Source organism: Streptomyces sp. CoH27, assembly GCF_020181035.1.
Lineage (GTDB): Bacteria > Actinomycetota > Actinomycetes > Streptomycetales > Streptomycetaceae > Streptomyces > Streptomyces camelliae.
Genome location: NZ_JAIQYY010000027.1, coordinates 43,720 through 85,588, shown reverse-complemented (window position 1 = coordinate 85,588; position 41,869 = coordinate 43,720). Strand labels below are relative to the sequence as shown.

The window sequence follows — 41,869 nt, the reverse complement described above, 5'->3', positions numbered from 1 at the left end:
CGCCAGAAACCACGACGGACCCGCACCCGGCGACGGCGAATGTGCCCCGAGTTCTACTCCGCCGTCTTCCGCGCCAGCGCATTGTTGCCGATCGAGTTGTGCACGCTGAAGCTCACCGCGTCCGAGCGGTACCGGTCGTCCGACCACTCCACCGGGCGCCCCTCACGTGTCGTCGTCACCCGGCGCACCCGCAGCAGCGGACTCGTACGGCGCACGCCCAGCAGCTCGGCGTCATGCGCGCCCGCCGCCACCGCGTCGATGATGTGCTCGCCGTACGCGAAGACCAGGCCCGTGTCGTCGTACAGGCGCTGGGTGACGGACGGGCAGTCCGGCTCGATGGACTCGACCGCGGGGGCGATCCAGTCGGCGTAGACCGTGCGCTCCAGCAGGACCGGTTCGCCGTCCAGGCCGCGGAGCCGCAGGACGTGCAACACCGGTGTGCCGAGGGCGAGTTGGAGGCGTACGACGTCCTCTTGGGTCGCCGGGCGGTGCTCCTGTGCCACCACGTGGCCCGTGGCCTCGCGGCCCATCGCGCGGGCCCACTGGGCGAAGCTGCGCAGTTCCTCGAAGCTCTGGCTGCGGCGGCTGGCCAGGACCACCCGGCGGGCGCCCTGGCGGGAGCCGATGAGGCCCTCGGCGGTCAGGGCCGCGACGGCCTGGCGGACCGTGCCGCGTGAGACGCCGTAGTGCGCGGCCAGCTCCGACTCCGAGGGCAGCCGGCTGCCGACGGTGTACTCCTCGCGGTCGATGGCCCGCCGCAGCTCGTCGGCGATCTCCTCGTGGCGCGCGGTCATGCTTCCCCTCTGCGTAGGTCGCTGTGCACAGCGTGACCAGCCTAATCGACATTCCTTGGTGATCCGTGTCAGCCGGAACTGTGCAGGGAATCGGGGCTCGGCGTTTCGCCAGTGTTTACGGACCGGACACCCACGCCGGGCGTACTGAGGCCAACTTGTTCAGACAAGTTCCCCTCCGCTCCTCATGTGTCCCCCTGGAGAGACCGTGACCGTGTCCCTGCCGAGAAACGCCGTGCTCGGCGGTTCCCTCGCCGTCGTCGCCGCGCTCGCCCTGAGCGCCTGCGGCGCCGCCCCCGACAACGCGTCGACCACCACCAAGGACGGCAAGAGCGCCGCCACCGCCACCTCCGCAGCCGACTTCGGCGGCATGGACGCCCTGGTCAAGGCGGCCAAGAAGGAAGGCACGCTGCACATCATCGCCGTGCCCCGCGACTGGGCGAACTACGGCGCGATCATCGACGGCTTCCAGAAGAAGTACGGCATCAAGATCGAGGACGAGAGCCCCGACGGCACCAGCCAGGACGAGATCAACGCCGTCACCTCCCGCAAGGGGCAGGACCGCGCCCCCGACGTGCTCGACCTGGGCAGCTCCTTCGCGCTGAGCGCCGCCCAGCAGGGCCTGCTCGCGCCGTACAAGGTGGCCTCGTACGGGGACATCCCCGAGGCCCAGAAGGACCCGCAGGCCCGCTGGTACAACGACTACGGCGGCTACATCTCCATCGGCTGCGACGACAAGCGCGTCAAGGAGTGCCCGACCAGCTTCAAGGACCTGCTCAAGCCCGAGTACAAGGGCCAGGTCGCCCTCAACGGCAACCCCACCAAGTCCGGCTCCGCCTTCGGCGGCGTCTACGCGGCGGCCCTGGCGAACGGCGGCTCCTTCGACGACATCCAGCCCGGCCTGGACTTCTTCGCCAAGCTGAAGAAGAGCGGCAACTACACGCCCGTCGAGTCCACCCCGGCCACCGTCGAGAAGGGCGAGACGCCGATCTCCATCGACTGGGACTACCTCAACGCCGGGTACGCCGACGAGTTCAAGTCCAAGGGGCTCGACTGGAAGGTCGCCATCCCCACCGACGGCCAGTACGCCCAGTACTACTCCCAGGCCATCACCAAGGACGCCCCGCACCCGGCGGCCGCCCGCCTGTGGCAGGAGTACCTCTACAGCGCCGAGGGACAGAACCTGTGGCTCAAGGGCTACGCCCGCCCGGCCCTGATGGCCGCCCTGCAGAAGGCAGGCACGCTGGACACGGCGGCCGCCGCCAAGCTGCCCAAGGTCACCGGCACGCCCTCCTTCCCGACCGAGGCCCAGCAGAGCAAGGCCAAGACGGTCATCGCGCAGGGCTGGGCGAAGGCCGTCTCCGGATGACCGCCGCCCTCACGCGCGCGGACGTGGCGCCCGTCGCTTCGGCGAAGCGGCGGCGCCGCGCCCCCGGCTGGCTGGCCGTCGTACCGCTGCTGGTCTTCGTCGCCATCGCCTTCGGCCTGCCCGCCCTGGCCATCGTCAACGGCGCCTTCTCGGTGCAGGGGCACTACGGCACACAGAACCTCACCGACTCGCTCCAGGGGCCGTACCTCACCGCCCTGCTCGGCAGCGTCAAGCTGTCCGCGACCGCCGCCGCGCTCGGCGCACTGTTCGGGCTGCCGCTCGCCCAGGCCGTGGTCTCCTCCCGTTCCCGCTGGCTGCGTGAGGCCGTGCTGACCGCCTCCGGCGTCCTCGCCAACTTCGGCGGCGTCCCGCTGGCCTTCGCCTTCGTCGCCACCCTCGGCAACGCCGGCGTCCTGACCGTGCACCTCGGCCTGAAGGACGACGGCTGGGACCTCTACAGCTTCTGGGGCCTGGTCCTCGTCTACCTGTACTTCCTCGTCCCGCTCATGGTCCTCACCATCACCCCCGCGCTGGACGGGCTGCGCACCCAGTGGCGCGAGGCCGCGCTCAACAACGGCGCCACCGGCGTGCAGTACTGGCGCCACGTGGCCCTGCCCGTGCTCGCGCCCTCGCTGCTCGGCGGGCTCGTGCTGCTCTTCGGCAGCGCCTTCGCCGCCTACGCCACCGCCGCCGCCATGGTCGGCAGCGCGGTCCCGCTGGTCACCCTGCAGATCGCCGACGCCCTGTCCGGCAACGTCCTCGTCGGCCAGGAGAACATCGCGCTCGCCCTCAGCCTCGACATGGTCCTGGTGGCCGGTGTGGTGATGGCCGTGTACCTGCCCCTGCAACGCCGGAGTGCCCGATGGCTCGACGCCTGACCCCGTGGCGCTGGGCCGTCCTCGGCCTGGCCGCCCTGTACTTCCTGGTGCCGCTCGGCGCGTCCGTGGTCTTCACCGTCGACGTGCCCGGCCAAGGCGTCTCCTTCGACGCCTACACCAAGATCCTGTCCACCGACGGCTTCGTCTCCAGCCTGCTGCTCTCGCTGGAGCTGGCCGCGGCCACCATCGCGGCCGTGCTGCTGCTGATGGTGCCCGCCATGGTCGCGCTCCGGCTCGGCGCGCCCCGGCTGCGGCCGGTGGTGGAGGTGGTCTGCTCACTACCGCTGGTGGTACCGCCGATCGCGTTCGTCGCCGGGATCGTCACCGTGCTGAAGTGGGGCCCGGACCACCTGTCCCGGACCCCGCTGTTCGAGACGTTCGTCGCGATCCAGAACCCGAGCTTCCCGGTCGTGCTCGTCCTCGCCTACGTCGTGATGGCGCTGCCGTTCGTGTACCGGGCGCTGGACGCGGGCCTGCGCGCCATCGACGTACGCACGCTGGTCGAGGCCGCCCGCAGCTGCGGTGCCTCCTGGCCGCAGGCCCTGGTCCGGGCCGTACTGCCGAACCTGCGCGGGGCCCTGCTCAACGCGGCCTTCCTCACGCTGGCCCTGGTGCTCGGCGAGTTCACCGTCGCCCAGCTGCTCGGCTACCAGCCCTTCGCCGTGTGGATCTACAACGTCGGCGGCTCGCAGGCCCAGATGTCCGTCGCCGTGTCCGTGCTCAGCCTGCTCGTCACCTGGGCCCTGCTCCTCGCGCTCGCCGGTGCCGGCGGCGGGCGCAACCGAACCGCGAACTCCCGGGGATGACACACATCATGACCGCCACCACCCTTGAGAAGGCCACCGCGGAAAAGGCCGCGACCGTCGAATTCCGTTCCCTGCGGCGCGAGTTCGGGGCCACCGTCGCCCTCGACGGACTCGACCTGACCGTCCGCCCGGGCGAGTTCCTGGCCCTGCTCGGCCCCTCCGGCTGCGGCAAGACCACCGCGCTGCGCATGCTCGCCGGGTTCGAACACCCCGACTCCGGCGCCGTACTGGTGGACGGCGAGGACGTCACCCACGTCCCGGCCCACCGCCGTGACGCCGGCATGGTCTTCCAGTCGTACAGCCTCTTCCCGCATCTGAACGCCGTCGACAACGTCGCCTTCGGGCTGCGCATGCGCGGCGTCCGTACGGCCGAACGGCGAGCCCGTGCGGCCGAACTGCTGGAGCTGGTCGGTCTCGCCGACAAGGGCGAGCGCTATCCGCACCAGCTCTCCGGCGGCCAGCAGCAGCGCATCGCGCTGGCCCGCGCCCTCGCTCTGCGCCCACGCGTGCTGCTCCTGGACGAGCCGCTGTCCGCCCTCGACGCCAAGGTCCGGCTCACCCTGCGCGAGGAGATCCGCCGCCTGCAGCAGGAACTCGGCATCACCACACTGTTCGTGACGCATGATCAGGAGGAGGCCCTGTCGGTCGCCGACCGGGTCGCCGTGATGCGTGCCGGCCGCCTCGAACAGTGCGCCGAACCCGCCGAGCTGTACGGCCGCCCCGCCACCGCCTTCGTCGCCGAGTTCGTCGGCACGATGAGCCGGATCCCGGGCGAGCTGTCGGGCGGCACGGTCCAGGTGCTCGGGCAGCGACTGCCCGCCGACGGCGCGGTGCCGGACGGCCCGGTGGACGTGCTGGTGCGGCCCGAGGCCGTCCAGGTCACGGCCGACGAGCAGGGCACCGCCCGCGTCGTCGCCACCGCCTTCCTCGGCGCGGTCGTCCGGGTCACCGTGCGGCTCGCCGACGGCACCGAGGCCAAGGCCGACCTGCCCGCGTACGAGGCCACCGGGCTCGGCGCCGGAGCCGCCGTCGCCGTGTCGCTGCCCGAGCGGCCGGTGCTGGTGGCCGAACGTATCCAGAAGTGAGGAACCACCCGAACATGCCCCCCCACACCGCCCCGCAGGCGGTTCTGTTCGACATGGACGGCACGCTCGTCGACACCGAGCGGCTGTGGTGGGAGGCGGTCGAGCAGATCGCCGGACGCCCGCTGACCGAGGCCGACCAGCCGGACGTGCTCGGCCGCGCGGTCGAGCACACCGCCGACTGGCTCGCCGCGGCCACCGGCCGGCCGGACGCCGAGCTCGCCGCCGAGCTGCACCACGAGTTCGCCGACCGCGTCCGCACCGGCATCGTGCCCCGCCCCGGCGCCCTGGACCTGCTGGCCGCGCTGGCCGCCGCCGGCATCCCGACCGCGCTGGTCACCGCGTCCCCGCGCGCGGTCGCCGACGTCGTCCTCGACGCCCTGGGCGCCGACCGGTTCGTGGCCTCCGTCACCGCCGACGACACCGACCGCACCAAGCCCGCCCCCGACCCCTACCTGGCCGCCTGCCGTGCCCTCGGCGTCGACCCCGCCGGCTGCGTGGCCGTCGAGGACACCGAGACCGGGGTCGCCTCCGCCGAGGCCGCCGGCTGCGCCGTCCTCGCCGTACCGTCCCTCGCCCCGATCGGCACGGCACCCGGCCGGACCGTACGGGAGAGCCTGGAGGGGGTGACGATCGAGGAGCTGCGGCGCATGGTCGCGCCCGGACTGCGGGTCATGAGCTGGAACCTGTGGCTCGGCGGCAGCAAGGTCGACGACCACCGGGCCAAGCAGCTCAAGGTCATCCTGGACAGCGGTGCCGACGTGGTCGGCCTCCAGGAGACGGGCGGTACGGCCGCCCAGGAGCTGGCCGAGGCCCTCGGCTGGCACCACCACCGGGCCGGCGAGAACCTCGGCGTCATCAGCCGCCACCCCATCACCGCCCGCTTCGGCGACCCGGACGTCGGCTTCTACGGCGCGGCGGGCGTCCGGGTCGCCGTGGCGTCCGGCCGCGAGGTCGACGTGTGGACCGCGCATCTGCACTACACGCCGTACGGGCCCTACGAGTCCGCCTTCGACGGGCTGCCGGCGGCCGAGCTGATCGCCCACGAGGAGGTCCGGCTCACACAGATGCGGGACGCGCTCCGCCGGATCGCCGAGTCGTCCGCCGACGGCGTCCCGGTCGTCCTGGTCGGCGACTTCAACTGCCCCTCGCACCTGGACTGGCCGGACGTGGCATGGCCGGTGACGAAGGCGGCCGAGGAGGCGGGCTTCGCCGACTCCTACCGCGAGGCCCACCCGGACCCCGCCGCCGCACCCGGGCACACCTGGTCGCCGATCCACCCCGTGCACGAGGACGGCAGCGGGCGGCCCGAGCCGCAGGACCGGATCGACTACGTCCTGCACCGGGGCCTGGCCGTACGGGACGCGCGCACCCTCGTCACCGGCAGCCCGCGCCCGTGGCCGGACGTGGCGGGCAACGACTGGCCCTCGGACCACGCGGCGGTCGTCACGACATTCGCCCTGCCCCTCGGGTGACTCGATCTGGCGGAGATCCGCTGTTTGTCACAGCCGTGTACGGGAGCTGTGTCGGCCGCAACGCCCCGACTGCCCTCGGGGTCTCCTGACACAGCGCCGTCGCCGCTGTCGCCGGTCTGTCGCTCACCGCCTGCCAGGGCAGTGGCGGCGGCAGCGGTTCCTCGGACAAGAGTGGCTCCGCCGCGCCGAGCCAGAGCACCGGCGGCAGCGGCGCCTCCTCCGGCATGGGCACCGGGACCGGCACCGGGACCGGGACCGGCACCGGCACCGGCACCGGCACGGGCACCGGGATCGGTCAGTCCGGCTCAAGCGGCGGTGGCACGGCCGTGGGCGGCGGCGCGGGCGCGTGCAAGACCTCCCAGCTCGCGTTCAGCACCTCCGGAGGCATGGCCGAGGGCGAGCTCATCGTCAACCTCAAGAACACCGGCTCCATCACCTGCACCCTCAAGGGCTTCCCCGGTGCCGACCTCAAGGGCAAGGACGGCACCGTCAGCGCCAAGCGGAGCACCCTCGCCCCCGTGCCGGTCAGCGTCAAGCCGGGCGACGCCGTCGGCATCGACGTTCCGGTCACGGACGGCGGCGGCCGGACCGTCACCGTCGACCCGGTCGGCACCGGGAAGTAGGACACCGAGACGGGGGAGGGGAGGACGAAGCGCCGGTGGGAACGGTGATCGTCCCTGAAGCGCGCAACGAATCGCCGTTTCACCCCGTCTCCACGCAACGATCCGCGCACCGGCGCGCAACGGCTCCTTCTTGTCCGGCCGAGTGCGCCGACCGTACCTTCTTCGTGGCCCCCCAAATCCCTCTCCGGTGAGGATCACGCATGCGCACCGCCCTGCTCCAGAGCTCCGGCCGCCCCGGCTCGATCGCCGAGAACCTCAAGGTCCTCGACGCCGCCGCGGGCCGGGCCGCCGCCGCGGGCGCCGCGCTGCTCGCCGCACCGGAGATGTTCCTGACCGGGTACGCCATCGGCGACGACATCGGCCGCCTCGCCGAGCCCGCCGACGGCGAGTCCGCCGACGCGATCGCCGACACCGCCGGCCGGCACGGCATCGCGATCGCCTACGGCTACCCCGAGCGCGCCGGCGAGACCGTCTACAACTCCGCCCAGCTGGTCTCCGCTGACGGCACCCGCCTCGCGAACTACCGCAAGACCCACCTCTTCGGCTGCTTCGAGCGCGACCACTTCACCCCCGGCGAGCAGCCGGTCGTGCAGGCCGAGCTGAACGGCCTGACCGTCGGCCTGATGATCTGCTACGACGTCGAGTTCCCGGAGAACGTCCGCGCGCACGCCCTGGCCGGCACCGACCTCCTGGTCGTCCCGACCGCGCAGATGCACCCCTTCCAGTTCGTCGCCGAGTCGATGATCCCGGTGCGCGCCTTCGAGAACCAGATGTACGTCGCCTACGTCAACCGGGTCGGCCAGGAAGGGGAGTTCGAGTTCGTCGGGCTCTCCACCCTCGCCGGTCCCGACGGCATCGCCCGCACCCGGGCCGGCCGTGCCGAGCAGCTGGTCGTCGCCGACGCCGACCCTGCCTTCCTGGCCGCGTCCCGCGAGGCCAACCCGTATCTGAAGGACCGCCGCCCCGGTCTGTACGGGTCCCTGATCTGAAACCCCCGAACCTCCCCCTGAGTACTTTCGCGCAAGGAGTCCGTACCCCATGACGTCCACGGTGCCCAACGCCGTCGAGCACACCGACGGGCAGCAGCCGCCGATCACCATGTTCGGCCCGGACTTCCCCTACGCCTACGACGACTTCCTCGCCCACCCGGCGGGCCTCGGCCAGATACCCGCGACCGAGCACGGCACCGAGGTCGCGGTCATCGGCGGCGGTCTGTCCGGCATCGTGGCCGCCTACGAGCTGATGAAGATGGGCCTCAAGCCCGTCGTCTACGAGGCCGACCAGATCGGCGGCCGGCTGCGCACCGTCGGCTTCGAGGGCTGCGACGAGTCCCTCAACTGCGAGCTGGGCGCGATGCGCTTCCCGCCGTCCTCCACCGCCCTCCAGCACTACATCGACCTGGTCGGCCTGGAGACCAAGCCCTTCCCCAACCCCCTTGCCGAGGCCACGCCTTCGACCGTGGTCGACCTCAAGGGCGAGTCGCACTACGCCGAAACCGTCGACGACCTGCCCCAGGTCTACCGGGACGTCGCCGACGCCTGGAACAGGTGTCTCGAAGAGGGCGCCGACTTCTCCGACATGAACCGCGCCATGCGCGAGCGGGACGTGCCGCGCATCCGCGAGATCTGGGCGAAGCTCGTCGAGAAGCTCGACAACCAGACCTTCTACGGCTTCCTCTGCGACTCCGAGGCCTTCAAGTCCTTCCGGCACCGCGAGATCTTCGGCCAGGTCGGCTTCGGCACCGGCGGCTGGGACACCGACTTCCCGAACTCCATCCTGGAGATCCTGCGCGTCGTCTACACCGAGGCCGACGACCACCACCGCGGCATCGTCGGCGGCTCCCAGCAGCTGCCGCTGCGCCTCTGGGAGCGCGAGCCGGAGAAGATCGTCCACTGGCCGTACGGCACCTCGCTGAAGTCCCTGCACCCGGACGGCGAGCCCCGCCCGGCCGTGACCCGGCTGCACCGCACCGCCGGCAACCAGATCACGGTGACGGACGCGAACGGCGACATCCGTACCTACCAGGCGGCGATCTTCACCGCCCAGTCCTGGATGCTGCTGTCCAAGATCGCCTGCGACGACTCGCTCTTCCCGATCGATCACTGGACCGCCATCGAGCGCACCCACTACATGGAGTCCTCGAAGCTCTTCGTGCCCGTCGACCGGCCGTTCTGGCTGGACAAGGACGAGGAGACCGGCCGGGACGTCATGTCGATGACGCTCACCGACCGCATGACCCGCGGCACCTACCTGCTGGACGACGGCCCGGACAAGCCCGCCGTGATCTGCCTGTCCTACACCTGGTGCGACGACAGCCTGAAGTGGCTGCCGCTGTCCGCGAACGAGCGGATGGAGGTCATGCTGAAGTCGCTCGGCGAGATCTACCCCAAGGTCGACATCCGGAAGCACATCATCGGCAACCCGGTGACCGTCTCCTGGGAGAACGAGCCCTACTTCATGGGCGCGTTCAAGGCCAACCTGCCCGGCCACTACCGCTACCAGCGCCGCCTGTTCACGCACTTCATGCAGGACCGGCTGCCCGAGGACAAGCGGGGCATCTTCCTCGCGGGCGACGACATCTCCTGGACGGCCGGCTGGGCCGAGGGCGCCGTCCAGACCGCGCTGAACGCGGTCTGGGGCGTCATGCACCAGTTCGGCGGCGAGACCGACCCGGCCAACCCGGGCCCCGGTGACGCCTACGACGAGATCGCCCCTGTGGAGCTGCCCGAGGACTGAGCAGGAGAGCGAGCACGTACCAAGGCGTGGGCGGCCGGCCTCAGACTCCGGCCGCCCGCGCCTTTTCAAACACCTCCGCGGCGGCATCCGTCAGCTCCCGGGCGTCCCGGGCGCTGCCCTGGAGGTCGATCAGGAACTCGTCCATGCCGAGCTCCGCGAACTCCACGAGGTCCGCCACGATCTGGTCGACACTGCCCTGGAAAGGCCTGCGGTCGGCGCCCTCGTACGCCTTGGCCGTGCGGTCGGTGTTCACCCGCAGCACCGTCCGGATCGGCCGCGTACGGCCCCGCTCCTCGGCCAGCTCCCGCAGCTGCCGCCACTGGGCGCCGACCTGCTCCGCGCTGAAGCCCGCCGGCAGCCAGCCGTCGGCGTGGTCGACCAGCCGCCGGAACGCCCGCCGGTTGCCCGCGGCCAGCAGGACCGGGATCGGCCGGACGGGCTTGGGTCCGACCACGGCGGAGGCGATCTTCGTCAGGGTGCCGTCGTAGACGACCGGATCCGGGCCCCACACCGCCCGGCACACCTCGATGATCTCGTCCAGCGACTTGCCGCGCTCCTCGAAGGGCCGCGCGGAGGAGGCCGCGTACTCGTCCAGGGACCAGCCGGTGCCGAGGCCCGCGAGCACCCGGCCGCCGCTCGCCGCGTCCAGCGAGGCGAGGGCCTTGGCCAGCTGGAACGGCACGTGCAGCGGTGCCACCAGGACGCTGGACCCCAGCTCCGCCCGCTCGGTGGCCGATGCTGCCAGGGTGAGGGTGACCAGCGGGTCCGCCACGTTCCGGTACTGGTCCGGCCAAGGCACGCCGTCCATGCCGTACAACCCCTGGGTGGCGGGCTCGGGGAACAGGGCCCGCTCGAAGACCCACAGACTCGTGTAACCGATCCGTTCGGCGGCGCGGGCCACGTCGGGCACGTCCGTGCCGAGGGAGTACTGGCGCATCTGGGGAAGACCGAGACCGAGCCGCGTTGCCATGTCCGCTCCTTGTCGATGGGGTGCCGGACGTCAACGTACGGTGCGGACACGGCTGTTCCGAGGCGGCTCGCGTCAGGGTCGGGTTTCGGCCAGTCGGGCGGGGGGTCGGATCAGCTCGGAGGTCAGATCAGCTCGGGGAGCGGGGTGAGGAGCATCCGGCCCGCGAGCCCCACGGCCGCGTCCAGCCGCTCGGTGAACTCCTCGGCCACCTCGCCGCAGTGGCGCAGCGCCCACAGTGCCCGAGCCGCCGCCCAGGCCGCGTCCCGGGCCCGCTCCAGGCTCCAGGAACCCAGCAGATGGGTGAGCGGATCGGCGAGCTGAAGCAGGTCGGGGCCCGGCATCAGATCCTCGCGGATGCGCTCCTCCAGCGATCCGAGGATCTCGCCCACGCGGTCGAACTCGTCCTCCAGATCGGCCGGTTCGCAGCCGAGCGCGCGGCAGGCGTCCATCACGGCGAGCGCCAGGTCGTGCCCGATGTGCGCGTTGATGCCCGCCAGCGCGAACTGCAGCGGCCGTACCCCGGGGTGGCGGCGGAGCTGGAAGAGCGGGCGCCAGCAGGCGGGCGGACGGCGGTCCGCCGCGCTCGCGTCGACCGCCGCCAGATAGCGCTCCGCGAACCGCACGTCCAGCGCGGTCGCCGCCCGCGGGTCCGCGAACTCCCCGCCGTCCAGGCGCCGGTCGACCTCCTCGGTGACGGTGAGATAGACGCGGTTGAACACGGCGACCCCGTCGCGCTCGGGCAGGGCCGCGCCGATCGCGCGCATCCGGGCGACCACCGCGTCGACGGGAGTGGTGAAGCGTTCCAACTGCGCCATGGGGGAAGGGTCCCAGCCCCGGGCCGCCCGGCGCGCCGACCGGCCCGTCGCTTCGCCGGAACGGGGGAACGCGGGACATGTCCGTGGGGTGAGGGGGGAACGCCCGCGGCACCGCCCGCCGCGAACCTGGAGCAGGACCTGATCGCGCGCGTCCTTCACCCCGGCGTACGCCTACGGCTTGGCGTGCGGCTCCTCGGCGTCGTAGCTGGAGGTGCCCTCGTCCAGCAGCGGTTGCTGCTGCTTCAGGTGGGCCGGGGCGAAGGCGCGCAGGGCGTGGTAGCCGGTGATGACGACCAGGGTGCCGAGGGCGATGCCGCTGAGCGAGAAGGTGTCGGTGAACTTCATGCTGACGTTGCCGACGCCGATGATGATGCCCGCGGCGGCCGGCACCAGGTTCAGCGGGTTGCGCAGGTCCACCTTGGCGTGCAGCCAGATCTGGGCGCCGAGCAGGCCGATCATGCCGTAGAGGATCACGGTGATGCCGCCGAGCACCCCGCCCGGGATCGCGGCCACGACGGCGCCGAACTTCGGGCAGATGCCGAAGAGCAGGGCGAAGCCGGCGGCGGCCCAGTAGGCGGCGGTGGAGTAGACGCGGGTGGCGGCCATCACGCCGATGTTCTCGGAGTAGGTGGTGTTCGGCGGGCCGCCGACGGCCGTGGACAGCATGGAGCCGATGCCGTCGGCCGAGATCGCCGTGCCGAGCTTGTCGTCCAGCGGGTCGCCGGTCATCTCGCCGACCGCCTTGACATGGCCCGCGTTCTCCGCGACCAGGGCGATGACGACCGGCAGCGCGACCAGGATCGCCGACCACTGGAAGGACGGCCCGTGGAAGTGCGGCAGGCCGATCCAGTCGGCCTTGGAGACGCCGGAGAGGTCCAGGCGCCAGTGGTCGGTGACCTTGCCGCCCGGGCCCATGGAGTGGATCTTGCCGAAGATCCGGTCGAACGCCCAGGAGATGCCGTACCCGAAGACCAGACCGAGGAAGATGGCGATACGGGACCAGAAACCACGCAGACAGACGACCGCCAGGCCGGTGAAGAGCATCACCAGCAGGGCCGTCCACTGGTCCTGCGGCCAGTAGGTGGAGGCGGTCACCGGGGCGAGGTTGAAGCCGATCAGCATCACGACCGCGCCGGTGACGATCGGCGGCATGGCCGCGTGGATGATCCGCGCCCCGAAGCGCTGCACCGCGAGTCCCACCAGGAACAGCACCACGCCGACGACGAACACCGCGCCGGTCACCGTGGCGCTCGTACCGCCCTGGGCGCGGATGACGGCGGCCACGCCGACGAAGGACAGAGAGCAGCCGAGGTAGCTCGGGACCCGGCCGCGGGTGGCGAGCAGGAAGATCACGGTCGCCACGCCCGACATCATGATCGCCAGGTTCGGGTCCAGGCCCATGAGCACGGGGGCCACGAAGGAGGCGCCGAACATCGCGACCACGTGCTGGGCGCCCAGGCCCACGGTGCGGGGCCAGGAGAGCCGTTCGTCGGGGCGTACCACCGCTCCGGGCGCGGGCGTGCGCCCGTCACCGTGCAGTTTCCAGCGCACGCCGAGGTCCATGGTGGGGTTTCGCTTTCTTACGCATATGAAGACGGTCTGCACCATTGTCACGGGTGGCTGACCTGGGGGCTTCCAGCCCAGGCTCCTGAGCGGTCGCTTAGTATGGGATTGTCTCAGCAACGATGTTCAGGAGCCCTGTCCCGTGACCGCCGAAGCCCCGATCGCCCCCGCCGTCTCCTACGGCCGGCTGATCCCCGTCACCGTCCACTTCGACGACCTCGACGCGCTCGGCCTCCTGCACAACGCCCGCTACCCCGTGCTGGTCGAGCGCGCCTGGACCGAGCTGTGGAGCGCGCACGGCGTCCGCTTCGACGGCGACTGGCACGCGGCCGGCGACGCCTGCAACGCCGTACGCGAGCTGCGCGTCAGCTACGAGGCACCGGTGACCAGCCCCGGCAGCTACGCCGTCCACCTCTGGCTGGAACGGCTCGGCACCACCGGCCTGACCTACGGCTTCCGGTTCTGCTCCGCGGACGGGACGCGGACCTACGCCCAGGGCACCCGGGTGCTGGTCCGGCTCGACGCCACAACCATGCGGCCGGCGCCCTGGTCGGAGGCCTTCCGCGCCGTCGGCCAGGAGCTGCTGCGCCCCGTCGGCTGACCTGTCTCAGGGGCGCGGGTCGGGAACGGCGGCCGGCCGCGGGCTGCTCTCTGTGCGGCCGCCGCGCTCGGCGCTGCGCAGCACCCCCGCGAACACCGCGAGCCCGCACGCCAGCGCCGTCACCACACCGAACGACACCATCAGGCTGGTCGCCTGGGCCACCCCGCCGATCAGACTCGGCGCGATCAGCCCCGAGGTGTAGGTGATCGTCGCCACGCCCGCGATGGCCTGGCTGGGATTCGGGCCCGCATGCCCGGCCGCCGCGAAGCACAGCGGTACGACCACCGCGATGCCGAGCCCCATCAGCCCGAACCCCGCCATGGCCACCGCCGGCTGCCCGGCGAGGACGATCAGCAGACCGCCCAGCGCGGCCAGCACCCCGCCGGCCCGGACGGTACGGACCGCGCCGTAACGGTTCACCACCGCGTCCCCGGCGATCCGGGCCACCGCCATGGTCAGCATGAAGCCCGTCGTGCAGGCCGCCGCCACCGCGGCCGAGCTGTCCAGCCGGTCCCGCAGGAACACCGCCGACCAGTCCAGGCTCGCGCCCTCCGCGAACACCGCGCAGAAGCCGACGGTGCCGATCAGCAGCGCCGAGCGCGGCGGCAGCGCGAACCGGGGCGGCGGCTCCTCGTCCTCGGCGGGCTGGAGGTCCAGCACCCAGGAGCAGGCCACCGGCCCCAGCACGGTGAGCACGGCCGAGGCGATCAGGAAGTGCACGCGGGCGTCCGCGCCCAGATGCGCGGCCAGCGTGCCGGCCGCCGAACCGGTCAGCGCGCCCGCGCTCCACATGCCGTGCAGCCCCGACATGACCGACTTGCCCAGCAGCCGCTCGACCTCGACGCCGAGCGCGTTCATCGCGACGTCGGCCATGCCCGCGCTCGCGCCGTAGGTGAACATCGCCAGGCACAGGGTGTACAGGTTCGGCGCCAGCGGTGGCAGGACCAGCGACAGCGTCCACAGCGCGATCAGTCCGCGCAGCGCCGTACGGCTGCCGAAGCGGTGGCTGATCCGGCCCGCGAGCGGCATCGCGCACGAGGCGCCGAAGGCCGTGAACGCCAGCGCGAAGCCCAACTGGCCCGCGCCGAGCGAGGCATGGTCCTGGACCCACGGCACCCGGGTGGCGAAGGAGCCGGTCACGGCGCCGTGCACGGCGAACACGGCCGCCACGGCGTACCGGGCGCGCCGCACCTCGCCGGGCGCATATCCCACGTCACTCATGTTCCAGCCCCTCCCCACACGGCGCCCTCCCGGCACGCGCCGTAAACTATCAGGGACCCTCCCTGATAGATAGATAGACGGTTTTACGGCCGCAGTCCGAGGGCGGGGTCTCGGAGTCGCGGTCGAGGGGGACGCCCGCCGATCTGGGAGGATTCCCGTCATGCCCGCAACACCCAGCACCGCCCGGGCCATCAACGACCGGCTCGCCCTGCGGCTGCTCCAGCAGGAAGGCCCGCTGACGGCAGGGCAGTTGAAGCAGCTGACGGGACTGTCCCGGCCGACGGTCGCCGATCTCGTGGAACGGCTCACCGCCGCCGGGCTGATCACCGTGGTCGGCGAGTCCGGCGAGCAGCGCCGCGGTCCGAACGCCCGGCTGTACGGGATCGTCGCCGACCGCGCCCATCTGGCCGCGCTCGACGTCCGCACCGAGGGTGTCTTCGTGCTGGTGTCGGACCTGGTCGGGCGGGTGCTCGCCGAGGCGTCGGTGCCGATCGACGGTGACACCGGGACCGGGCCGGCCGTGGAGCAGGCGGTGGCCGCGGTGGAGCGCACCGCCAAGGAGGCGGGCGCGGACCGGCTGCACACCGTCGGCATCGGCGCGCCGGGCCTCATCGACCCCGCCACCGGCGACCTGCGCGACTCCGGGGGACTGCCCGAGTGGCACCGCAGCCTGTCGGCCGCCTTGCAGCACCGGCTGCCCGAGGCCCGCGTCACGGTGGAGAACGAGACCAACCTGGCGGCCGTGGCGGAGCAGCGCGAGGGTGCCGCCCGGGACCGGGACACCTTCGTCCTGCTCTGGCTCGGCCATGGCGTCGGCGCGGCGGTCGTCCTCGACGGCACGCTGCGCCGCGGCGCCTCGGGCGGCACCGGCGAGATCGGCTTCCTGCCGGTGCCGGGTACCGACTCCCTGCCCTCGGCGAAGGACTGCGCCGGCGGCTTCCACTCCCTGACCGGTGCGGCGGCGATCGGCGCCCTGGCAGCGGACCACGGGCTGCCGGTCCCGGCCACGATGGACGGACCGGGGGCGGCGGCGGTCGTGCGGGGGGCCGTGGCGGCGGTGCAGGAGGTGCTGGGGGAGCGGGGTACGGCAGAGGGGGTGCTGGGGGAGCGGGACACGGAGGAGGAGGTGCTGGGGGAGCGGGGCGCGGCGGAAAAGGCGCCGGGGGAACAGGGCGCGGCGAAGGAAGCGGCTCACGCGGGCGAGGCCTCCGGGCCGTCTCCGGCCGCGCCCGCCGCAACCGTCCCCGCCGATCACCCCGCCGGCCGCTTCCTCCACACCCTTGCCGAGCGGATCGCGGTCGGAGCCGCCTCCGTGGTGGCCGTCCTCGACCCTGGCTGTGTGGTGCTCGGCGGCGAGGCCGGACAGGCCGGCGGCCCGGTGCTCGCGAGTCTCGTGCAGGAACGGCTGCGCCGGATGTCCCCGCTGCGCACGGAGGTCCGCGCCGGCACCCTCGGCGGCGCGGCCGTCCTGCGTGGCGCCCTCCTGACGGCCAGGGACCGCGCCCAGGACGAACTGTTCGCTCCCGCGGACCGCACCTGACCACTGACCGGACACCCCGTCCGCTCACGCCCCGGTGTCAGCCTCACCGGCCCGTCCGCCCTGCCTTCCTCCCGTCAGCGGCCGAACCGCCGCCCCAGATACTCCTCGAACGTCACCTTTCCCACCGCCTCATGCGGTGCCAGATGCCCGCCGGCCCGGAAGGCGCGGTACGTCTTGCCGAACAGCGGCAGCTGGGCCACGGCCCGGCGGCGGCCGGTCGCACGGAGGTAGGCGCGGGCCAGGGAGTCGAAGGAGCGGACCTCGGGGCCGCCCATGTCCGATACCCGTCCGGCCGGTGCGGCGAGGGCCAACTCGGCGAGCCGGTCGGCGACTTCGGTCACCTCCACCGGCTGGTCCGACACGCCGGCGGGAAGCAGGAGCACGGGCGGCTTGGCCAGTCCGGCCAGGACCGTGACCACCAGGTCGTGGAACTGGGTCGTGCGCAGCAGCGTGAAGCCGAGGCCCGACTCCTCGATCTGGCGCTCCACCGCCAGCTTGGTCTTGTAGTAGCCGAACGGAATCCGGTCGACCCCGACGATGGAGATATAGACCAGATGGCGCACCTTGGCCCACCGCGCCGCCGCGATCAGGTGACCGGCCGCCTGCTCGTCGCCGCCGCGCTGCGTGCTCGCGCAGTGCACCACCGTCTCCACTCCCGCGAGCGCGGTGTCGAGGCCCGCGCCGCCCGTGCGCAGATCGACCGCGTACGGCTGCGCGCGCCGGCTGAGCACCCGCACCTCGCGGTTGTCCGCCCGCAGCCGCTCCGTCACATGGCGGCCGAGTGTGCCGGTCCCGCCGGTCACCAGGATCGTGGTCATGCTGTTCCCGTCCCTCTCGGATTCCGGGTGCCCCGGTCGGGCACTGTTCGCACGCTCAGACCACGCAGCCCCCGCCGAATGTGACAAGCCCCGGCCGGTGCGGTTACGACGGCATGAGCTGCCGCCGTACGAAGCCCAGCTTGTCCGGGTTCATCGCGGCCCATACATCGGTGATCACACCGTCCCGCAGCCCGAACGCGGCCACCCCGACGAGCACCTCGCCGACCCACGCGGCCAGCCCGCTCGCGCCGTTGACCTCCACCACCGTGTAGGTCCAGTCCGCCGCGAACCGCTCGGCCCCGCCCACCAGGAAGCGCATGACCTTGTCGCGTCCCTCGACCGGACGCAGGGCCGCGGACACCTTGCCGCCGCCGTCGCTCCACCAGACCACGTCCTCGGCGAGCAGCTGCTCCAGACCGGCCACATCGCCCTCGCGGGCCGCCGCGAGGAACGTCGTCACCAGCTGCTCCTGCCGCTCGCGCGCCGGCTCGAACCGGCCCTCCGGCACGGCGACCCGGGCCACCGCGCGCCGGTACAGCTGGCGGCAGTTGGCCTCGCTCAGGGACAGCACGTCCGCGATCTCCCGGTGGCTGTGGCCGAACGCCTCACGCAGCACGTACACCGCCCGCTCGGTCGGCGTCAGCCGTTCGAGGAGCACCAGCATCGCCAGGGAGACCTCGTCGCGCTGCTCCGCCGACTCCAGCGGGCCGAGCGTGCCGTCCGAGGTCAGCACCGGCTCCGGCAACCAGGGCCCGCGGTAGTCCTCGTGCCGGGCACGGGCCGAGGTCAGCCGGGTCAGGCAGAGGTTCGTGACGGTCTTGGCGAGCCATGCGCCCGGGTGCCCGATCGCCGCCCGGTCGGCGCCGCTGAACCGCAGATACGCGTCCTGCACCGCGTCCTCCGCCTCGTGCGCGGAGCCGAGCAGCCGGTAGGCGAGCCCGAACAGGCGGGGCCGGTGGGACTCGAACTCGGCGGCGAGCGGCGGCAGTGGCACGGTCATGCGCGTCAGCCTGCCAGAACGGCGGTGGCGGCCCGGCGGCGGGCAAGGGCCGTCGTCACCGCCACCGGACCCGTCCGCACCCTAAAAGGACTAGACCAGTGCGGTCAATGGTCCGGACCAGGCTCAATCCGCCCGCCATGTACGGCAGTTGGCCGGTGTGACTGCGCCGCGCAAGGCCGGTGACACGCACTGTGAGGGAACCCACACTCCTCGCCTGTCTGGACGGCCGTCCGGCGTGGCACACTGGCCGTGTACCAGAAGCAGCGCACTCCGGGGTCGGTGAAAGTCCGAACCGGCGGTTACAGTCCGCGACCCGGTCGCTTCCAGCGACCGGTTGACCAGGTGAAATTCCTGGACCGACGGTTAAAGTCCGGATGGGAGGCAGTGCGCGGCGGGCGGGCACGTATTCGTGCGCGTCGCCGTATCTGGGCTCGTCCGTGCGCGGACGGCCCTTTTTTCGGCGTCGTCCGGTGTGCTCACCCGTACATGCTGTCGTCATCGACAGGCCCCGGAGTCCGTGCCCGAAGAGGCAGGAGGACCCGGGAAGTGTTCACCGGAATCGTCGAAGAGCTGGGTGAGATCACCGCCGTCGAGAACCTCGGCGACGCCTCCCGTTTCCGGCTCCGCGGCCCCGTCGTGACCGAGGGCGCGCAGCACGGCGACTCCATCGCCGTGAACGGCGTCTGTCTCACCGTCGTGGAGCACGAGGGCGACGAGTTCACCGCCGACGTCATGGCGGAGACCCTGAACCGTTCCAGCCTCGGCGCGCTGACCGTCGGCTCCCGGGTCAACCTCGAACGCCCCACCGCGGTGGGCACCCGCCTCGGCGGCCACATCGTGCAGGGCCATGTCGACGGCACCGGCGAGGTGCTGGCGCGCACGCCCTCCGAGAACTGGGAGATCGTGAAGATCTCCCTCCCCGCGGAACTCGCCCGCTACGTGGTCGAGAAGGGCTCCATCACCGTCGACGGCATCAGCCTCACCGTGGTCGAGGCCGGCCCCGACTACTTCACCGTCAGCCTCATCCCGACCACCCTCGCCCTGACCACGCTCGGCGTGAAGCAGCCCGGCGACCCGGTCAACCTGGAGGTCGACGTCATCGCCAAGTACGTCGAGCGCCTCCTCGGCGACCGCGCCCAGGGAGCCGGCAAGTGAACTGGCTGAACTCCGAGGCCTTCACCCTCTTCGGCCAGCGCATCATCTGGTCGGACATGACCGGCAACATCCTCGGCCTCATCACCCTCGCCCTCGGCTGGCGCCGCTCCCTGTGGACCTGGCCCGTGCAGTTCCTGTCCGGCCTCGTCCTGTTCGCCGCCTTCTACGGCCATCTGACCGGCAGCGCCGGCAAGCAGGCCGTCGTCATGGCCGTGGCCCTGTACGGCTGGTGGCAGTGGCAGCGCAGCAAGGACCGGTCCGGCGACGGCCACATCGCGCCCCGCTTCGCCACCTGGCGCGAGCGCGCGGCCATGCTGGCAGCGGCCGCCGCCGGCACGGTCGCCGTCGCCCTGTTCTTCCAGGCGTACCCGAGCCTGTCCTGGGACCCCTGGCCGGACGCGTACATCTTCGTCGGCACCGTCGTCGCCATGTACGCCCAGGCCAAGGGCATGGTCGAGTTCTGGATCGCCTGGCTCCTCGTCGACCTCGTCGGCGTCCCCCTCAACTTCACCAACGGCTACGCCTTCTCCGGCTTCGTCTACGTCATCTACGGCGCGCTCGTCCTGTGGGGCATGCGCGACTGGTGGCTGCGCTCCCGCAGGCGTCCGCAGCCCGTCCTGGAAGGAGCTCCGGCATGACCGCGGCACCTCTGCTCCACGACACCGACCCCATCGAGGACTTCCTGCTCGACCCCGTCGAGCAGGCCATCGCCGACATCGCCGCGGGCCGCCCGGTCGTGGTCGTCGACGACGAGGACCGGGAGAACGAGGGCGACCTCGTCATCGCCGCCGAGAAGGCGACCCCCGAGATCGTCGCCTTCATGATGAGCGAGTGCCGGGGCCTGATCTGCGCCCCCATGGAGGGCGAGGAACTCGACCGGCTGCGGCTGCCGCAGATGGTCGAGGACAACACCGAGTCGATGAAGACCGCGTTCACCGTCTCCGTGGACGCCACCGCCGCGCACGGCGTGACCACCGGCATCTCCGGCGCCGACCGGGCCACCACGCTCCAGCTGCTCGCGAGCGGCACGGCCCAGCCGACGGACTTCGTCCGCCCCGGCCACATCTTCCCGCTGCGCGCCAAGCCCGGCGGCGTCCTCGTCCGCAACGGTCACACCGAGGCCGCCGTCGACCTGGCCCGGCTGGCGGGGCTGCGCCCGGCCGGCGCCATCGTGGAGATCGCCGGCGAGGACGGCCGGATGCTGCGGCTGCCCGAGCTGATCCCGTTCGCCCGCAAGCACGGCCTGACCATCATCTCCATCGAGGATCTGATCGCCTACCGCCGCAGCAGCGAGCCCACCGTCCGCCGCGAGGCCGAGACCCGCCTGCCCACCGCACACGGCACCTTCACCGCCTACGGCTACCGGTCCACCGCCGACGGCGTCGAGCACGTCGCCCTCGTGCACGGCGAGATCGGCGACGGCGAGGACGTCCTGGTCCGCGTCCACTCCGAATGCCTCACCGGCGACGTCTTCGGCTCCCTGCGCTGCGACTGCGGCCCCCAGCTCGGCACCGCCCTGGAGCGCATCCAGCAGGAGGGCCGGGGCGTGGTGGTCTACCTGCGCGGACACGAGGGGCGCGGCATCGGCCTGCTGTCCAAGCTCCGGGCGTACGAACTCCAGGAGCGGGGCCGCGACACGCTCGACGCCAACCTCGAACTCGGCCTGCCCGCCGACGCCCGCGACTACGGCGCCGGCGCCCAGATCCTCGCCGACCTCGGCGTGCGCGGCGTCCGGCTGATGACCAACAACCCCGACAAGACCGACGCGCTGCTGCGCCACGGCCTGAAGGTCACCGGCCGCGAGCCGATGCCGGTCCAGGCCGGCGAGCACAATCTCCGGTACCTGCGCACCAAGCGCGACCGGATGGGACACGACCTGCCCTGGCTGGACACGCCCGCCGTGGCCGGCTGCGGCAACCAGTAAGAGAAAGCACTGAGGAGACACGTGAGCGGCAAGGGTGCACCGGAACTGTCCGTACGCAACGCCGGCGACCTGCGGGTCGCCGTCATCGCGGCACAGTGGCACGAGAAGGTGATGGACGGTCTGGTCAACGGCGCCCTGCGCGCCCTGCACGAGCTGGGCATCGACGAGCCGACCCTGATCCGGGTCCCCGGCAGCTTCGAACTGCCGGTCGCCGCCAAGGTCCTCGCGGGCCGCGGCTACGACGCGGTGGTCGCCCTCGGCGTCGTCATCCGCGGCGGCACCCCGCACTTCGACTACGTGTGCCAGGGCGTCACCCAGGGCCTCACCCAGGTCAGCATCGAGACCGGCGTGCCCGTCGGCTTCGGCGTGCTCACCTGCGACACCGAGGAGCAGGCCCTGGACCGGGCCGGCCTGGAGGGCTCGAACGAGGACAAGGGGCACGAGGCGGTGACCGCCGCGGTGGCCACGGCGGCGACGCTGCGCTCAGTATCCGAACCCTGGCACTAGGTCGGCCGCCATAACGGCTAGGGTGGGGCACACCATGTCCAAGAAGACGTTCGAGGAGCTCTTCACCGAGCTCCAGCACAAGGCCTCCCACGGCGATCCCGCCACTTCCCGCACCGCAGAGCTGGTCGGCAAGGGCGTCCATGCCATCGGCAAGAAGGTCGTCGAAGAGGCCGCCGAGGTCTGGATGGCCGCCGAGTACGAGGGCAAGGAGGCGGCCGCCGAGGAGATCTCGCAGCTGCTGTACCACGTCCAGGTGATGATGGTCGCCCGCGGTATCTCCCTGGACGACGTCTACGCCCACCTCTGAGCACCGCCGCAAAGAATCCCGAAGACACCCCGTCACGCAAAGGAAGCCGACCTCATGCTGCGCATCGCCGTCCCCAACAAGGGTTCACTGTCCGGCCCTGCGGCGGAGATGCTGCATGAGGCCGGCTACCAGCAGCGCCGCGAGTCCAAGGAGCTGCGGATCGTCGACCCGGTGAACGAGGTCGAGTTCTTCTACCTCCGCCCCCGCGACATCGCGATCTACGTCGCCTCCGGCCGCCTCGACGTGGGCATCACCGGCCGCGACCTGCTGATCGACTCCGGCGCCGACGCCGAGGAGATCCTCCCCCTCGGCTTCGCCCGCTCCACCTTCCGCTTCGCCGCCAGGCCCGGCACGGCGAACGGCGTCGAGGACCTCAAGGGCAAGACCGTCGCCACCTCCTACGAGGGCATCGTCGCGGGGCACCTCACGGACAGCGGCGTCGACGCCTCCGTCGTCCACCTCGACGGCGCCGTGGAGACCGCGATCGAGCTGGGTGTCGCCGAAGTCATCGCCGACGTCGTCGAGACCGGCACCAGCCTGCGCAACGCCGGTCTGGAGGTCTTCGGCGAGCCGATCATGAAGTCCGAGGCGATCGTCATCCGCCGCACCGGCGCCGACGGCGAGGAGCCGAAGGTCCAGCAGTTCCTGCGCCGCCTCCAGGGCGTCCTGGTCGCGCGGACCTACGTGATGATGGACTACGACTGCCGCGTCGAGCAGCTGGAGAAGGCCGTCGCGCTGACCCCGGGCCTGGAGTCCCCGACCGTCTCCCCGCTGCACAACGAGGGCTGGGTCGCGGTCCGCGCCATGGTCCCCGCCAAGGAGGCGCAGCGGATCATGGACGACCTCTACGCCATCGGCGCCCGCGCGATCCTGACCACGGCCATCCACGCCTGCCGCCTCTGAGGGGTGTGTGAGTGATGTCCGACACTCCCGCGCTTCCCGTCACCTTCCGGCCGGGCCACACCCGGGCGATCCTGCTCACCGCCGGTGTGGTGATCTTCCTCACCATCTCCGCGATCGGGCTGCTGCTGGAACAGCTCGGCCCCGGTGAGCGGCTCACCTTCATCGTCACCGGCGCGCTCATCTTCTGGGTGCTCGCCCTGCTGGCCCGGGTCCGGGTCGTCGCCGACGAATCCGGTGTCACCGTGGTCAACATCGCCAGCAAACGGCGCCTGGAGTGGGCGGAGATCGTTCAGGTGAACCTCCGTCCGGGCGACCCGTGGGTGTTCCTCAACCTCAGCGACGGCACCAGCCTGCCCGCGCTCGGCATCCAGCCGGGCATCGCCAAGCAGCGCGCCATCGCCGACGCGCGGGCCCTGCGGGCGCTCGCCGAGGCCCGCTCGACCGCCGTCGGGGCCGACGAGCGGGGCTGACTCAGGGACGGCCCGGGGCGCACTCGGGGGCAGATCGGGGTCGGTTCGGGGGCGTCTGCTCTGCCCGAGCGGCCCGTGTCTTGATTAATCTGGTGCCGGAGGCCTTTTCGCTGCGCCTCCGCCCCTGTGCGCCGACCGGTGTCCAGGGGTTCCTGCTACCCGAGGAGTGACTCCCTCCAGCGATGGACGGATCGTCCTGTAGTACCTGCGCCGCCCCTGCCCGACATACCGGGAAGGCGGTGGCAGCGTGACCCTCTCCCTGCTGCTCCTCGCAGCGGCATTCCTGCTGATTCTCGCCAACGGCTTCTTCGTGGCCGCCGAGTTCGGCCTCGTGACGGTCGAGCGCCCGGAGGCCGAGAAGGCCGCGGCCGACGGCGACCGACGCGCCCGTACGGTCGTGGAGTCGCTCAAGGAGCTGTCCTTCCAGCTCTCCGGCACCCAGCTCGGCATCACCATCACCTCCCTGGTCGTCGGCATGCTCGCCGAACCGGCCCTGGCCCGGTTGCTGCACGGTCCGTTCGCGGCCCTCGGCCTTCCCGACGGCGCCGTCTCCGGTGTCGCCGTGGTCGTCGGCATGCTGCTGGCCTCCGCGCTGCAGATGGTGATCGGCGAGCTCGTGCCCAAGAACTGGGCCGTGTCCAAGCCGCTCCAGGTGGCGCGCTGCGTCGCCGGTCCGCAAGCCCACTTCTCCCGCCTCTTCCGGCCGGTGATCGCCGCGCTCAACACCGTCGCCAACCGGCTCGTGCGAGCCCTCGGCGTCGAGCCGGCCGACGAGCTGGCCTCGGCCCGCACCCCGGGCGAACTCGTCTCCCTGGCCCGGCACTCCGCCCGGGCCGGCGCCCTGGAGCAGGACACCGCCGACCTCTTCGTCCGCACCCTGTCCCTGGGCGAGCTGACCGCACAGCACGTCATGACCCCGCGCGTGAAGGTCAGCGCCCTGCAGGACACGGCCACCGCCGAGGACGTCGTCAACCTCACCCGGGCCACCGGCCTGTCCCGTTTCCCCGTCTACCGGGAGAAGATCGACGAGATCGTCGGCATGGCCCACCTCAAGGACGCGCTGGCCGTCCCGGTGCACGAGCGGCTGCGCACCCCGGTGAGCCGTATCGCCCGCAAGGCGCTGCTGGTCCCCGAGACGCTGCCCGTCCAGCCTCTGCTCGCCCGGCTCCGCTCCGGGCAGCCCATCGCGGTCGTCGTCGACGAGTACGGCGGCACGGCCGGCGTCGTCACCCTGGAAGACATCGTCGAGGAACTCGTCGGCGAGGTCCGCGACGAGCACGACCGCCCGGACGCGCCGGAACTCGCTGTCGCCCCGCCGCAGGACGGCAAGCCCGCCTGGGACGTCGACGGCAGTGTCCGCGTCGACATCCTCCAGCGCATAGGCCTGGACGTGCCCGAGGGGCCGTACGAGACGGTCGCCGGCCTCGTCGCCGACCTCCTCGGCCGGATCCCGGCCCCCGGCGACCGGGCCGAACTGCCCGGCTGGCGGCTCTCGGTCCGCCGGGTCGGCCACTACCGCGCCGAACGGGTCCGCCTGGTCAGGACGGCCCCGGTGGTCAACGTGATGGAGGCCGCCCGATGAGCGTCCTCCAACTGGTCCTCGCCGCGCTGCTCGTGCTCGCCAACGGCTTCTTCGTCGGCGCCGAGTTCGCGCTCGTCTCCGTCCGCCGCAGCCAGATCGAACCGCTCGGCACGGCCAGGGCCCGCCAGGTCCTCTACGGCCTGGAGCGCCTGCCCCAGATGATGGCCGCGGCCCAGTTCGGCATCACCGTGTGCTCCCTCACCCTGGGCGCCGTCGCTGAGCCGACCGTGGCGCATCTGCTGGAGCCCGTGTTCGAGGTGGTCCGCCTCCCCGAGGGCGTGATCCACCCCCTGGGCTATGTGATCGCGCTCGCCGGTGTGGTCTTCTTCCACCTGGTCATCGGCGAGATGGTGCCGAAGAACCTCGCGATGGCGGCCCCCGAGAAGGCGGCCCTGTGGCTGAGCCCCGGCCTGGTGGCGTTCGCCCGCCTGTGCAAGCCGATCACGGTGGCCCTGGGGGCCTGCGCCCAGGCCATCCTCCGCCTCTTCCGGGTCGAACCCAAAGACGAGGTGGAGGCTGTGGTGACGAGCGAGCAGCTCAACCGCCTCCTGGAGGACTCCGGGCAGGCCGGTCTCCTCGACCCCGAGGAGCAGGAACGCCTGGAGGACGCCCTGGAGCTGGGCTCCCACCCGGTGACGGACGTCCTGCTGCGTCGCGAATCCCTGGTGACGGTGACCCCGTCGGTCACCCCGGGCGAGATCGTCGAGCTGACGGCCCGCACGGGCTACTCCCGCTTCCCGGTCTCGGCGACGGACAGGGGCCCCTTCATGGGGTACGTCCACGTGAAGGACGTCCTCGACCTGGAGCACTCCGACCGCGCCGTCCCGCAGCACGTCTGGCGCCCCATGACCACCCTGCGGGCCGAGCTGCCCCTCGACGACGCCCTCACGGTCATGCGCCGGGCGGCCACGCACCTGGCCCAGGTCGCCGACGCCTCCGGCAAGGTGCTGGGTCTGGTGGCCCTGGAGGACGTACTGGAGCTGCTGGTGGGGGAGGTCCGGGATCCGGCGCACCGGGAGATGCCGGACGTGCAGCTGCTGGAGCCGAGGATCAGCGGGGAGCCGGAGGGAGTCATGGCGTAGCTGCGGGCAGTCGTGCCGCTGGGGCGATGGGGGTGCCCCCGGTCGAGCGAAGCCGAGACTGGGGGAGGGTGGGCGCAGCAGCACCCGGCCGGCGCCGGTGAGCGGCCCCGCTCCGCCCCAGCCGACCCGCACCTACAAACCCGGCGGATCCTGCGGCCCCCTCCCCGACAGCACCTCCCCGTACGCCTGCATCAGATCAGGCAGCCGCAGCGTCGCCAGATCCTCCCGGGACAGCGAGCCGAGATACGCCGACAACCGCAGATCCCGGTATGCACAGCTCTTCTCGTACAGCGTCCGCAGAAAGCGGCCGTTGCCCAGCTCGTCGATCCACCCCTGCTCGACCACGTGCCCGGCGATCGACCGCAGTTCCTCCAGCGCCTCCTCGTCCCACATGTCCCCGTTCTCCGCCGCCAGCACCTTGCCGATCTCGCTGAGTTCCTGCGGGCGGTAGGAGGGGAAGTCGACACGGGTCGTGAAGCGGGAGGACAGCCCCGGGTTCGCCGCCAGCAGCCGGTCCATGCCCTCGGGATAGCCGGCCAGGATGACCACCAGGTGGTCCCGGTTGTCCTCGGCCCGCTTCAGCAGCACCTGCAGGGCCTCGTCGCCGTACGCGTCCCCCTTGCCGTACCCGGAGTTGGACAGCGAGTACGCCTCGTCCACGAACAGCACGCCGCCGATCGCGGAGTCGATCAGCTCGTTGGCCTTCACGGCCGTCTGCCCGAGGTACTCGCCGACCAGGTCCGCCCGCTGGGCCTCGACCAGGTGGTCACCGCCGAGCAGGCCGAGCGCGTAGAAGACACGGCCGAGGATCCGAGCCACCGTGGTCTTCCCGGTCCCCGACGGGCCCGAGAAGACGAAGTGCCGCTTCGGCGGCTGCACCGGCAGTCCCTGCCCGGCCCGCAGCCGCGCCATGTTCAACTGCGCCGACAGCGCCTTCACCTGGCGTTTGACCGGCTCCAGCCCCACCATGCGCTCCAGCTCGGCGAGCGCCTCCTCCAGCAGGGCGGGATCGGTCGGCCCGGCCGGGATGGGCGAGGAGGGGGCGCCGGTCTTCACCCGTACCGCGGGGTCGGTCACCGACGGCAGGGGGCCGGTCGGCAGATCCGGCTCCGTCAGCCGCAGATCACGGCCCTCGGTGCCGAAGAGCGGATCGAAGCCGTCCGGACCGTCCACGGTGTCCTGCCCGGCACCGGTCAGGCTGATCGCGGCGAGGTCGGCGGTGTCGTCGTACCCGTCGCCCTCGGCGATCGCCGCGAGCCGGGCCGAGGTGTCCATGAAGGCCGGGTCGACGCGGTGCACGGCCCGGTACAGCGGGTGCGCCGCCGCCGAGCGGCCGGTGCCCTCGTGCGCCCGCGCCAGCCAGTAGCGCAGCTCCTTGCGCTGCGGCTGTTCGCTGCGACAGCGCATCAGCGCCGCCGACAGCAGCGGCTCGGCCTGGCCGTACATCTCCAGCCGGACGCGGGCCATGCCGCCGAACAGTCCGGCCTCGATGCCGAGCAGGGGGTCGTCCAGCAGCGGGTCGGTGTGCCGGACCAGCTGGTCCCAGTCCTTGACCAGATAGGCGCGGCAGGCGTGCAGGAAGCGGACCTGGGGGTCGGTGTCGACCGGGGGCAGTCCGGCGAGCGCCCGGTCCAGCTCGGGCACGTGCCGGCCGTCCAGCCAGTGCGAGGCGTGGGCCAGCAGCAGATCGCGCGGGCTCTCCAGCACCGGCTGCACCCACCAGCCCAGCCAGTACCAGGAGTTGAGGGCCCTGCGGTGCCGGGTGCGCTGCTCGCCGAAGCGGTCGCGGTGCCGGAACATCCGCAGCAGCGCGGTCGTCGTGTCGATCCGGAGCGCGTGCAGGCCGAGCCAGCCGTCCGCCATCCCCGGATCCATCCGCACCGCGGTGCGGAACTCCTCCTCCGCCTGCGGATAGGCACCCATCGTGTAGGCGTCCACCCCGCGCAGCCAGGCGAGATCGGCCGGGGCGTCGGGGCCCTGCGTGCCGAAGTCCATCCGTCCCCCCACAGACCGTGCCCCCGTGGTTCACCACCGGGCGGACGCCCGGGGCCGCCGCGGTCGAACCGCCGTGCCGCGGACCGGAGTTGCAGGTGCGCGAGGCAGCCGCCCGTAGGTCGCACCGATGGCATCGTACCTGCGGCACGACCGCCTACCGAAGGGTGCCGTACCCGCCGTTTGACAAGGTGGAAGCAGACGGGGCGCACACGTTTTCGTGACCCAGGGTGAGCGGATCGGTGCGTGGGGCGCCCGAAAAGGTGGCTATGGGCAGAACGAAGCCCCCGGTCACGGGGGAACAACCGGGGGCTTCGCGTCGGTGGGCGGTTCCGAAGGACCGCACATTGAGAACGTAAGACCTGTACGGGCCCCCGGTCAAGCGGAGTTGAGGCACTTCGGGAAGTTCACCCGCGGGGTTCCTTCACAACTTCACCACAACGCGGAGGACTCGTCACTCTGGGTCATGTTCTGGTCCGGTCCAGCGGTTGACCCGGGTCCCGGCAGTACCTCGTACCCCTCCGGTGTCTGCGTCACCAGGAGATCGGCATGGGGGCGTGAGGGGTCAGCGGCGAAGTGTGCGCGCTCCGCCTCGACCCAGCCGTCCCAGAACTCCCGCTGTTCCGCCCCGTCCCGCAGCCGGCCGCGCGTCCAGGATTCCTCCCTCGGCAGCTCCATCCACAGCAGCCGGGCCAGATGCGGCCGCAGCGCGCGCCGGCCGGCACCGACGCCCTCCAGCACGACCACGGGCGCGGCCGGCAGCGGCAGCGGCGCACCGAAGGTGCGGGCCCGCCAGTCGTAGGGGGTGTAGTGCGCGCTCTCGCCGCGGGCGAGCGGGCGGATCACCTGGGCCAGGAGGCGGTCGGTCCACTCGAAGAGCTGTTCGTGGCTGGCGATGTCGTCGAGACGCAGCACCGGCGCCCCGCCGAGGGCCGCGGCCAAGTGCCCGGCGAACGTGGACTTTCCGGAGCCGGCGTGCCCGTCGATGCCGATCAGCCGGACCGGGCCGAGGGAGGGGGGAAGCCGGCGCAGCCGGGTGGCGAGGTCGCGAATGATGGTTCCCGGGGTGGGTAGATGTGGGCGGTTTTCCGGAAACAGTGTAGTAGTGGTCGCGTTTTGAATCACCGGCTGGCAGCCAGTCAATGGTTCGGATAAACATTCGTGAATCGCCTGACCGATATGTCGAATTCGGCGTTCCGGGTGCGCCCGCCGCTGAGTATGGTGCCTCCAGCGCAACCGCCGATGCGTCGTACGGGGACTGGCAGGGGGACATGGCCGCGGAGTTATTCGAGGGGCACTATGTGTGGCATCCGGCGGCCGACGACCGTGTGCTGGCGAGCGTATGCGTCGATGTGCGCGCCGGACGTTATCGATACGCCTACGAGGCGCTCGCCGAGACCCGCTCCGACTTCGGTCTGCGCGCCCACCGCTCGCTGGTCCTCGCCTCCGAGGCCGCCGGCACCGATCTGGTCGAGCGCTGGCTCGCCGAGGAGCCGACCCCCGAGTCCGCGCTGATGTGGGCCCGGGTCGCGGTGCAGCGCGCGCTGCGGGCCGCCGACGCGCGCGACGAACGCGCCGAGGCGCTGGAACGGATCGCCCTGACCGCCTGCGACCGTGCGGCCGCCCTGGCCCCCGCGGACCCCACCCCCTGGGCCGCCAAGCTCGCCATGGCCCGGCTGCACCGGCTGCGCGACCCGGCCCCGCACGGCCTGCTCACCGCCCCGCCCGGCCCCTGGCGGCTGTTCGCGCATGTCCTCTCCCTGGACCCCTGGCACCGCGAGGCCCATCACCGCTTCCTGTCGTTCTTCTTCACTCGCTACGGCGGTTCCGTCAACGCGGCCTGGGACGTGGCCGCCTTCCTCAGTCAGCGAGCGCCCGCCGACTCCGCCCTGCGGCTGCTGCCCCTGGTCGCTCTGGTGGAGAGCTACAACCCGACCCAGCTGCTCGCCGACCGCGTCTGGGAACAGCCGCAGTGGCGCTCCACCGCGCTCGCGATCTACCAGAACTGGCTGCCCGCGGTGGCCGGTTACCGCTTCACCCCGGTGCTCGACCTGGCCTACCTCGCGCACGCGCTGGTCATGGCCCAGCGCGAGTTCGAGGCCCGGGCGGTGTTCACGGCGATGGGCCCGTACGCCTCGCGCATGCCGTGGAGCGCCTTCGGTGACCCCGCCGAGCAGCTCTCCCGGGCCCGGCGCGCCTGCGGGCTGCCCGTCCCCGGAGCCGCCTGATCCGCACGTGCTCTGTCCCCCCACCGAGAGAAAGGCGACCAGTGCGCAAAGAACCGCTCGCACTCGACGACGACGCGACCCTGCATGCGATGGGTTATCCACGGAAACTCACCCGGCGTTTCCAGGCGTTCGACAATTTCGCGATCTCCTTCACCATCATCAATATCCTCTCGGGTATTTTCTCCTCCTTCGGATTCGGTATGGGTGCGGGCGGCCCCCGCATTCTCGTGTTCGGCTGGATCGGCGTCTCGATCATGGTTCTGCTCATCGGCGCGGCCATGGCGGAAGTCGCCTCCGCCTATCCGACGAGCGGCGCCCTGTATTTCTCCGCCGGTAAACTCGCCAAGCGGCACAAGGGCGCCTGGTCCTGGTTCACGGGCTGGCTGAACTTCGTGGGCCAGATCGGCGGCACCGCCGCCACCGGCTACGCGGCCGCCACCTTCATCCAGGCCTTCGTGCACCTTCAGTGGCCCTCGTACCAGCCGACCACCCATCAGACGGTGCTCATCACCGCGCTGATCATCGTGGTGCAGGGGCTCGCCAACACCTACACCGTCCAGCTCGTCGCCCTACTGAACCGCATTTCCGTATGGTGGCTGCTGATCGGACTCGTCGTGATCGTGGGCGCACTCATAGTGATGCCCGATCATCATCAGCCCGCGTCGTTCGTGACGCATTTCGAGAACAACACCGGCTTCACGAGCGGACTTTACGGCGGCATGCTCGGTCTGCTGGTCACCAGCTGGACCTTCACCGGGTTCGACGGCAGCTTCCACATGTCCGAGGAAACGGTTCACGCGACGGTCAACGCGCCCAAGGGGATCACCCGGTCCATCGGCTATTCGGCGATCACCGGTCTGATCCTGATGCTGGCACTGGTCTACAGCATTGGCGACTACACCAAGGTGGCCTCTTCCGACGCGCCGCCCGTCGAGATCCTCATCGACGGCCTCGGCCTCGGCACCGCCAAGGTGATGCTCCTCATCGTCATCGGCGCGATGCTCTTCTGCGGTCTCGCCAACCTCACCAGCAACACCCGGCAGATCTTCGCCTTCTCCCGGGACGGCGCGATGCCCGGCTCGCGCTGGTGGCACTCGGTCTCGACGCGCACCCGTACGCCCGTGAAGGCGGTGTGGCTCGCGGTGGTCTGCTCGCTCGCCCTGGTGCTGCCGGGCTGGTGGTCCCACACGGCGTTCACCGCGATCGTCAGCGTCAACGTCGTCGGTCTCTTCCTCGCCTACGCCGTGCCGATCTTCCTGCGGCTGCGGCTCGGCGGCGCGTTCGAGCCGGGCCCGTGGCACCTGGGCCGCTGGGGCCGACCGGTCGGCTGGCTCGCGGTGATCTGGATCCTCCTCAGCAGCGTCCTGTTCATGCTGCCGCAGGCCTCGCCGATCACCGTCGACTCCTTCAACTACGCGCCGATCGCCCTCGCCTTCGTCCTGCTCGTGGCCACGGTGTGGTGGTTCGCCACGGCCCGCCGCCGCTTCCAGGGACCGGTCAGCTACGGCCGCCCCGACGAGGTGGCGGCGATGGATCTCGTCTGACCTCGCGCACCCCGCGCCCCCAGGGGTGCGGGGAGCCGTGCTCCACCAGAGGCCCAGACCAATATTCATCGCGCGCCATGCGCCGAAGTGCTGGCAGGGCCATGGCGCCTGCTCCATAGTTGGGCGGACCACGCATCGCACCCAGCCCGACCCGGACACCTGGGGGTAACCGCGCCCATGAGCAGAGCCCAGCAGCCGTCCCGCAGAACCGTCCTCACCGCCGCCGCAGCGGGCGCCGCCGCGGCCGTGGCCGGCACGACGACCTCCGCCGCCGAAGCCGCGCAGCGCACCGACGACGACCCCGCGCAGGCCCGCCCGATCGACTACCACGCCTGGACCACGTACCACGAGTGGCGCCTCGGCGCCGCCCAGGGCGTCCGGGCCGTCGCCGGCGCCCGCCCCGGTGTCGTGATCGGCACCCCCGCCGGCCGCACCGACTACACCGACCCGCACACCGGCACGACCGCCACCTGGGAGTACGCCGTCTGGACCGCCCCGGTCCACGTGCTCACCGCCCCCGCCACCGAGGTCGTCGCCTCCTGGAACGCCCACACCCCCGCCGGCACCTGGCTCCAGGTCGAGCTCCAGGGGACGTACTCCGACGGCACCGCCACCCCCTGGTACGTGATGGGCCGCTGGGCGGCCGGCGACCAGGACATCAAGCGGACCTCGGTGGACGGCCAGGGCGACGGAAAGAGCGCCATCTCGACCGACACCTTCGCCATCGACGACGCCGGCACCGGTCTGCGCCTGACGTCGTACCGGCTGCGCCTCACCCTCTACCGCAAGCCCGGCACCGACCTGACCCCCACCGTCTGGCGGCTCGGGGCGATGGGCTCCGACATCCCCGACCGCTTCACAGTCCCCGCCTCCGTCCCCGGCCTCGCCCGGGAGCTGATCGTCCCGCGCTACTCGCAGGAGATCCACAAGGGCCAGTACCCGCAGTACGACAACGGCGGCGAGGCCTGGTGCAGCCCCACCTCCTCGCAGATGATCATCGAGTACTGGGGCGGCCGGCTCACCCCCGAGCAGCTCGCCTGGGTCGACCCCTCCTACGCCGACCCGCAAGTCGACCACGCGGCCCGCTTCACCTACGACTACCAGTACGAGGGCTGCGGCAACTGGCCGTTCAACGCCGCCTACGCGGCCACCTTCGACGGCATCCAGGGCGTGGTCATTAGGCTCGCCTCGCTCACCGACCTGGAGACGCTGATCGGGGCCGGTATCCCGGCCATGACGTCCCAGTCGTTCCTGAAGACCGAGCTGACCGGCGCCGGCTACGGCACCTCCGGCCATCTGATGACCGTCATCGGCTTCACCGCGGACGGCGACGTCATCGCCAACGACCCGGCCTCGCCGAGCGACGACGCCGTACGACGGGTCTATCCGCGGCGGGAGTTCGAGAACATCTGGCTGAGGACCAAGCGGTACAACGCCTCCGGCAAGGTCGTCTCCGGCACCGGGGGAGTCTGCTACCTCTACTTCCCGGCCCACCCGACCCTGCACCAGCGCAAGGCGCTCGCGGCGGTCGGCGTGTGCTGACCGTGTGAGCAAGCTCATCACCGCACAGGCCGTCGCGGGTGGCAAGGTGGACACGTGGGTGGGGACCGTTCTGCACGTCCGACCTCTGTGAGTACCACCATGACCGCACACCCGGCCACCGCCACCCGCGCCCGCACCGGCGGCCCTCAGGAAGACGGCCCGAAGATCTTCGAGCACGTCATGGGCTGGGTCCTCGTCGCAGTGGTCGCGATGTTCGTGACCCAGCTCGGACTGCTCTGAACCGATCCGCTCACGCGTACGGCATGTTCTGACATACTGCGGAGGTCCCGCCGACCGCCTGGAACAGGGTCGAAATTGACTATGCCGCACCAGCGTGCCGCCGTCCGTCCCCGGGTGCGTGGCACCGAGCGCTCGGTCGCGCGTCGCGCCGAACTCATCTCCATCGGGCGGAAGTTGTTCGCCGACACGTCCTACGACGCGCTGTCCATGGACGACATCGCCCGCCAGGCCCAGGTCGCCAAGGGGCTGATCTACTACTACTTCCGGTCCAAGCGCGGCTACTACCTGGCGATCATCGAGGACTCCGTCGCCGACCTGGTCACCTTCGCCGCGAGCGGGCTCGAACTGGCCGCCGTCGACCGCGTGCACCGCACCGTCGAAGGCTATCTGCGCTACGCCGAGCACCACCAGGCGGCCTACCGCACCATCGTCAGCGGCGGCGTCGGCTTCGACGCCGAGGTGCACGCCATCCGGGAGGGCGTGCGCGAGGCGATCGTCGCCACCATCGCCGAGGGCGCCTACGGCCGCCGGGACATCTCCCCGCTGGCCCGGATGAGCCTGCTCTCCTGGGTGTGCAGCGTCGAGGGCGCGACCCTGGACTGGATCGACCGCCCCGTGCTGTCCCGCGACACCATGCGCGAGCTGCTGGTGAAGACGCTCGGCGGCGCCCTGCGGGCCGTCGAGGAACTGGACCCGGCCTACCCGGCCCCGCAGCCGGCCCGCCGCACCACCTGACGGCCTCCGCTCCCCGGGGCCGTGCAGGAACGCGGGCCCATTCTTGTCATGCACCTTGCAAAACAGAGCGGCGAAAACTTCCGGCTGGATTCTTGAAGTAAGCGGTCGTTAACTGGTGACGGGAGGTCGCTGATCGGGCATACTCACTGCGCACAGCCGCTGGCCAGCACCTTCCCGAGACCCGGGAACGGTCGCCTGCGGCATCCGGAACGACCCAGGCGGAGCCGCCCCCACCCCACGGGCCACCCGCCCGTGCCCGACAGGGAGGAGACCGACGCCATGTCCGACCGCGACCCGCAGCCGGTGGAGCGTCAACTGCCCACGGAAGAGGCGAGGGATCTGCTCGCGCTCGTCCGTGAGATCGCCCAGCGTGAGATCGCGCCGAAGGCCGCCGAGGAGGAGGACGCCGGACGCTTCCCGCGCGAGGTCTTCACCCTGCTCTCCGAGTCCGGCCTGCTCGGCCTGCCCTACGACTCCGAGTACGGCGGCGGCGACCAGCCCTACGAGGTCTACCTCCAGGTCCTGGAGGAGCTGGCCATGGCCCGGCTCACCGTGGGCCTCGGCGTCAGCGTCCACACGCTCGCCTCCTACGCGCTCGCCACCTACGGCACCAAGCAGCAGCAGGTCGAGCACCTGCCCGCGATGCTCGGCGGCGGCCTGCTGGGCGCCTACTGCCTCTCCGAGCCGTCCTCCGGCTCCGACGCGGCCTCGCTGCGCACCAAGGCGGTGCGGGACGGCGACCAGTGGGTGATCAACGGCACCAAGGCCTGGATCACGCACGGCGGCATCGCCGACTTCTACACCGTGATGGCCCGCACCGGCGAGGAGGGCCCGCGCGGCATCACCGCTTTCCTGGTCCCCGGCGACGCCCCCGGCCTGAGCGGGGCCGTGCCCGAGAAGAAGATGGGCATGAAGGGCTCGCCCACCGCACAGGTCCACCTCGACGGCGTCCGCGTCGGCGACGACCGGCGGATCGGCGAGGAGGGCCAGGGCTTCTTCATCGCCCTGTCCGCGCTCGACTCGGGCCGGCTCGGCATCGCCGCCTGCGCGATCGGCCTCGCCCAGGCCGCTCTGGACGAGGCGGTCCGCTACGCCACCGAGCGCAGGCAGTTCGGCCGACCCATCGCCGACTTCCAGGGCCTGCGTTTCATGATCGCCGACATGGCCACCCAGATCGAGGCCGGCCGCACGCTCTACCTCGCGGCGGCCCGGCTGCGCGACGCCGGCAAGCCCTTCGCCAAGCAGGCCGCCATGGCCAAGCTGCACTGCACCGACACGGCCATGAAGGTCACCACGGACGCCGTGCAGATACTCGGCGGCTACGGCTACACCGCAGACTTCCCGGCCGAACGCTATATGCGCGAGGCGAAGGTCCTGCAGATCGTCGAGGGCACCAACCAGATCCAGCGGATGGTCATCGCCCGTCACGTGGCGGGAGCAGAGGGTCGCTGAACTCCCCCCTGAGGACCGTCGGGGCCGCCAGCCTGACCCACTCCGGGTCGTGGCGGCCCGGCAGGGTGCGGCCCCCGTCGGCCCAGACGCGCAGGAGATCGCGGTAGATGGGCGGGTCCGGCGGCACGGGCGGCGGGAGGGATTCTGCGGGGCGCGGAACGAAGAGCCGGCGCTGACGCCCGGTGGCCGAATGCATGGGGGTCATGCCTGGGCAACGGGATGCCGGCCGCGCAGGTCACCACCGCATGGAATCGGGCGTCAGTTCACGCGCATCCGGTTCCCTTTCCGGCCTCCGCGACTGGCCTGACGTACCGCCGGCGGACCGTCCGGCAGGGGGTTTCCGTGGCCGACGACCACTGCATCGTCCAGGTCTTCGACCACGCCGGCCGCGCCCTGTTCATCCTCGGGCTCGGCGTCTACCCCAACCTCGGCATGACCGACGCCTACGCCACCCTGCGCAACGGCGACACCCTGCACTCCGTCCGCGCCTCCGGCCGGGCGGCTCGCCTTCGGCTGGCTGGCGCAGCTGTGGCCGAGCGAGCCCGGAGAACCCGTCCTGACCTGGGGCGAAGCGCGCATCGGGAACGTGGTCCACGCCGGGTTCGAACGGGTCGCGGTCCTCGACCGGGAGATGGCGGCACTCGCCCCGCGCGAGATCGGCCTCTGCTGGACCGTCTGTCTGCACCGCTTCTTCCACGGCCTCTCGGCCGCCTCAGGACGGCGCGGGCTGTCCGAAATCCTGCGCCGGGACCGGGCCGAGGCCCGCTATGGCGACCTGACCGGGCACACCCCGCGGGACATGGACTTCTACGTCCTCCACGCCGCCCTGCGGCAGGCGATCGTCACGCTGCGCATCGCCTACCGCCAGGCGTACGTGGGAGAGGTCGCCGTCCCGGCGGACCCGGACATGCTGATCCTGCACCACGACAGCCTGCGCGCCATGGTGCGGGGCACGTACGGAACGCGGCGAGGCGACTCAGGCAGCCTGGCGGCGCATCGCCGGCACGCGCATCGGGCGCGAACCCGGGCCGCCGACGTGCGAGAAGGGCTGCGTCCGCCAGTCCAGACCCTGGGGGAGCGTCAGCAGCAGGGCGGTGTCCTGCTCCTGCGGTGCGACGGACTCGTCGGCGGGGCGGGCGTCGGCCGCCGCACGGCCCGTACCCGCACAGACCGTGAGCCCGAACGGGTTCCACGGCGAGACGCACCGCGCGTGCTCCGGCAGGATCTCCTCGTCCGCCAGCAGCGCGATCGGCTGCGCGCAGTCCGGGCAGATCACCCGGTACATCTCGAAGGTGTCGTAGGCGTCCAGTTCGTCGTCGAAGGCGTCGGGTTCGACGTACTCCGGCTCGGGCTCGACGACCGGCTGCTGCCGCTTGGACGTGGTACGACCAGGGCGATGGACACTCTGCATGGGTTTCTCCCCCTAAGGCTGGGCCGTGAAGGCGCTGCGGCCTCGACCACAGCAAGCACTTCCCGCCCGGTCTCGCAGGTAATCACGAGAGCATCACGGAGCCCGCCCGGGGCGTGTGGCGTTCGTCACATGCCATGTGCAGGTGCGCACGGTGGGCGTTTCGCGCCGCTTTTTGTATCGAACCGGCTATGACCTGCGCTCTCGGCTATCCCAGGGGATCAAGCGCACTGTAGGTTTTGGCGCCATGGAGGAGCTGGACCGACAGATCGTGCAGCTGCTCGTCACGGACGGGCGGATGAGCTACACAGACCTGGGCAAGGCCACGGGCCTGTCCACGTCGGCCGTGCACCAGCGGGTGCGGCGGCTGGAACAGCGTGGCGTCATCCGCGGCTATGCCGCGGTGGTGGACCCGGAGGCCGTCGGACTGCCGCTCACCGCCTTCATCTCGGTGAAACCGTTCGACCCCAGCGCCCCCGACGACATCGCGGACCGCCTCGCCGGCGTCCCCGAGATCGAGGCCTGTCACAGCGTCGCCGGCGACGAGAACTACATCCTCAAGGTCCGCGTGGCGACCCCGCACGAACTGGAGGAACTCCTGGCCAGGCTGCGCAGCCTCGCGGGTGTGTCGACCCGGACGACGGTGGTGCTCTCGACGCCGTACGAGGCGCGCCCGCCGAAGGTCTGACCCAGGCCGCCGCCCCAGGTGCGACTCCGCTCCCGCAGCGAGAGAAACTGTCGGCTATGAGTGAGCGCACCGCCGAGCCCCCCAAGACCGTCCTCCTGCGCCGCGGTGAGGTGCACAGTCCCGCGGATCCGTTCGCGACCGCGATGGTCGTGGAGGCCGGCCAGGTCGCCTGGGTCGGCTCCGAAGGCGCGGCCGACGCCTTCGCCGACGGCGTGGACGAGGTGATCGACCTCGACGGTGCTCTCGTCACCCCGGCCTTCACCGACGCACATGTGCACACCACCGCCACCGGCCTCGCCCTGACCGGCCTCGACCTCTCCACGGCCCCCTCGCTGGACGCGGCCCTCGCCCTGGTCCGCGCGTTCGCCGCCGCCCGCCCGGACGACCGCGTCCTGCTGGGCCACGGCTGGGACGCCGCCCGCTGGCCCGGCGGCCGTCCGCCGACGCGCGCCGAGCTCGACGAGGCCACCGGCGGCCGCCCGCTGTACCTCTCCCGCATCGATGTCCACTCGGCGGTCGTCAGCACCGCCCTGCTGGACCTCGTCCCCGGCGACATCCCGCGCACGGACGCCCCGCTCACCAAGGACGACCACCACGCCGTACGCCAGGCCGCGCTCGGCGCCATCACCCCGGCCCAGCGCGCCGAGGCCCAGCGCACCGCCCTGGCCCACGCGGCCTCTCTCGGCATCGGCTCGGTCCACGAGTGCGGCGGCCCGCACATCTCCTCCGAGGACGACTTCACCGGCCTGCTGAAGCTGGCCGCCGAGGAGCTCGGCCCCCGGGTGGCCGGCTACTGGGCCGAACAGAACGTGGAGCGGGCACGGGACCTCGGCGCCGTGGGCGCGGCGGGCGACCTGTTCGCCGACGGCGCTCTCGGCTCGCACACCGCCTGTCTGCACGAGCCGTACGCCGACGCCGCCCACACCGGCACCGCCTATCTGGACGCCGAGGCCGTCGCCGCCCATGTCGTCGTCTGCACCGAGGCGGGGCTCCAGGCCGGCTTCCACGCCATCGGTGACGCCGCCGTCACCGCCGTCGTGGACGGCGTGCGGGCCGCCGCCGAGAAGCTCGGCCTCGCGCGGATCCGCGCCGCCCGCCACCGCGTCGAGCACGCCGAGATGCTCACCCCCGAGACCGTCGCCGGCTTCGCCGAGCTGGGCCTGATCGCCTCCGTGCAGCCCGCCTTCGACGCCCTGTGGGGCGGCGAGGACGGCATGTACGCCCGCCGGCTGGGCGCCGAGCGGGCCCGGACCCTGAACCCCTTCGCGGCCCTGCTGCGGGCCGGTGTGCCGCTCGCCTTCGGCTCCGACAGCCCGGTCACCCCGCTCGACCCGTGGGGCACCGTGCGCGCCGCCGCGTTCCATCACACGCCTGAGCACCGGGTCTCCGCGCGCGCCGCGTTCACGGCACACACACGTGGCGGCTGGCGGGCGGTGGGCCGGGACGACGCGGGGGTCCTGGTGCCGGGCGCCCCCGCCGACTACGCCGTCTGGCGCACCGACGAGCTGATCGTCCAGGCGCCCGACGACCGGGTGGCCCGCTGGTCCACCGACCCGCGCTCCGGCACCCCCGGCCTCCCCGATCTCACCCCGGGCCACGACCTGCCGGTCTGCCTCCGCACGGTGGTGGGCGGACGGACGGTGTTCGTACGGCCGGGCGAGTGATCTACGGGGGTGGCGCGGCGCCGGCCGGTCGCCACCGCCGCGCCGCCCGACCTGCGCATCCTCCTCGGCGGACCTGGCGCCCGAGTCGTCGTAGCAGGTCAGAGGGGTGTTGACAGTCAGCGCCCGCAGGCCGGTAGGTTCGTCCGAGTCCACCACCGGACGCCCGACCGGAGAGCGTTCACGCCACTCGTCGCAGCGCCGCTGGGTCAGGGACGGTGTGCCGCACCGGGGCACCGTCACTGGGAGCCAGGCTCAGCGCCCGCGCCGACGAGGGAACGTTCCGGCCAGTCGGCAAGGTGTGACCCGGGTGGGGCCCGGGCGCTCAGTAGACAACGGCTTTCGGTCGATCCGCAGCCAGCGGGTCCCAGGTCGGCCCGAAGGGCGCCGGGCCCCCATCCGCAGCGGCAAGGGCTCCCTCAGGGGGCGGGAAGGCACCGGCCGCGGACGTTGTAAGGTGCCGTAATACGCGCTCTTACCCCACTCTTGTGGAATCGACACCCCCGTACGACCCATGCGGGTGCGACCCGCCTGTCGGCGACCACTAGGGTGGACCCCTGCGTACGACCAGAAGGGGCAGCAGTGAACGACGGCGACGGGACCCTTGAGGCCAAGGCCCAGGGAAGGCAGTTCGGCCCGCTCGGCACGGCCTTGGTGATCATCCCGACCTATAACGAGGCCGAGAACATCAAGACCATCGTGGGCCGGGTACGCAAGGCCGTCCCTGATGCGCACGTGCTGATCGCGGACGACAACAGCCCCGACGGCACGGGCAAGCTCGCCGACGAGCTGGCCGCCGACGATGCCAACGTCCAGGTGATGCACCGCAAGGGCAAGGAAGGCCTCGGCGCCGCCTACCTCGCGGGCTTCCGCTGGGGTCTGGAGCGTGACTACGGCGTGCTGGTCGAGATGGACGCGGACGGCTCCCACCAGCCGGAGGAGCTGCCCCGCCTGCTCACCGCTCTCAAGAACGCCGACCTGGTGCTCGGCTCTCGCTGGGTGCCCGGCGGCCGGGTCGTCAACTGGCCCAAGTCCCGCGAGTTCATCTCCCGTGGCGGCAGCTTCTACTCCCGCTTCGCGCTCGATCTGCCGCTGCGCGACATCACCGGCGGCTACCGGGCCTTCCGGCGCGAGACGCTTGAGGGCCTGGGCCTGGACGAGGTCGCCTCGCAGGGCTACTGCTTCCAGGTCGACCTGGCGCGCCGCGCGGTCAAGGCCGGCTTCACCGTGGTCGAGGTCCCGATCACGTTCGTCGAGCGCGAACTCGGCGACTCCAAGATGAGCAAGGACATCCTCGTCGAGGCCCTGTGGCGGGTCACCGCCTGGGGCGCCAAGGACCGCGTCGCCAAGCTCAAGGGCAAGGGCAAGCGGGCCTAGTGCCGCAACAGGCAACGTTCGCCCCGTCGCGACGCCCCGCACGCCCTCTCGCCGCACCGGCCGAAAGCGCAAGTACGTCCAGTACGAGGGCTTCCGGCCGGCACTCCCCCAGCCTTCGGCTGGGGGGACCCCCAGAGCACGCACCGGACGCCGCTCCTTGACGGGCAAACGTTGCCTGCCGCGGCACTAGCGCTCGTCGCCCGGTCGAGGCAGAGCGGCCCCTTATCCCGCACTGAGGGGCCGCCAGGCACACTGGGAGCATGACGACTGGCGCTCCCCTCCATCCGCCCACCGCCCGGCCCCGGCGTTCCCGGCTGCGCAGGTATCTGCCGCTGGGGGTGGCCGCGTGGCTGGTGCTGGAGATCTGGCTGCTGACCCTGGTCGCGGGCGTGATCGGCGGTCTGGGCGTGTTCCTGCTGCTCGTCGCGGGTTTCATGGCCGGCTCCGTGGTCATCAAGCGGGCCGGCCGCCGCGCGTTCCGGAGTCTCAACGAGGCCTTGCAGCGAGGCGGTTCCCCGGCGCGCGGCGAGGGCAACGGCCTGATGATGCTCGGCGGCCTGCTGCTGATGATCCCGGGCCTGGTCTCCGATGCGGCGGGCCTCCTGCTGCTCCTGCCCCCGGTCCAGAAGGCCGTGAGCCGCTTCACCGAGAACGCCCTCGACAAGCGGCTGCGCACGGCGGCCCCCGGCAGCCTCGGCGACGCCTTCCAGCAGGTCCGCATCCACCGCCCCGACGGCAAGGTGGTGCAGGGCGAGGTCATCCGAGAGGACCGGCCGGAGCCCGG

At 71.8% G+C, this 41,869-nt stretch carries 39 protein-coding genes, 1 pseudogene and 1 riboswitch; of the genes and pseudogenes, 30 read left to right on the top strand and 10 right to left on the bottom strand.

What is annotated here, in order from left to right; genetic code table 11:
- Positions 1-53: 53 nt before the first annotated feature.
- Positions 54-794, bottom strand: a complete 741-nt coding sequence (locus LE548_RS36090; RefSeq protein WP_225101252.1) for a GntR family transcriptional regulator — start codon at positions 792-794, stop codon at positions 54-56.
- Positions 795-999: 205 nt separating this feature from the next.
- Here LE548_RS36090 and LE548_RS36085 point away from each other — a divergent pair, with 205 nt between their 5' ends.
- The 8 genes from LE548_RS36085 (at position 1,000) to LE548_RS36050 (ending at position 9,760) form a co-directional block, all read left to right on the top strand.
- Complete coding sequence (locus LE548_RS36085; protein ID WP_225101251.1) at positions 1,000-2,160, top strand: ABC transporter substrate-binding protein; 1,161 nt, start codon at positions 1,000-1,002, stop codon at positions 2,158-2,160.
- Positions 2,157-3,038, top strand: a complete 882-nt coding sequence (locus LE548_RS36080) for an ABC transporter permease subunit (protein ID WP_225101250.1) — start codon at positions 2,157-2,159, stop codon at positions 3,036-3,038. Before LE548_RS36085 ends, LE548_RS36080 begins: the two co-directional genes overlap by 4 nt.
- Entirely contained in the window at positions 3,023-3,844 is an 822-nt protein-coding gene (locus tag LE548_RS36075) for an ABC transporter permease (protein ID WP_225101249.1), read from the top strand. The genes LE548_RS36080 and LE548_RS36075 overlap by 16 nt, the downstream gene beginning before the upstream one ends.
- A gap of 8 nt (positions 3,845-3,852) precedes the next feature.
- Complete coding sequence (locus tag LE548_RS36070) at positions 3,853-4,929, top strand: ABC transporter ATP-binding protein (RefSeq protein WP_225101248.1); 1,077 nt, start codon at positions 3,853-3,855, stop codon at positions 4,927-4,929.
- Positions 4,930-4,943: 14 nt separating this feature from the next.
- Positions 4,944-6,401, top strand: a complete 1,458-nt coding sequence (locus tag LE548_RS36065; protein WP_225101247.1) for an HAD-IA family hydrolase — start codon at positions 4,944-4,946, stop codon at positions 6,399-6,401.
- 224 nt (positions 6,402-6,625) lie between these two features.
- Positions 6,626-7,024: a DUF4232 domain-containing protein gene (locus tag LE548_RS36060; protein WP_225101246.1), complete on the top strand. Its 399-nt coding sequence runs from the start codon at positions 6,626-6,628 to the stop codon at positions 7,022-7,024.
- A gap of 200 nt (positions 7,025-7,224) precedes the next feature.
- Positions 7,225-8,013, top strand: coding sequence for a carbon-nitrogen hydrolase family protein (locus tag LE548_RS36055; protein ID WP_225101245.1), 789 nt, complete (start codon positions 7,225-7,227; stop codon positions 8,011-8,013).
- A 49-nt stretch (positions 8,014-8,062) separates the two neighbouring features.
- Positions 8,063-9,760 (top strand): NAD(P)/FAD-dependent oxidoreductase, encoded by a 1,698-nt coding sequence (locus tag LE548_RS36050; RefSeq protein WP_225101244.1) that lies wholly within the window; start codon positions 8,063-8,065, stop codon positions 9,758-9,760.
- A gap of 40 nt (positions 9,761-9,800) precedes the next feature.
- On the opposite strand, the gene LE548_RS36045 is transcribed toward LE548_RS36050, so the two are convergent.
- The 3 genes from LE548_RS36045 to LE548_RS36035 all read right to left on the bottom strand — a co-directional run bounded on the left by LE548_RS36045 (position 9,801) and on the right by LE548_RS36035 (position 13,108).
- On the bottom strand, positions 9,801-10,730 hold the full coding sequence (locus LE548_RS36045) for an LLM class F420-dependent oxidoreductase (RefSeq protein WP_225101243.1): 930 nt from the start codon (positions 10,728-10,730) through the stop codon (positions 9,801-9,803).
- 122 nt (positions 10,731-10,852) lie between these two features.
- Positions 10,853-11,545 (bottom strand): DUF5995 family protein, encoded by a 693-nt coding sequence (locus LE548_RS36040; RefSeq protein ID WP_225101242.1) that lies wholly within the window; start codon positions 11,543-11,545, stop codon positions 10,853-10,855.
- Between the two features lie 171 nt (positions 11,546-11,716).
- Positions 11,717-13,108, bottom strand: a complete 1,392-nt coding sequence (locus LE548_RS36035) for a uracil-xanthine permease family protein (protein ID WP_225101241.1) — start codon at positions 13,106-13,108, stop codon at positions 11,717-11,719.
- Positions 13,109-13,250: 142 nt separating this feature from the next.
- On the opposite strand from LE548_RS36035, the gene LE548_RS36030 reads away from it, so the two are divergent.
- Positions 13,251-13,709 carry a thioesterase family protein gene (locus LE548_RS36030; RefSeq protein WP_225101240.1) on the top strand — a complete coding sequence of 153 codons (459 nt, stop codon included), beginning with the start codon at positions 13,251-13,253 and terminating at the stop codon, positions 13,707-13,709.
- Between the two features lie 6 nt (positions 13,710-13,715).
- On the opposite strand, the gene LE548_RS36025 is transcribed toward LE548_RS36030, so the two are convergent.
- A complete protein-coding gene (locus LE548_RS36025; protein ID WP_225101239.1) occupies positions 13,716-14,930 on the bottom strand; it encodes an MFS transporter in 1,215 nt (404 codons plus the stop codon).
- Positions 14,931-15,090: 160 nt separating this feature from the next.
- Here LE548_RS36025 and LE548_RS36020 point away from each other — a divergent pair, with 160 nt between their 5' ends.
- A complete protein-coding gene (locus LE548_RS36020) occupies positions 15,091-16,470 on the top strand; it encodes an ROK family transcriptional regulator (RefSeq protein ID WP_225101238.1) in 1,380 nt (459 codons plus the stop codon).
- 74 nt (positions 16,471-16,544) lie between these two features.
- Here LE548_RS36020 and LE548_RS36015 read toward each other — a convergent pair whose 3' ends face one another.
- Together LE548_RS36015 and LE548_RS36010 are read right to left on the bottom strand one after the other, a co-directional pair.
- On the bottom strand, positions 16,545-17,288 hold the full coding sequence (locus LE548_RS36015; RefSeq protein WP_225101237.1) for an SDR family oxidoreductase: 744 nt from the start codon (positions 17,286-17,288) through the stop codon (positions 16,545-16,547).
- Between the two features lie 103 nt (positions 17,289-17,391).
- Positions 17,392-18,288: an RNA polymerase sigma-70 factor gene (locus tag LE548_RS36010; protein ID WP_225101236.1), complete on the bottom strand. Its 897-nt coding sequence runs from the start codon at positions 18,286-18,288 to the stop codon at positions 17,392-17,394.
- 261 nt (positions 18,289-18,549) lie between these two features.
- Positions 18,550-18,680: riboswitch (FMN riboswitch) on the top strand.
- Positions 18,681-18,834: 154 nt separating this feature from the next.
- Between LE548_RS36010 and LE548_RS36005 the strand changes: the two genes are divergently transcribed.
- The 9 genes from LE548_RS36005 (at position 18,835) to LE548_RS35965 (ending at position 26,218) form a co-directional block, all read left to right on the top strand.
- Positions 18,835-19,443: a riboflavin synthase gene (locus LE548_RS36005; RefSeq protein WP_225101235.1), complete on the top strand. Its 609-nt coding sequence runs from the start codon at positions 18,835-18,837 to the stop codon at positions 19,441-19,443.
- On the top strand, positions 19,440-20,081 hold the full coding sequence (locus LE548_RS36000) for a nicotinamide mononucleotide transporter family protein (RefSeq protein ID WP_225101234.1): 642 nt from the start codon (positions 19,440-19,442) through the stop codon (positions 20,079-20,081). Before LE548_RS36005 ends, LE548_RS36000 begins: the two co-directional genes overlap by 4 nt.
- Positions 20,078-21,367 (top strand): bifunctional 3,4-dihydroxy-2-butanone-4-phosphate synthase/GTP cyclohydrolase II, encoded by a 1,290-nt coding sequence (locus LE548_RS35995; RefSeq protein ID WP_225101233.1) that lies wholly within the window; start codon positions 20,078-20,080, stop codon positions 21,365-21,367. Before LE548_RS36000 ends, LE548_RS35995 begins: the two co-directional genes overlap by 4 nt.
- Positions 21,368-21,388: 21 nt before the next feature.
- Positions 21,389-21,874 (top strand): 6,7-dimethyl-8-ribityllumazine synthase, encoded by a 486-nt coding sequence (gene ribH, locus LE548_RS35990; protein WP_225101232.1) that lies wholly within the window; start codon positions 21,389-21,391, stop codon positions 21,872-21,874.
- Positions 21,875-21,908: 34 nt separating this feature from the next.
- Positions 21,909-22,181 (top strand): phosphoribosyl-ATP diphosphatase, encoded by a 273-nt coding sequence (locus LE548_RS35985; RefSeq protein ID WP_225101231.1) that lies wholly within the window; start codon positions 21,909-21,911, stop codon positions 22,179-22,181.
- A 54-nt stretch (positions 22,182-22,235) separates the two neighbouring features.
- Complete coding sequence (gene hisG, locus LE548_RS35980; protein ID WP_225101230.1) at positions 22,236-23,084, top strand: ATP phosphoribosyltransferase; 849 nt, start codon at positions 22,236-22,238, stop codon at positions 23,082-23,084.
- 14 nt (positions 23,085-23,098) lie between these two features.
- Positions 23,099-23,554 (top strand): PH domain-containing protein, encoded by a 456-nt coding sequence (locus tag LE548_RS35975; RefSeq protein ID WP_225101229.1) that lies wholly within the window; start codon positions 23,099-23,101, stop codon positions 23,552-23,554.
- Positions 23,555-23,801: 247 nt separating this feature from the next.
- Positions 23,802-25,136, top strand: a complete 1,335-nt coding sequence (locus LE548_RS35970; protein WP_225101228.1) for a hemolysin family protein — start codon at positions 23,802-23,804, stop codon at positions 25,134-25,136.
- A complete protein-coding gene (locus LE548_RS35965; RefSeq protein ID WP_225101227.1) occupies positions 25,133-26,218 on the top strand; it encodes a hemolysin family protein in 1,086 nt (361 codons plus the stop codon). The genes LE548_RS35970 and LE548_RS35965 overlap by 4 nt, the downstream gene beginning before the upstream one ends.
- 132 nt (positions 26,219-26,350) lie before the next feature.
- Here the strand turns inward: LE548_RS35965 and LE548_RS35960 are convergent, their stop codons facing one another.
- Positions 26,351-28,213, bottom strand: a complete 1,863-nt coding sequence (locus LE548_RS35960) for an AAA family ATPase (RefSeq protein ID WP_225101226.1) — start codon at positions 28,211-28,213, stop codon at positions 26,351-26,353.
- Between the two features lie 429 nt (positions 28,214-28,642).
- Positions 28,643-29,263, bottom strand: a complete 621-nt coding sequence (locus tag LE548_RS35955) for a uridine kinase (protein WP_225101282.1) — start codon at positions 29,261-29,263, stop codon at positions 28,643-28,645.
- A gap of 218 nt (positions 29,264-29,481) precedes the next feature.
- Here LE548_RS35955 and LE548_RS35950 point away from each other — a divergent pair, with 218 nt between their 5' ends.
- The 7 genes and pseudogenes from LE548_RS35950 to LE548_RS35920 all read left to right on the top strand — a co-directional run.
- Positions 29,482-30,438, top strand: coding sequence for a hypothetical protein (locus tag LE548_RS35950; protein ID WP_225101225.1), 957 nt, complete (start codon positions 29,482-29,484; stop codon positions 30,436-30,438).
- Between the two features lie 89 nt (positions 30,439-30,527).
- Positions 30,528-31,982: an amino acid permease gene (locus tag LE548_RS35945; RefSeq protein WP_225101224.1), complete on the top strand. Its 1,455-nt coding sequence runs from the start codon at positions 30,528-30,530 to the stop codon at positions 31,980-31,982.
- Between the two features lie 177 nt (positions 31,983-32,159).
- A complete protein-coding gene (locus LE548_RS35940; protein ID WP_225101223.1) occupies positions 32,160-33,524 on the top strand; it encodes a peptidase C39 family protein in 1,365 nt (454 codons plus the stop codon).
- 99 nt (positions 33,525-33,623) lie between these two features.
- Positions 33,624-33,764, top strand: coding sequence for an SCO1431 family membrane protein (locus LE548_RS35935; RefSeq protein WP_225101222.1), 141 nt, complete (start codon positions 33,624-33,626; stop codon positions 33,762-33,764).
- A gap of 81 nt (positions 33,765-33,845) precedes the next feature.
- Entirely contained in the window at positions 33,846-34,499 is a 654-nt protein-coding gene (locus LE548_RS35930; RefSeq protein ID WP_225101221.1) for a TetR/AcrR family transcriptional regulator, read from the top strand.
- Between the two features lie 279 nt (positions 34,500-34,778).
- Positions 34,779-35,951, top strand: a complete 1,173-nt coding sequence (locus LE548_RS35925) for an acyl-CoA dehydrogenase family protein (protein ID WP_225101220.1) — start codon at positions 34,779-34,781, stop codon at positions 35,949-35,951.
- A gap of 505 nt (positions 35,952-36,456) precedes the next feature.
- Positions 36,457-36,909, top strand: a pseudogene (locus LE548_RS35920) (phosphotransferase family protein); the annotation flags it as partial.
- Between the two features lie 18 nt (positions 36,910-36,927).
- On the opposite strand, the gene LE548_RS35915 reads toward LE548_RS35920, so the two are convergent.
- Positions 36,928-37,362 carry a hypothetical protein gene (locus LE548_RS35915; protein WP_225101219.1) on the bottom strand — a complete coding sequence of 145 codons (435 nt, stop codon included), beginning with the start codon at positions 37,360-37,362 and terminating at the stop codon, positions 36,928-36,930.
- Positions 37,363-37,606: 244 nt separating this feature from the next.
- Here LE548_RS35915 and LE548_RS35910 point away from each other — a divergent pair, with 244 nt between their 5' ends.
- The 4 genes from LE548_RS35910 to fxsA form a co-directional block, all read left to right on the top strand.
- Complete coding sequence (locus LE548_RS35910) at positions 37,607-38,047, top strand: Lrp/AsnC family transcriptional regulator (protein WP_225101218.1); 441 nt, start codon at positions 37,607-37,609, stop codon at positions 38,045-38,047.
- Positions 38,048-38,103: 56 nt separating this feature from the next.
- Positions 38,104-39,711, top strand: coding sequence for an amidohydrolase (locus LE548_RS35905; RefSeq protein WP_225101217.1), 1,608 nt, complete (start codon positions 38,104-38,106; stop codon positions 39,709-39,711).
- Between the two features lie 579 nt (positions 39,712-40,290).
- On the top strand, positions 40,291-41,085 hold the full coding sequence (locus LE548_RS35900; protein WP_225101216.1) for a polyprenol monophosphomannose synthase: 795 nt from the start codon (positions 40,291-40,293) through the stop codon (positions 41,083-41,085).
- A gap of 260 nt (positions 41,086-41,345) precedes the next feature.
- On the top strand, positions 41,346-41,869 hold a 524-nt coding region (gene fxsA / locus LE548_RS35895), incomplete at its 3' end, for an FxsA family membrane protein (protein WP_225101215.1).

Coding starts and splice junctions, on each gene's coding strand:
- LE548_RS36090 (WP_225101252.1), bottom strand. CDS start 794: ATGACCGCGCGCCACGAGGAGATCGCCGACGAGCTGCGGCGGGCCATC.
- LE548_RS36080 (WP_225101250.1), top strand. CDS start 2,157: ATGACCGCCGCCCTCACGCGCGCGGACGTGGCGCCCGTCGCTTCGGCG.
- LE548_RS36075 (WP_225101249.1), top strand. CDS start 3,023: ATGGCTCGACGCCTGACCCCGTGGCGCTGGGCCGTCCTCGGCCTGGCC.
- LE548_RS36070 (WP_225101248.1), top strand. CDS start 3,853: ATGACCGCCACCACCCTTGAGAAGGCCACCGCGGAAAAGGCCGCGACC.
- LE548_RS36065 (WP_225101247.1), top strand. CDS start 4,944: ATGCCCCCCCACACCGCCCCGCAGGCGGTTCTGTTCGACATGGACGGC.
- LE548_RS36060 (WP_225101246.1), top strand. CDS start 6,626: ATGGGCACCGGGACCGGCACCGGGACCGGGACCGGCACCGGCACCGGC.
- LE548_RS36055 (WP_225101245.1), top strand. CDS start 7,225: ATGCGCACCGCCCTGCTCCAGAGCTCCGGCCGCCCCGGCTCGATCGCC.
- LE548_RS36050 (WP_225101244.1), top strand. CDS start 8,063: ATGACGTCCACGGTGCCCAACGCCGTCGAGCACACCGACGGGCAGCAG.
- LE548_RS36045 (WP_225101243.1), bottom strand. CDS start 10,730: ATGGCAACGCGGCTCGGTCTCGGTCTTCCCCAGATGCGCCAGTACTCC.
- LE548_RS36040 (WP_225101242.1), bottom strand. CDS start 11,545: ATGGCGCAGTTGGAACGCTTCACCACTCCCGTCGACGCGGTGGTCGCC.
- LE548_RS36035 (WP_225101241.1), bottom strand. CDS start 13,108: ATGGACCTCGGCGTGCGCTGGAAACTGCACGGTGACGGGCGCACGCCC.
- LE548_RS36025 (WP_225101239.1), bottom strand. CDS start 14,930: ATGAGTGACGTGGGATATGCGCCCGGCGAGGTGCGGCGCGCCCGGTAC.
- LE548_RS36020 (WP_225101238.1), top strand. CDS start 15,091: ATGCCCGCAACACCCAGCACCGCCCGGGCCATCAACGACCGGCTCGCC.
- LE548_RS36015 (WP_225101237.1), bottom strand. CDS start 17,288: ATGACCACGATCCTGGTGACCGGCGGGACCGGCACACTCGGCCGCCAT.
- LE548_RS36010 (WP_225101236.1), bottom strand. CDS start 18,288: ATGACCGTGCCACTGCCGCCGCTCGCCGCCGAGTTCGAGTCCCACCGG.
- LE548_RS35995 (WP_225101233.1), top strand. CDS start 20,078: ATGACCGCGGCACCTCTGCTCCACGACACCGACCCCATCGAGGACTTC.
- LE548_RS35985 (WP_225101231.1), top strand. CDS start 21,909: ATGTCCAAGAAGACGTTCGAGGAGCTCTTCACCGAGCTCCAGCACAAG.
- hisG (WP_225101230.1), top strand. CDS start 22,236: ATGCTGCGCATCGCCGTCCCCAACAAGGGTTCACTGTCCGGCCCTGCG.
- LE548_RS35975 (WP_225101229.1), top strand. CDS start 23,099: ATGTCCGACACTCCCGCGCTTCCCGTCACCTTCCGGCCGGGCCACACC.
- LE548_RS35965 (WP_225101227.1), top strand. CDS start 25,133: ATGAGCGTCCTCCAACTGGTCCTCGCCGCGCTGCTCGTGCTCGCCAAC.
- LE548_RS35960 (WP_225101226.1), bottom strand. CDS start 28,213: ATGGACTTCGGCACGCAGGGCCCCGACGCCCCGGCCGATCTCGCCTGG.
- LE548_RS35950 (WP_225101225.1), top strand. CDS start 29,482: ATGGCCGCGGAGTTATTCGAGGGGCACTATGTGTGGCATCCGGCGGCC.
- LE548_RS35945 (WP_225101224.1), top strand. CDS start 30,528: ATGGGTTATCCACGGAAACTCACCCGGCGTTTCCAGGCGTTCGACAAT.
- LE548_RS35940 (WP_225101223.1), top strand. CDS start 32,160: ATGAGCAGAGCCCAGCAGCCGTCCCGCAGAACCGTCCTCACCGCCGCC.
- LE548_RS35935 (WP_225101222.1), top strand. CDS start 33,624: ATGACCGCACACCCGGCCACCGCCACCCGCGCCCGCACCGGCGGCCCT.
- LE548_RS35930 (WP_225101221.1), top strand. CDS start 33,846: ATGCCGCACCAGCGTGCCGCCGTCCGTCCCCGGGTGCGTGGCACCGAG.
- LE548_RS35925 (WP_225101220.1), top strand. CDS start 34,779: ATGTCCGACCGCGACCCGCAGCCGGTGGAGCGTCAACTGCCCACGGAA.
- LE548_RS35915 (WP_225101219.1), bottom strand. CDS start 37,362: ATGCAGAGTGTCCATCGCCCTGGTCGTACCACGTCCAAGCGGCAGCAG.
- LE548_RS35910 (WP_225101218.1), top strand. CDS start 37,607: ATGGAGGAGCTGGACCGACAGATCGTGCAGCTGCTCGTCACGGACGGG.
- LE548_RS35905 (WP_225101217.1), top strand. CDS start 38,104: ATGAGTGAGCGCACCGCCGAGCCCCCCAAGACCGTCCTCCTGCGCCGC.